Source organism: Pyramidobacter sp. CG50-2, assembly GCF_003612005.1.
In the GTDB taxonomy this organism is placed as follows: Bacteria; Synergistota; Synergistia; order Synergistales; family Dethiosulfovibrionaceae; genus Pyramidobacter.
On record NZ_RAWT01000012.1, the window covers coordinates 1 to 52,740 of the forward strand.

General features: G+C 64.1%; 44 protein-coding genes and 1 riboswitch. Of the genes, 21 read left to right on the forward strand and 23 right to left on the reverse strand.

Going from position 1 to position 52,740, the window contains the following annotated elements; genetic code table 11:
- Positions 1 to 487 precede the first annotated feature (487 nt).
- Complete coding sequence (locus D7D26_RS03970) at positions 488 to 1,297, reverse strand: DUF4428 domain-containing protein (protein WP_120372119.1); 810 nt, start codon at positions 1,295 to 1,297, stop codon at positions 488 to 490.
- A gap of 84 nt (positions 1,298 to 1,381) precedes the next feature.
- Entirely contained in the window at positions 1,382 to 2,791 is a 1,410-nt protein-coding gene (locus D7D26_RS03975) for a hypothetical protein (RefSeq protein WP_158606261.1), read from the reverse strand.
- A 16-nt stretch (positions 2,792 to 2,807) separates the two neighbouring features.
- Here D7D26_RS03975 and D7D26_RS12275 point away from each other — a divergent pair, with 16 nt between their 5' ends.
- Complete coding sequence (locus D7D26_RS12275; RefSeq protein WP_158606262.1) at positions 2,808 to 2,975, forward strand: hypothetical protein; 168 nt, start codon at positions 2,808 to 2,810, stop codon at positions 2,973 to 2,975.
- Between the two features lie 78 nt (positions 2,976 to 3,053).
- Here D7D26_RS12275 and D7D26_RS03980 read toward each other — a convergent pair whose 3' ends face one another.
- From D7D26_RS03980 to D7D26_RS04005, 6 genes are all read right to left on the reverse strand, one after another.
- Positions 3,054 to 3,854 (reverse strand): ABC transporter ATP-binding protein, encoded by an 801-nt coding sequence (locus tag D7D26_RS03980; RefSeq protein ID WP_120372121.1) that lies wholly within the window; start codon positions 3,852 to 3,854, stop codon positions 3,054 to 3,056.
- Between the two features lie 12 nt (positions 3,855 to 3,866).
- Positions 3,867 to 4,622 (reverse strand): ABC transporter ATP-binding protein, encoded by a 756-nt coding sequence (locus D7D26_RS03985; RefSeq protein ID WP_120372122.1) that lies wholly within the window; start codon positions 4,620 to 4,622, stop codon positions 3,867 to 3,869.
- Positions 4,609 to 5,862: an ABC transporter permease gene (locus D7D26_RS03990; protein ID WP_078016090.1), complete on the reverse strand. Its 1,254-nt coding sequence runs from the start codon at positions 5,860 to 5,862 to the stop codon at positions 4,609 to 4,611. The genes D7D26_RS03985 and D7D26_RS03990 overlap by 14 nt, the downstream gene beginning before the upstream one ends.
- Entirely contained in the window at positions 5,859 to 6,836 is a 978-nt protein-coding gene (locus tag D7D26_RS03995) for an ABC transporter permease (protein ID WP_120372123.1), read from the reverse strand. Before D7D26_RS03995 ends, D7D26_RS03990 begins: the two co-directional genes overlap by 4 nt.
- Positions 6,833 to 8,497 (reverse strand): ABC transporter substrate-binding protein, encoded by a 1,665-nt coding sequence (locus tag D7D26_RS04000; protein WP_158606263.1) that lies wholly within the window; start codon positions 8,495 to 8,497, stop codon positions 6,833 to 6,835. Before D7D26_RS04000 ends, D7D26_RS03995 begins: the two co-directional genes overlap by 4 nt.
- Before the next feature lie 153 nt (positions 8,498 to 8,650).
- The gene (locus tag D7D26_RS04005) at positions 8,651 to 10,783 is read right to left on the reverse strand and encodes a CDC48 family AAA ATPase (RefSeq protein WP_120372124.1); all 2,133 of its coding nucleotides are present in this window, start codon (positions 10,781 to 10,783) and stop codon (positions 8,651 to 8,653) included.
- Between the two features lie 181 nt (positions 10,784 to 10,964).
- On the opposite strand from D7D26_RS04005, the gene D7D26_RS04010 reads away from it, so the two are divergent.
- The 3 genes from D7D26_RS04010 to D7D26_RS04020 are packed head-to-tail and all read left to right on the forward strand — an operon-like array spanning position 10,965 to position 13,348.
- On the forward strand, positions 10,965 to 12,011 hold the full coding sequence (locus D7D26_RS04010; RefSeq protein ID WP_120372125.1) for a 3'-5' exoribonuclease YhaM family protein: 1,047 nt from the start codon (positions 10,965 to 10,967) through the stop codon (positions 12,009 to 12,011).
- Positions 11,987 to 12,961, forward strand: a complete 975-nt coding sequence (locus D7D26_RS04015; RefSeq protein WP_233543455.1) for an RluA family pseudouridine synthase — start codon at positions 11,987 to 11,989, stop codon at positions 12,959 to 12,961. The genes D7D26_RS04010 and D7D26_RS04015 overlap by 25 nt, the downstream gene beginning before the upstream one ends.
- 15 nt (positions 12,962 to 12,976) lie before the next feature.
- Positions 12,977 to 13,348, forward strand: a complete 372-nt coding sequence (locus D7D26_RS04020; protein ID WP_120372127.1) for a hypothetical protein — start codon at positions 12,977 to 12,979, stop codon at positions 13,346 to 13,348.
- A 196-nt stretch (positions 13,349 to 13,544) separates the two neighbouring features.
- Here D7D26_RS04020 and D7D26_RS04025 read toward each other — a convergent pair whose 3' ends face one another.
- Both D7D26_RS04025 and D7D26_RS04030 read right to left on the reverse strand, forming a co-directional pair.
- On the reverse strand, positions 13,545 to 14,477 hold the full coding sequence (locus tag D7D26_RS04025; protein ID WP_147413042.1) for a CobW family GTP-binding protein: 933 nt from the start codon (positions 14,475 to 14,477) through the stop codon (positions 13,545 to 13,547).
- A 70-nt stretch (positions 14,478 to 14,547) separates the two neighbouring features.
- Positions 14,548 to 15,609: an NAD(P)-dependent alcohol dehydrogenase gene (locus D7D26_RS04030; RefSeq protein ID WP_120372129.1), complete on the reverse strand. Its 1,062-nt coding sequence runs from the start codon at positions 15,607 to 15,609 to the stop codon at positions 14,548 to 14,550.
- Positions 15,610 to 16,044: 435 nt separating this feature from the next.
- Here D7D26_RS04030 and D7D26_RS04035 point away from each other — a divergent pair, with 435 nt between their 5' ends.
- The 9 genes from D7D26_RS04035 (at position 16,045) to D7D26_RS04070 (ending at position 24,161) form a co-directional block, all read left to right on the forward strand.
- Entirely contained in the window at positions 16,045 to 17,430 is a 1,386-nt protein-coding gene (locus D7D26_RS04035; protein ID WP_158606264.1) for a YfcC family protein, read from the forward strand.
- 91 nt (positions 17,431 to 17,521) lie between these two features.
- Positions 17,522 to 18,694 (forward strand): M20 metallopeptidase family protein, encoded by a 1,173-nt coding sequence (locus D7D26_RS04040; protein WP_120372131.1) that lies wholly within the window; start codon positions 17,522 to 17,524, stop codon positions 18,692 to 18,694.
- Positions 18,695 to 18,909: 215 nt separating this feature from the next.
- Positions 18,910 to 20,541: a phospho-sugar mutase gene (locus D7D26_RS04045; RefSeq protein WP_120372132.1), complete on the forward strand. Its 1,632-nt coding sequence runs from the start codon at positions 18,910 to 18,912 to the stop codon at positions 20,539 to 20,541.
- 20 nt (positions 20,542 to 20,561) lie between these two features.
- Complete coding sequence (locus D7D26_RS04050) at positions 20,562 to 20,888, forward strand: hypothetical protein (protein ID WP_120372133.1); 327 nt, start codon at positions 20,562 to 20,564, stop codon at positions 20,886 to 20,888.
- A gap of 136 nt (positions 20,889 to 21,024) precedes the next feature.
- Positions 21,025 to 21,846, forward strand: coding sequence for a TIGR02757 family protein (locus D7D26_RS04055; RefSeq protein ID WP_078016078.1), 822 nt, complete (start codon positions 21,025 to 21,027; stop codon positions 21,844 to 21,846).
- Entirely contained in the window at positions 21,846 to 22,358 is a 513-nt protein-coding gene (locus D7D26_RS04060; protein WP_158606265.1) for a TlpA family protein disulfide reductase, read from the forward strand. Before D7D26_RS04055 ends, D7D26_RS04060 begins: the two co-directional genes overlap by 1 nt.
- Positions 22,358 to 22,495, forward strand: a complete 138-nt coding sequence (locus D7D26_RS12455; protein ID WP_195838775.1) for a CD1871A family CXXC motif-containing protein — start codon at positions 22,358 to 22,360, stop codon at positions 22,493 to 22,495. Before D7D26_RS04060 ends, D7D26_RS12455 begins: the two co-directional genes overlap by 1 nt.
- Complete coding sequence (locus tag D7D26_RS04065; protein ID WP_120372135.1) at positions 22,488 to 23,384, forward strand: 4Fe-4S binding protein; 897 nt, start codon at positions 22,488 to 22,490, stop codon at positions 23,382 to 23,384. The genes D7D26_RS12455 and D7D26_RS04065 overlap by 8 nt, the downstream gene beginning before the upstream one ends.
- A 186-nt stretch (positions 23,385 to 23,570) precedes the next feature.
- Positions 23,571 to 24,161 (forward strand): 3'-5' exonuclease, encoded by a 591-nt coding sequence (locus tag D7D26_RS04070; RefSeq protein ID WP_120372136.1) that lies wholly within the window; start codon positions 23,571 to 23,573, stop codon positions 24,159 to 24,161.
- Between the two features lie 216 nt (positions 24,162 to 24,377).
- Here D7D26_RS04070 and D7D26_RS04075 read toward each other — a convergent pair whose 3' ends face one another.
- The 7 genes from D7D26_RS04075 to thrC all read right to left on the reverse strand — a co-directional run bounded on the left by D7D26_RS04075 (position 24,378) and on the right by thrC (position 33,079).
- Entirely contained in the window at positions 24,378 to 25,742 is a 1,365-nt protein-coding gene (locus D7D26_RS04075) for a uracil-xanthine permease family protein (RefSeq protein WP_078016074.1), read from the reverse strand.
- Between the two features lie 191 nt (positions 25,743 to 25,933).
- Entirely contained in the window at positions 25,934 to 26,371 is a 438-nt protein-coding gene (locus D7D26_RS04080; protein WP_233543456.1) for an Hsp20/alpha crystallin family protein, read from the reverse strand.
- A gap of 374 nt (positions 26,372 to 26,745) precedes the next feature.
- Positions 26,746 to 28,569 (reverse strand): ATP-dependent zinc metalloprotease FtsH, encoded by a 1,824-nt coding sequence (gene ftsH / locus D7D26_RS04085; RefSeq protein ID WP_120372137.1) that lies wholly within the window; start codon positions 28,567 to 28,569, stop codon positions 26,746 to 26,748.
- A gap of 223 nt (positions 28,570 to 28,792) precedes the next feature.
- Positions 28,793 to 29,203 carry a GtrA family protein gene (locus D7D26_RS04090; protein ID WP_078016071.1) on the reverse strand — a complete coding sequence of 137 codons (411 nt, stop codon included), beginning with the start codon at positions 29,201 to 29,203 and terminating at the stop codon, positions 28,793 to 28,795.
- The gene (locus tag D7D26_RS04095; RefSeq protein WP_120372138.1) at positions 29,196 to 30,188 is read right to left on the reverse strand and encodes a glycosyltransferase family 2 protein; all 993 of its coding nucleotides are present in this window, start codon (positions 30,186 to 30,188) and stop codon (positions 29,196 to 29,198) included. Before D7D26_RS04095 ends, D7D26_RS04090 begins: the two co-directional genes overlap by 8 nt.
- Positions 30,189 to 30,220: 32 nt before the next feature.
- The gene (locus D7D26_RS04100; protein WP_078016069.1) at positions 30,221 to 31,759 is read right to left on the reverse strand and encodes a glucosyltransferase domain-containing protein; all 1,539 of its coding nucleotides are present in this window, start codon (positions 31,757 to 31,759) and stop codon (positions 30,221 to 30,223) included.
- A 138-nt stretch (positions 31,760 to 31,897) separates the two neighbouring features.
- Positions 31,898 to 33,079, reverse strand: coding sequence for a threonine synthase (gene thrC / locus D7D26_RS04105; RefSeq protein WP_120372139.1), 1,182 nt, complete (start codon positions 33,077 to 33,079; stop codon positions 31,898 to 31,900).
- A gap of 224 nt (positions 33,080 to 33,303) precedes the next feature.
- Between thrC and D7D26_RS04110 the strand changes: the two genes are divergently transcribed.
- The 3 genes from D7D26_RS04110 (at position 33,304) to D7D26_RS04120 (ending at position 36,703) form a co-directional block, all read left to right on the forward strand.
- Complete coding sequence (locus D7D26_RS04110; protein ID WP_078016067.1) at positions 33,304 to 34,695, forward strand: hypothetical protein; 1,392 nt, start codon at positions 33,304 to 33,306, stop codon at positions 34,693 to 34,695.
- A gap of 192 nt (positions 34,696 to 34,887) precedes the next feature.
- A complete protein-coding gene (locus D7D26_RS04115; RefSeq protein ID WP_120372140.1) occupies positions 34,888 to 35,949 on the forward strand; it encodes a potassium channel family protein in 1,062 nt (353 codons plus the stop codon).
- Positions 35,950 to 35,965: 16 nt separating this feature from the next.
- On the forward strand, positions 35,966 to 36,703 hold the full coding sequence (locus D7D26_RS04120; protein WP_078016065.1) for a potassium channel family protein: 738 nt from the start codon (positions 35,966 to 35,968) through the stop codon (positions 36,701 to 36,703).
- Positions 36,704 to 36,984: 281 nt separating this feature from the next.
- Here D7D26_RS04120 and D7D26_RS04125 read toward each other — a convergent pair whose 3' ends face one another.
- The 3 genes from D7D26_RS04125 to sbcD form a co-directional block, all read right to left on the reverse strand.
- Complete coding sequence (locus D7D26_RS04125) at positions 36,985 to 38,184, reverse strand: bifunctional 3,4-dihydroxy-2-butanone-4-phosphate synthase/GTP cyclohydrolase II (protein ID WP_120372141.1); 1,200 nt, start codon at positions 38,182 to 38,184, stop codon at positions 36,985 to 36,987.
- A 107-nt stretch (positions 38,185 to 38,291) separates the two neighbouring features.
- A riboswitch (FMN riboswitch) is annotated at positions 38,292 to 38,406 on the reverse strand.
- Between the two features lie 50 nt (positions 38,407 to 38,456).
- Positions 38,457 to 41,141, reverse strand: a complete 2,685-nt coding sequence (locus tag D7D26_RS04130; protein ID WP_120372142.1) for an AAA family ATPase — start codon at positions 41,139 to 41,141, stop codon at positions 38,457 to 38,459.
- Complete coding sequence (gene sbcD, locus D7D26_RS04135; RefSeq protein ID WP_120372143.1) at positions 41,138 to 42,346, reverse strand: exonuclease subunit SbcD; 1,209 nt, start codon at positions 42,344 to 42,346, stop codon at positions 41,138 to 41,140. The genes D7D26_RS04130 and sbcD overlap by 4 nt, the downstream gene beginning before the upstream one ends.
- Before the next feature lie 115 nt (positions 42,347 to 42,461).
- On the opposite strand from sbcD, the gene D7D26_RS04140 reads away from it, so the two are divergent.
- The 4 genes from D7D26_RS04140 (at position 42,462) to D7D26_RS04155 (ending at position 47,361) form a co-directional block, all read left to right on the forward strand.
- Positions 42,462 to 43,256 carry an ADP-ribosylglycohydrolase family protein gene (locus D7D26_RS04140; protein WP_120372144.1) on the forward strand — a complete coding sequence of 265 codons (795 nt, stop codon included), beginning with the start codon at positions 42,462 to 42,464 and terminating at the stop codon, positions 43,254 to 43,256.
- A gap of 250 nt (positions 43,257 to 43,506) precedes the next feature.
- Positions 43,507 to 45,648, forward strand: a complete 2,142-nt coding sequence (ldcC, locus tag D7D26_RS04145) for a lysine decarboxylase LdcC (RefSeq protein WP_120372145.1) — start codon at positions 43,507 to 43,509, stop codon at positions 45,646 to 45,648.
- Positions 45,649 to 45,704: 56 nt separating this feature from the next.
- Entirely contained in the window at positions 45,705 to 46,172 is a 468-nt protein-coding gene (locus D7D26_RS04150; protein WP_147413043.1) for a hypothetical protein, read from the forward strand.
- 211 nt (positions 46,173 to 46,383) lie between these two features.
- A complete protein-coding gene (locus D7D26_RS04155) occupies positions 46,384 to 47,361 on the forward strand; it encodes a hypothetical protein (protein WP_120372147.1) in 978 nt (325 codons plus the stop codon).
- Positions 47,362 to 47,423: 62 nt separating this feature from the next.
- On the opposite strand, the gene D7D26_RS04160 is transcribed toward D7D26_RS04155, so the two are convergent.
- Both D7D26_RS04160 and D7D26_RS04165 read right to left on the reverse strand, forming a co-directional pair.
- A complete protein-coding gene (locus D7D26_RS04160; protein WP_120372148.1) occupies positions 47,424 to 48,497 on the reverse strand; it encodes a hypothetical protein in 1,074 nt (357 codons plus the stop codon).
- 168 nt (positions 48,498 to 48,665) lie between these two features.
- Entirely contained in the window at positions 48,666 to 50,483 is a 1,818-nt protein-coding gene (locus tag D7D26_RS04165; protein WP_120372149.1) for a hypothetical protein, read from the reverse strand.
- Between the two features lie 263 nt (positions 50,484 to 50,746).
- On the opposite strand from D7D26_RS04165, the gene D7D26_RS04170 reads away from it, so the two are divergent.
- Positions 50,747 to 51,508 carry a hypothetical protein gene (locus D7D26_RS04170; protein WP_120372150.1) on the forward strand — a complete coding sequence of 254 codons (762 nt, stop codon included), beginning with the start codon at positions 50,747 to 50,749 and terminating at the stop codon, positions 51,506 to 51,508.
- Between the two features lie 116 nt (positions 51,509 to 51,624).
- Here D7D26_RS04170 and D7D26_RS04175 read toward each other — a convergent pair.
- A partial coding sequence (locus tag D7D26_RS04175; protein WP_120372151.1) for an autotransporter family protein occupies positions 51,625 to 52,740 on the reverse strand: 1,116 nt, incomplete at its 5' end.

Below are 52,740 nucleotides of genomic sequence, written 5' to 3' on the forward strand. Positions count from 1 at the left end.
GCTTGGCATCCCTACGGCTCTGCAGGTCCTGGGGCTCGTCCCTACGGGGGTTCTTATTCCGTAAGCGATTGCCCTGCGGCTGCCCCCGCTGTCGCGCGGCGGAGCTCCCACGGAGATTGAAGACCATGCGGCGTCCCCTTCGGGAAAGAGCGTGAAAATGCGCCCTTCCCGCAAACAGGTTCGCCCGCTTTCGTTAAAAAGAGGCCGTCTCAAAACCACAGAACTGTCTTTAAAGACAAATGACGCTACTTTGTTCCTCATACGCGACGCTTCAACTATGCGACGCTTCAACGCTGCGTGAAATTCATTAAAAATAGCAAAGAGGCCGTCTCAATTGACTTTGAACTGCCCCAAAAGTCAGACAAAGAATCTAAGCTTTGGGAAGCAGTTCAGAAATCGGTTGAGGCGACCTCTTTTTCGTATATTCCGTTTCGAAGTTTCCTTGCGCCTTTGCGTCGGCCGACGTTTATTTCGGCTCTTCGGGCGCTCACCGCCCGAAGAGCCGGGCGAAGAATCCCTTTTTCCTGACCTTGCCCTGGTCGATGTCGATCGACTTTTGGAGGCCTTCGGCGAGAGCTTCCTTGACGTCGCCGCCCTTGAGCGCCGCTTTCAGCGCTTCGTTGGCGGTCTTGCAGGCGTTCTTCGCCTGCAGCTCCTCTTTGTCGCGGGCGGTTTGAATGCCGCGCGACACTCGATAGTCGCATTTGCCGCAGATGTTCCTGTAAAACCTCTGCACTTTGTCGGCGTCGGCTTCTTTGGGAATTTTGATGAGGATCTCGGGAACGGCGGCGTCGAAGTAAGGGATACGGAGCTCCCAGCCGTCGTTTTTCTTGTCGGCGGACAGTTTCTCCCTGAGCGTGATCAGAGTGCTGTAGTCGCACACGGCTTCGCGCGGCGCGGCGCCGACGCTGCGCTCGACGAAGGCCTCGCTGGGGTTCCACTTGCGGATGCTGCTGAAGTAGAACACGGGACGGTGCTCGTAGCGCTGCGTTTCCGGCGTGGAAATCGTGAAGATGTCGCCGCCGCCCTTCTGGCTGCGGAAATGGATGATCCTCCCCCTGCCGGCGTCCAGATATTCGTCGTTCAGCTCCACGCCGTCGAGGAGCTTCTCGTCGCGCTCCGAGCGCGCGAACATCTCGGCGACCTGATCCTTGGTCAGATGGTCGACGCGCGCGAAGGGGTTGCCCTTCTTGCGGCAGTCGTCGCAGACGTAATCCTTGCTGCTCATCTTGCTGCGGCTCATCATGCCGACTTCTTTGCCGCAGAACGCGCAGGGTTCCTTGCTGAACAGGGCCATGATTTTCCCTCCTTTTTCGAAGAAACGGCCTGCCGACGCTCCCGACAAGGAGCCGGAGGCCGTTTCTTCAACGATAAACGAGCCCTAGAATCCGTCGACGCGGAACACGACGAGTTCGTAGGTGGACTTGTCGGCGCGCTCGCGGCGGGTCAGCGTCAGCAGGCCGCCGCCGGGCAGCAGGACGCCGTCCTCGTTGGCGGCCACGCCGGTGGTGGGGCTGTCGTAGAGTTTTTTGACGTCGTTAAGACGGCCGATCGGATTGCCTTCCTTGTCCCACAGTATCACAGTGCTCTGCAGCGGCAGGGCGACGAAGCCGTTGGCGGTTTCGCCCGCGAAGAAGACGCCGCCCATGGAGTTTTGGGCCGGCTCCCTGAGGATCTTTTCCAGTTTGCCGCCGTGGTCGTAGACGAAAAGCGCCGTGGTCTTGGAACCGGCTTCGCGGCCGCTGACGTAGATGTGGTTGGCGTCGATGCGCAGATAGGCGTTGACCATAGAGTCGATCTCGGCCAGGGGGAAGTCGACGGTCGCGACGGTCCCGTCCGCGGCGATCTCGTACTTCTTCATCTCCGCGCCCTTGCGACAGGAGCGCTCGAGTCCCCAAGTCCCCGAGGGGTGCATGACCAGTTCGCGCGGGCCTTTGATTTTCTCGACGGCGCCGTCCTTGATGCGGCAGGCGCCGCGGCCGACCCCGCCCAGCCAGACCGCGCCGTCGTCGGTGACGGTCATGGTCTGGTAGTTAGCTTTGTCGCCAAGCTCGATGTCGGCCTTCTTGACCAGTTTGCCGCCGTCGAGGGCGTACTCGGCGAGTTTGCAGGCGTTGCTGAGGATATACGCCCTGGTCCCGTCGGACCAGATGCGGTTGCCGCCGATCACGGAGCGGATGATGATGGGGTCGATGGGCACGTGCTTGCTGTTCAGCGTCACGGAGCCGACTTCCGCGGAGTGTTCGGCGCTGGCGTAGGGCGTGCCGTTCCAGTACCAGGGGCCGTCCTTTTTGCCGGCGTCGGTCACTTTGAACTGAAGTCCCTTCAGCAGCGTTCTGACGTCTTCCAGCTTTTCCTTGGAATCGGCCGAAATCTGGATGGTTTCGCCGGCGCCCTCGACGCGGGCAAGATAGTTGATCCTGGACGAATCTTCTTTGACGAGGCAGTCCACGCCGCCCAGCGGGACGAGCGTGTAGGAACGCTTTTCCGCGTATTCGTACGGGTCGAAGCCAAACTGCTCGAGATAGCGGCGGAAGTTCGACTGATTTTCGATATTCGCCTTGACGTCCACCAGCGCGTCGCTCCTCTTGGGATCGGCCGCGCTGGGAATGCGAATCCGCAGCGTCGAAGCCTTCTGGCTGTCTTTGAGGTCTTTTTTCTCGTCGAAGGTCCAGCCCGCGTCCGTCTCGTAATCCAGCGTGAAATAGGTCGCCTCGATCTTTTTGACTTCGGCCCGGGCCGCGCCGCCGCACAGACAGGCGGCCAATCCCGCCGCCGTCAGAACGCTCATAACTTTTCGCGCAGAAATGTCCTTCATCGTCATGCTCCTTTCGCAAACGCGCTTCCGCCGCCGCGCGGCGGCAAAAACGTCTTCCTTTTCCGGCCCCCGCCGGATGCCCGCGCACGTTTTTGAAACCGATACCAGCATATCCGACGCGTGGAAAAAAGCATCACCCGTTCGGGTGAAACCGTAAATTCATTATAAAAACGTAACAAAATTATGTCAAGATAACATCATTCCCGCCATCCCGATAGAGACGCTTTCTCTTCAGTCACGCCCCGGGGAGCGGTTTCGCCGGCAGCACGGGGATCGCCGCGATCAGAGCCTTTGTGTAAGGAGCCCGAGGACGGGACAGCACTTCGGCGGCGGGCCCCTCCTCGCAAAGGCGCCCGCGCTGCATGACGAGGATGCGTTCGGCGGCGCGGGCCGCCAGTTTCAGGTCGTGAGTGACGAAGATCAGGCTCATGCCGCGCTCCACGTGTCGGCGCAACACCGCGATGATGTCGCCGCGCGTCGACACGTCCTGCATGGAGGTCGGTTCGTCGCAGAGCAGCAATTCCGGCCCGAGCATCAGCGCCCGGGCCAGTTCGACGCGCTGGCGCTGGCCGCCCGAAAGCCCGACGGCGCGGGAATCGAGGACGCGCTCGCCCGTCAGCCCCAGCTCGGCCAGAATCGCTTTGGCTCTGGCGCGAACGTCTTCTTTCGTACGTCCGCGCCGGGCGATGAGCGCCGGTTCCATCACAGCGCCCAGCGCGGTCAGCGACGGCGGCAGCGCTCCGTACGGATCCTGCAGCACGTAACCGCAGCGCTGGCGTATCTTCGAAAGATCCGCCGCAGCGAGCTCCTGCAGATCGTGCCCGAAAAGCGCCACCGACCCCGCCTCCGGCGGCACGAGGCCGATCAGCGCGCGCAGCAGCGTGGTTTTGCCGCTGCCCGATTCGCCGACGACGGCCAGCGTCCCGCCTTTTTCCACGGCGAAGGAAAGCCCCGCGACCGCCCGATGTTCGCCGCCGTTCTTGGAACGAAAGCTCACGAAAAGATTGTGCACCCGAATCGTCGCTTCCACAGCCATCTCCCCTTCGCCTCAAAGTATCGCGCGCACGAGCCGGCGCGTGTAGGGATGACGGGGCGCCGTCAACAGATCCTCCGGCGCGCCGCGCTCGACCAGCCGGCCGTCTTTCATCACGAAAAGCTGCGAACAGACGGACGCGGCCATGGGCAGGTCGTGGGTCACAAGCAGCACGGTCAGCCGCTTTTCCCGCTGCAGCCGGCGCAGCAATCCGAGAATGCCGGCCTGGGTGATCACGTCAAGCGCCGTGGTCGGTTCGTCGGCCAGCAGCAGCGACGGTTCGCAAGCCAGCGCCAGGGCGATGGCGGCGCGCTGTTTCTGGCCGCCGGACAGTTCGTGAGGATAACGGCGGGCGACGGCGGCGTCCAGTTCGGCTTCCGCCAGCAGCGCGGCGGCGCGCGCCTTGGCCGCCTCGCCGCGCAGGCGCAGATGAACGCGCAGGACTTCCTCGATGTGGGCCCCGATCGTTTTGACGGGCGTAAAGGAATTCTGCGCGCCCTGCGGCACCAGCGCGATCTTTTTCCAGCGCAGGCGGCGCAGCGATTCCTCGTCGAGCGCCAGCAGGTTCCGCCCGGCGAAGAAGACGGAACCGGCCGCGACGCTGCCCGCAGGCAAAAGCCCCAGCGCCGTCATGACGATACTGGTCTTGCCGCTGCCCGACTCTCCGACAAGGCCGACGAAAGCTCCCCGCGGCACGTCGAACGACACCCCCGAAACCGCCTCATGAGACTGACCGTCGTAACGGACGCGGAGCCCTTCAACGGTGAGCATGATCTTCTCCTCCCAGCCGCGGGTCGATGCGCTCTTCAAGGAAACGCCCCATGTCCACGAAGATCAGACACAGCGACACGATGCCGAGGCCGGGCGGCACGATCAGCCACCACGCGCCCTCGGTAAACGCGCCGAAAGAGTGCGCTTCGTGCAGCATTCTCCCCCACGACACCAGGCGCGGGTCCGACAATCCCAAAAAGGCCAGCCCCGCTTCCGCCAGAATCGCGCCCGGCACCCCCAGAGCCAGATTGGCCAGCACGATCGGCGCCGTCTCGGGGAGCAGATGCCGCCGGAGGATATAACTTTTTTTCGCGCCGAGCGCCTTCAATCCCTCCACCCACGGGCTTTCGCGGACGGTCAGCGTCAGCGCGCGCACCGAACGGGCCGTTCCCATCCACGAGAAGATCGACAGGATCAGCACAAGCTGCCATAATCCTTTGCCCCACAAACCGGCCAGCGTCATCAGAATCGGCAGCGCGGGGATCGCCAGCAGGATGTCCACGACGCGCATGATCAGAGCGTCGATCCAGCCGCCCACGTAACCGGCCGTCAGCCCGAAGCCGAGCCCCAGCAGCGTCGCCGCCAGCGTCGCGCTGACGCCGACGGTCAGCGACGTGCCGATGCCGTTCAGCAGCAGGGCAAGGACGTCGCGCCCGCGTTGGTCGGTGCCCAGCAATCCCTGTTTCTGACCGAACAGGATCAGTTTGAGGCGAAAACTCTCCGCGCCGCCGACCACGAGTTCGTAACGCCCCCGCCGCGGGAAAAGCCGTTCCGTGCCGCGGCCGATCAGCGGCAGGCCAAGGCGCCGCTTGAAGATCATGTCCCGCGCGTCCAGATTGAGCCAATACTTTTCCTGTCCGTCACGGCGCACCAGCTCAAAATCCTTTTCCGGGGCGCGCCACGTCACGGTCACCGTCCGGGCGGGATTCGCCGTGATCTCGCCTTCCAGCGCGAAAACCGCCGCCGGCTGCGTCTTCCAGTCGAAAGCCAGCCCCGACGCGCCGGGGCGCAGGCCGACGTCGTCTTTCGCAAAGCCGTCGGTTGCCAGCGTCGCGCGTCCGCCGGCAGCCGAGATCTCCGCCGTTTTCGACGTCGAAAGATCGCCGCGCCACCAGAGCGGCCGGGCAAACGGCGCCCCCACGACGTCGGCGGGGCTGTCCAGCAGCCGCGGACCGACGATTCCCGCCGCGGCGATGAAGACAAGGGACCAAAAGGAAGCGCGCCCGAAAAAACCGCTCATCGGTTCACCCCCTCGAGGCGCACGCGCGGGTCGACCAGCCCATAGGCGACGTCGGCCAGCAGGTTGCAGACGACCGTGATCAGCGCCAGCAAATAAAAGGAAGCCCCCGCCGCCGGATAATCATGGCCCGAAAGCGCCTCGAGCAAAAACGAACCCACGCCGCGCAGCGAGAAGACCGTCTCGGTGATCACCGCGCCGGAAACGAGCCCCGGCACCGACATCAGCAGGATCGTCACGAGCGGCGGCAGGATCGTACGGAAGGCATGCCCGTAAATCACGCGGCGTCTCGTCAGGCCGCGGGCGCGGGCCATCAGCACGTAATCTTCGCCAAGCGCGCGGACCATCAGATTGCGCACGTACAGCGCCCAGCCGCCGAAACCCATCAGCGTCAGCGACAGCACCGGCAGCGCCAGATGCCAGGTGCGGTCGGCCAACAGCGCCCAGGCGCCCGAAGGGGCGGGGACCGACAGGCTGCCGCGCAGCGGAAAGATCGGGAAGTCGTGCGCCAGCAGCATGAGCAGCACCAGCTGCACGAAAAATCCCGGGAACGACGACATCGCCGCGCCGACGCGCAGGACCGTCCGTTCCAGCCATGAGCCGCGTTTCACCGCCGCTTTCACGCCGAGCCAAATGCCCAGCGCCGCCGAGCAGAGCATGGCCAGCGACATCAAGATCAGCGTGCCGGGCAAGCGCGAAAGCAGTTCGTCCCAGACGGGCTTCCGGCTCAGGAACGACAGGCCGAAACGGAACGTCAGCATCCGCTTCAGATACAGGACGAACTGTTCCGGCAAGGGGCGTTCCAACCCGTAGAGTTCGCGCAGGCGTTCCTTGGCCTGCGGCGAAAAGTTCGGGTCGATGATGGTGCTCACGGCGTCGCCGGGCATCACCCGGAAAAGGACGAAGTTCAGCGCCAGCACAGCCGCCAGCACGGCCAGCGAGGCCAGCACGCGGCGCAGCAGCCAGTTTTTTCTCATCGCCTTTCCTCCTCCGGCAAGCGCAGATAGCAGGGATTCCGTTTCATCATCACGTACTCGCCGGGGCGGTATTCCTCGAGCATGAAGGGGCCGGCGCCGACGAGGCCGCGCGGGCCGAATTTTTCTTCGCGGTCGAGGGGGTCCCAGTTCTGCCAGTCCCTGATGTTTTCCACGATCCGCGCCGGCATCCAGGGCAGACCGGCGACGTTGTCGAGATACCAGTAGCTCACGCCTTTCATGGTCACCGTCAGCTCGCGGGCGTTCGGCGCCTCCGTTTCCGCCACGTCCTTGACGGCGTCGAAGAAGCGGGGAATTTCGTTTTTATGGACGAAATCGATCGTCGCCTTCAAGTCGCCGGCCGTCAGCGGCGTTCCGTCATTCCAGCGCAGATTCTCCTTCAGCCGGAAGCGCAGCACGGTATGAGCGCCGGCGCCTTCGCCCGCCGTCTCGACGCGCCATTCTTCCGCCAGACCGGGCATGTCCTCGAGCGTGAAAGGGTTGACAGCGATCAGGCCCTCGTAGACCATGCCGAGCACCTGCCACGAATAGGCGCTGCTGGCGGTAAATGGATTCAGGCTGCGCGGTTCCTCGGCCAGCGCCATGGTCATGGTGCGCGTCGTCCCGTCGCGCGGTTCGGCCATCATCAGCGTCCACAGGTTGTCGGCGGTGATCCGGTCCGTCGACAGCACGTTGCGCCACTTTTTCGAGACGGCCGCCACGGAGAAGCGGCTGTAAACGGGCACCGACGGCACCAGTTCGCCGAGCAGGCGCTGCGCTTCCGCCGACGCCCGTTCCGCCGATGCCTTGTCGGGCGCGAAGCGCAGTCTCGTCAGCGCCGCGTCGAGCGCCGCGTCGTGAGTGCCGGTCAGATTGTAACCGCCGGCAACGTCCATGGAGCTGTGGTAAAAGCTGTAAAGCGAATCGGGATTGCGCCCCATGGACCAGGCCAGCACCGCCAGCGAATAGTCCTTGCGGTCCAGGCGCGCGACCATGGCGGAAAAGTCCAGCGGCTCCACTTCCACGTCGAAGCCGGCGGCGTTCAGCGAGTCGGCGAGGCGCTCCGCCATTTCCGCCGTGGTCGGCGCCGCGCGGGCCAGCGGCGCCAGCAGCGTGATTTTAGGCAGCGGGCGGCCGTCGGGAGCCGTCAGTTTTCCCGCAAAGTTGAAGCGGTAGCCGCAGGAAAGCAGTTTCTCGCGGGCGGCGGCGCGGTCGAAAATATTGCGCGTGCCGTCCGGGCTCGCCCAGGGCGAAACGGGCGGCAGCCAGCTGTTGATGGGCTCGCAGTAGCCGGAATAGATGCTGCGCACCATGCCGTTGCGGTCGATGGACTGAGCCGCCGCCTGGCGGACGATCCGATCGTTCCAAGGGGCGCGGGTGTTGTTCATGAGCAGGAAGAACGCATGGAAACCTCGCGCCAGCGACATTTCCAGATTCGGGTCGGCGCTCAGGCGATCGATGTCCGCGGGGCGGGCGATGTCGCCGAGGATGTCGAGCTCGCCGTTTTCCGCCGCCAGCACCTGCGCATCGGCGTTGGCGACGATGACCAGGCACAGCCTTTCGATTCGCGGTCCGGTCACTTTTTCCGGATCGAAGACCGGCGCGCCCAATGACGGCCAGGCGCAGCACAGAAGCAGCGCCGTCAGCGCCGCGACTTTTTTCATTCCCATCACCTCGAGGGGGATCCGATGCGACTCGCATCGTCTTTGAAAAAAAGGGCCTGTTTTCGCAAACAGACCCGTTCGATCTTCTTGAAACTCAGCAGCGCTTCGCCGCTCTCTCGGCGAAGGAGCGGAAGCGCCAGCGCGGCCAAAAGCTCACGAACCATCCGCTTTATCGCCGTTTTCCCGCTCCAGCGCCTGACGGCGCAGCTTTTCCGCCCGAAAAGCCGCCTCGAAATGACGCCGCTCCAGGCAGGGCGAAACGTCGGTCCCGTTGCGGATCTGCTCGCGCAGCGCTTCCATGGAGGCGGCGTGACACAGCGCCGCGATCTCGGCGCCGTTCATGCCTTCGCTCCGTACGGCCAGATCATGGAACGACAGCCCCGCAAGGGGGATCTTGCGCAGATGGATGCGCAGGATCTCCTCGCGCGCCGCTTCGTCGGGCATGGGCAGTTCCAGCGCCAGTTCGAAACGGCCGGCGCTGAACAGGGCCGGATCGATGCGGTCGATGCGGTTCGTCGTCGCTACCACCACCACGCCTCCCATGTCCTCGATGCCGCTCATCTCGGCCAGGAACTGGCTGATCACGCGGTCGGCGGTCTGCGCCTGCGAGCTGCCGTCGTTGCCGCGGCGCGGCGTCAGCGAGTCGATCTCGTCGAAATAGAGGATCGACGGCGCCGCCTGCCGGGCCGTGCGGAACACGTCGCGCAGGGCCCGCTCGCTTTCGCCCACGTAGCGCGACATCAGCGACGGGCCCTTGACGGTGATGAAGTTCACGCCGCTCTCGTGAGCCAGAGCCTTGACCAGCAGCGTCTTGCCCGTGCCGGAAGGGCCGTGGATCATGATGCCCCGCGGCGGCGTCACGCCCCAGCGGCGGAACAGATCGCCCTGTTTGAGCGGCCACTGCACGGCCTCGACGAGTTTTTCCTTCGCGTCTTTCAGACCGCCCACGTCGTCCCAGGTCGTGTTCGGGATCTCCACGAAAACTTCGCGGATGGCCGACGCCTCGATCTCGCGCAGCGCCGTGAGAAAGTCGCCCATGGTGATCTCCATGGAAAGGAAGCTTTCGTCCTTCAGTTTCGCCGCGTCGTCGAGCGACGGCAGCAGGCGGCGCAGCGCCATCATGGCCGATTCCTTGGCGAGGGCCTGCAGGTCGGCGCCGACGAAACCGTGCGTGATGTCGGCCAGACGTTCCAGATCCACGCTTTCCGCCAGAGGCATGCCGCGCGTGTGGATCTTCAGGATCTCCAGGCGGCCGTTGCGGTCGGGGATGGGCACGGCGATCTCGCGGTCGAAACGCCCGGGACGGCGCAGAGCCGGATCGAGCGTGTTGGGGATGTTCGTGGCGGCGATGACCACGACCTGGCCGCGCGACGAAAGCCCGTCCATCAGCGTCAGCAGCTGGGCCACGACGCGCCGCTCCACCTGTTTCTCGCCGCCCATCTCCTCCCGTTTGGGGGCGATGGCGTCCACTTCGTCGATGAAGATGATGGCCGGCGCGTTCTGCTGGGCTTCCTCGAAAACGGCGCGCAGGCGCTCCTCGCTCTCGCCGTAATACTTGCCGATGATCTCCGGGCCGGAGATGCTCGTGAACCAGGCGTCGCTTTCGTTGGCCACGGCGCGGGCGATCACCGTCTTGCCGGTGCCGGGCGGGCCGTAAAGGAGCACGCCCTTCGGCGGCTCCACGCCGAGGCGCACAAAAGCTTCCGGGAACTTCAGCGGCAGTTCGATCATCTCGCGGATACGGCGCAGCTGCGCGTCCAGCCCGCCGATGTCGGCATAGGTGATCTTCTTCGGTTTCAGGGCGCCGATCTGGGCCCGTTCGAGGACGACGTCGGTGGAGGCGGTCACCATCACGGCGCCGCCGGGCATCGTCTCGGCCACGCGCAGACGCAGTTCGTTTCCGTACGGCAACAGGATCCGCACCTCGTCGCCGACGCTCGCCGGCAGGTCGCGCAGGCGCGCGCGGAGATAGCCGCGGTCCAGTTCGTCGGCGGCGGCAACGGCCATGGGGATCAGCACGACGCGCTCGGCATACCCCAGCTCGCAGCGATAAAGGCGCACCTCGCCCCCTTCGCCGCGGCCGAGATTCTCCATGCCGACGGGATCGAGCCCCACGCAGCCTTCGGCAACGGAAGCGTCGTAGACCACGCGGAACGCCGAGCGGCGTTCGCCTTCGAGCTCCACGAAACCGCCGTCGGTCAGCGCATATCGGTTCATATCGGCCGGAGACACCCGCGCGTGCACGAGCCCCCGGTCCGATTCGTTTCCACTGATGATTTTCAGCAAAGCCACCACCTCCGTGACACAGTGAAAGTTTAACACACTTCGTTTTCTTCGGCAGAATCGTCACGGAAAATTCCCGATCTTTCAGCGCCTTGCCTCTTGACTTTTGGCGGTGATATTATAAGTTGTCTGCGGCAGGATCTTTTTCAGCTGAGCCACTTTCATCACGCAAAGGAGTTTTTTCATGTCCAATAAAACGCTCGCGGAAGTGCGCGCGCTTCCCGTCGATTCCAAGTTCCAGTCCGTCGGCCTGGTCACGGAGCTCAAGGAAAAGCGCGACAAAAACGACAAGCCCTACTGGATCATGTCCGTCATGGACAAGTCGGGCGCGCTCGACGCCAAGATCTGGGGCAACGCCCAGTGGTTCGACCTCAAGGACGGCGTCAAAAAGGAAATCGCCGAACCGGCCGCTTCGCCGCTGGTACGGAACCTCAAAGGCGAAACGGTGGGGCTGATCGGCTCGATCACCGAGTTCAAGGGCAAGCCTCAGTATCAGTTCAATCAGATCTGGCTCGTCGATCAGGAGCGCGAGGAATACCGTCCGGCCGCGTTCATCCGCGCCGCCGGGGTCCCCGTCGACCGGCTGGAAGCCGAGTTCTGGCAGTTCGTCAACGGCTGCGGAGGCGAGGCGGGCGAATTCCTGCGCTTCGTCTTCCAGCCCGACAGCGCTACGTGGCAGGCCTTCAGGACCTTTCCCGCCGCCGTGGCGCACCATCACGCCTACCTGCACGGCCTGCTCGAACACACGCTCGGCGTGGCGCGCTCCGCCCGGGCCATCGCCCAGAGCTATCAGGGCACCGCGTACGAGCCCGACCTCGACGTTGTCGTCGCCGGAGCGCTGCTGCACGATCTCGGCAAGCTCGACACCTACGCGCTCGATCCCGGCCCCGAATCGACGCTGGAAGGCACGGTGCTCGACCACATCGCCACCGGCTACGCGCGCTTCGTCAGGCTGGCGGACGAGTTCAAGCTCACGCCGCTGACGCGCACGCTGCTCGGGCACATCATCCTCAGCCACCACGGCCAGAAGGAGTTCGGCTCGCCGGTGCTGCCCGCCACGCCCGAGGCCATGATCGTGGCGGCGGCGGACAATCTGGACTTTTACCTCAACAGCTGGCACGGTTCCGTCGAACAGCTCGACGGCGGCATGGAAGCGGACCGCGCCATCTCCGACTTCGATTTCTCCACGCAGCGGCGCCTGTGGAAATGGCGCCCCGAGCAGCCCCGCTGACCATGAGCTGGCAATTCCAGATCAGCCGCCACGACGAAGGCCGACGCCTCGACGCCGTGCTGCGCGGCATGTGGCCGGGCGTGCCGCTGGGCGCGATGATGAAATACTTCCGCAAGGGAGCCGTACGCCTCGAAGGCAAACGCTGCCAGCCGAACGACCGCGTCCTCGAGGGACAGCACATCTGGGTGCCGTGGGAAGAGCCGGGCACCGTGGGCCGCGCCGAGATGCCCGACGGCACGCCGCGCCGGCTGCCGCTCGACGTCGTTTACAGCGACCGCTGTGTGATGATCGTGAACAAGCCCGCCGGGCTGCTGAGCCAGCCCGACGTCAAGGGCGAGGACAGCGTCGTCACGCGCGCGCTGGGCTACGCCGTCGATCCCGAATTCCCGCCCCAGCTGGTACACCGCCTCGACCGCAACACCAGCGGCGTCATGGCGCTGGCCATGGACGGGCCGACCACGCGCGCGCTGATGGAATGCTTCAAGGCCCGCCACGCCGACAAGCGCTACTGGGCCATCGTCATCGGCGAACTGCCCGAGCGCGGCCGCATCGACGTGCCGCTGCTCAAGGACGCCGACAAGAAGCTGGTGCGCGTCGATCCCAAAGGCGAACGCGCCGTCACCGAATACAAACGCCTGACGAGCAGCGGCGCCTTCAGTCTGGCCGAGGTGCATCTGCTCACGGGGCGCACGCACCAGATCCGCGTGCACATGAACCACGTCGGCCATCCGCTGCTCGGCGACGTGAAATACGGCGACTTCGGCTCCAAAGGGCAGCTGAGATCGCTCGGCGTCAAGCGGCCCATGTTGCACGCCCGCAGCCTGACGCTCGGCGGCCTGCCCGCGTTCCTGTCGCATCTCGAAGGCAAAACGTTCCGCGCCCCGGCTCCCGACGACCTGCGCCGCGTCATGGAAAAGCTCGGCTTCATCGACGCCGGCGCGCGGCCTTGAACCCAGGAGGAAAACATGTCCGAACTGAAACTGACCGTCACCGACCGCGCCATGGAGCGCATGCTCGCCATGGGCAGGGAATTCACGATCGCCGCGATGCAGCTCACCACGCGCAGCGGCCCCGTGCCGGCCGCCGTCTGCCGTTTCGGCGCGCCGGACGCGGAAGCACGCGAAAATTACGCGCCCCTGACCCAGGGGGAACTGACCGTGTGGGCGCCGCTCGCGGAGAGCTTCATCAACGACGAAGTGATCGTCGACCTCTGCGGCGTCGCCAACATGGTGCTGCCCGTCGCCCTGACGGCGGTCCTGACGCCCGCCTGCGACGGCGGCTGCTCCCGCTGCGCCGCCGGCTGCGCCTCGCGGCGCGGGGACGACGAAGAATTTTAGGCGTGCCGCCGCTGACCGGGCTTTCCCGAAAACAGAACCCGCCGCCACGACGCAAAGAGCGCACATCGCTGAGACACTATGAAAACATGAGGACGGATGACTGATTTTTATCCCGGTCATCCGTCCTCATGTTTTTGCCGCGAAACGGCTCTTCGCTCTTCTTCGCGCCGCGGCGGCGGCTTTTACCTGCCTTTCGTCACGTCTCAACCGCGCCGTCGGTCCCGGCGTTCAGTCGGTCGAAAAGGGCCCGTCTTTTGACGGTGCGGCCGATGAAGACGCACTGCGTTTCCTGCGCATAGCCTTCGGCGCCGGTCACGCCGTAGCGCGAATCGGCGGCGTCGAAACGCAGCCATTCGCCGCCGCACTGCAGGACGCCTTTGGCCCGGCTGATGTCGCCCAGTTCGCCGCGGATCACGTCTTCCAAAAGGACGATCAGTTCCGCCGGATTGCGCAGGCGTGCCTTGGCAAACGTGCACTCGTGGATTTTCGAGGCGCGGCCGGCGCTTTCGGCCGCCGTGTTCCACGTGGAACATTCCGCGGCGCGCTCTTCCTCCAGCAGTCCGTTCCACCACGCGTCATCCTGCTGAGTGTAGTGGCGGCAGACGATCTCGGCCCGCGGGTTGAGCCTGCGGATCTCGGCGGCGATCTTTTCGAGAATGTCGGGCGATTCGTTTTCGCCTTTGGAGAAGACGATCCGCGAAGAATTTTCGATCTGATCGAGATAGATGTCGGGATGCTCGCGCCGATACCGGTAAAAGCTCTGCGGCGTCACGATCGTCACCGGGCGGAGCAGGCTGATCCGCTCGTACTCATATTTTTGGGCCGTCGCCAGGATGCTGCTCAGCTTGCCGATCCCCGTCGGCTCGACGACAAGGTACTCGGGATCCAGCGAGGACGAGATCGTCAGCAGCGACGAAGCGAAGCTGTCCTTCATGGAACAGCAGATGCAGCCTTCGGCAAATTCGAGGATGTCGACGTCGGACGTCTGCGAGATCTCCTGGCTGTCCAGGTTCACCTCGCCGTATTCGTTCTCCATGACGACGACGTTCTTGCCCGTGCGCCGGATCAGCTCCTTGATGAAGGTCGTTTTTCCGGCTCCCAGAAAGCCGGAGATGACCAGTATTTTCACGTTTCCACCTCCGCACGACAAAAAACAGGCCTGAATTTCGAGCTCAGGCCTGTTTTTTTGCGATGTTCCGTCAGCCGGAGATCTTGACGACCGGCTTGATCAGCTCCGCGGGCTTGTCCTTCATGAGTTGCAGCGCTTCGGGCAGATGTTCCCAGCCTTCGAAGACGTGAGTCGACAGCGGCGCGACGTCCAGCTTGCCGGAGGTGATAAGTCGGGCGAGCTTTTCCATGCGCAGACGGCCGCCGGGCATCAGCCCGCCGTTGATCTGCTTGTGGCCCATGCCCACGCCCCACTCGGCGCGGGGAATGTTGATGTAGGTGCCGCTGCCCAGGTAGTTGACGTTGCCGATCTTGCCGCCGGGCTTGAGGGATTTGACGGCCGGCTCGAAGGATGCCACGGTGCCGCCGGCGATGACGACGCGGTCGACGCCCTTGCCGCCGGTGAGCTCCAAGACCTGCTCCTCGATCGGGCCTTTCTTGTAGCTGATGAAATCGGTGGCGCCGTATTTCTTGGCGGCTTCGATGCAGACCGGGCGCGTGCCGACGGCGATGATCCGCGAAGCGCCGCGCATGTTGGTGCCGGCTACGGCCATCAGGCCGACCGGGCCGATGCCGATGACCAGGACGACGTCGCCGAACTGCACGTCGGCCAGTTCAACGCCGTGGAACCCGGTCGGGACCATGTCGGAAAGCATGCAGGCGTCGACGGTGTTCATGCCCTCGGGAATCAGGGCCAGGTTGCCGTCGGCGTCGTTGACGTGGAAGTACTCGGCGAAAACGCCGTCCTTGAAGTTGGAGAACTTCCAGCCGGCGAGCATGCCGCCGGAATGCATGGAATAGCCGCCCTGAGCCTCGAGGGAGTTCCAGTCGGGCGTGATCGCGGGCACGAGCACGCGGTCGCCGGGCTTGAAGTCCTTGACCATCGAGCCGACTTCCACGACCTCGGCGCAGCCTTCGTGGCCGAGGATCATGTTGTGCCGTTCGCCGATGGCCCCCTCCCAGACCGTATGGACGTCCGATGTGCAGATCGCCAGCGCAAGCGGTTTGCAGATGGCGTCCATCGGGCCGCAGGCCGGCCGGTCTTTTTCGATCCAACCAACTTCGCCAATTTTGAGCATCGCGTAACCTCTCATAACACACACACCTCTTTTTTCTTTGGGATAGCGGGCTGCCCCTGCAGCACACCGCTTAAAATATATTTTACCATTTTATGGGGGGAATGTTCCATGCTCATATTTGAAGAAGAACGGTCAGATTTACAAGGCATATTCCAGAAAAAATTCTCAATAATATAGGGACAAAGCCAGCGGCAATGACGCGACGGGCTTCGAAAAAAACGAACGGTCGAGGTCTTTTCCGCAGCCCGCATTTTTTTCATAGACTGTCGCTTACTGAGCGGCCGCCGGAGATGGCGCGTTCCCGATTTCACCGTCGACGGGAGATGGTCTTCGCCGTTTTTTCAGAAAATTAAACTTATTTATTCTTCTTGTACTTGCCCAACTCAGGCGGTTATGGTAATTTACCGAAACAAACCCTTTGGTCTTATATCATTTTCAGGAGGGATCGCAATGGCAGTCCAGAACAAAGCGCTCAAGCTTCCTCACACGTTCGCGCTCATGTTTGTCCTCACGGCCGTGATGGCGACGCTGACGTGGATCATCCCCGCCGGCGTGTACGACGTCGATCCGCAGACCAAGCGAGTCATCGCCGATTCCTATCATCAGGTGGCAAGCAATCCCCAGGGGCTGTGGGACATCTTCAACGCCGTCACCAAGGGTATGATCCAGTCGGCCGTGATGATGTCGATGGTGTTCTTCATCGGCGGTGCCGTCGAAGTGATCGAACAGACCGGCACGATCCGCGCCGGCATGGGACGCATCGTCGGCATGCTGAAGGGCAAGGAGATCTGGGCCGTGGTCGTCATCATGATCGTCATGTCGATCGGCGGCGCCGTGGGAGTTTTCGCCAATCCCGTCATCGCCCTGATCCCCGTCGGCGTGCTGCTGGCCAAGAGCCTCGGCTACGACGCCGTGGTCGGCTTCGCCATGATGTATCTGGGCTCCTACGCCGGCTTCAACGTGGGCTGGGCCAATATGTTCACGGTCGGCATCGCCAACGAGATCGCCGGCCTGCCCATCACCTCGGGGTTCAACATCCGCGTGGTGCTTCACATCCTCAACATCGCGCTGACGATCGCCTTCGTGCTGATCTACATCAGAAGGATCAAAAAGGATCCCACGAAGAGCCTTGTCTACGATCCGAACGCGCCGGCGGAAGCGGAAGACCTCGGCGCTCTCGCGGCGAACGCGAAGATGACCTGGCGGCAGTCGGTCTGCGCGCTGATCGTGGCGCTCAGTTTCGGCTTCATCATCTACGGCTCGCTGAACTGGAAGTGGGGCATCTCCCACTACTCCACCGTTTTCCTGATCATGGGGCTGACCTCCGGCTTCGTCGGCGGGCTGGGGCTGAACCAGACGTTCAAAGCCTTTACCAAGGGCATGTCCGGTCTGACGTACGCAGCCTTCGTGATCGTTTTCGCCCGCGCCATCTCGGTGGTCATGACGGACGGCAAGATCATCCACACCATCGTCTACTACCTGTCCATGCCCATCGGCAAAGTCAGCGCCGTCGTGGGGGCCAACCTGATGTTCCTGGCCAACGTGATCATCAACTTCTTTATTCCTTCCGGCTCCGGCCAGGCGGTCACCGTCATGCCGATCATGGTGCCCGTGGCCGATCTGAGCAACATCAGCCGCCAGGTGGCCGTGCAGGCGTTCCAGTTCGGCGACGGTTTCACGAACTGCTTCATTCCCACCTCGGGCGTGCTCATGGGCGTCCTCGGCCTGGCGGGGATCGCCTACGGCAAATACGTGCGCTGGTTCCTGCCCATGCTGCTTCTCCAGATTCTCATGGGCTGCGCCACGGTCACGCTGATGCAGATCTTCGGCTGGTGAACACAATCAAACAATGGAAGCGGAAAAACGTCCCGGCAGAGATGTTTTTCCGCTTTTCCATGACATGCTGCACGACAGGGAGGCATAAACAATGGATCTTCTAAAACTGGCTTCGTCGGTCGTCGGCGACGTGACGGCGTGGCGTCACCATCTTCACGCCCATCCGGAGCTGAGCGGTCAGGAAGTGGAAACGTCGGCGTTCGTAGAGAGGACGCTGCGCGAAATGGGCGCGGACGAGGTGCGCCGCGCCGGCAAAACGGGGGTCGTGGCGCTGGTCAGGGGCGCTCGGCCCGGCCCGGTCTTCGCCCTGCGCGCCGACATGGACGCTTTGCCCGTGCCGGAGCTGGCCGACGTGGAATTCAAATCGCGGAACGAAAACGTGATGCACGCCTGCGGCCACGACGTTCACACGGCGGTGCTGCTGGGCGCGGCCAAGGCGCTGTGCGGCGTGCGCGGACAGATTCACGGCGCGGTGAAATTTTTCTTCCAGCCCGCCGAAGAGACCGGCCGGGGCGCCAGGGAGATGATCGCCGCGGGGGAGCTGGACGAAAAGGATCCGCCCGCCTGCATCGCGGCGCTGCACGTTTTTCCCGGCATTCCCGCCGGAACGCTGGGCGTGCGCCGCGGCGCGTTCAACGCCTCGTCCGACAGTTTCTCGCTGGACGTCATCGGCCGGCAGGGACACGGCGCCTATCCGGAGCTGTGCATCGACCCGATCGCCGTCGGCGCCCAGGTGATCACGGCCCTGCAGCAGCTGGTCAGCCGCGAGGTGGCGCCGCAGGACTCGGCGGTGGTCACGATCGGCACGATCCACGGCGGCGTCAGGAGCAACATCATCGCCCCCGACGTGAAGATGACGGGCACGATCCGCACGGTCCGCTCCCGGGTGCGGGAACACCTGTTCGAAGCCATCCCGCGCGTCGCCAGATTGACGGCCGAAGCGCTGCGCGCCTGCGCCGGGGTGGAGATCCGCGAAGGCACGCCGGTGCTGGTCAACGACGACGGCATGTTCGACCGGCTCGTCTCCGTGGCCGAGCGCGTCGTCGGCAAAGACCGCATCGTCGCCTTCGAGAACTGCTCCATGGGCGGCGAGGATTTCGCCTTCTTCACCGAACGAGTTCCCGGCGTCATGTTCCGCCTCGGCGTCGGCTTCAAGGACAAGGACAACGCGCCGCTCCATTCCTCCTGCTTCAAAGCAGACGAAAGCGCCTTCGTCTGCGGCGTCGCCGCGCTGACCGGACTGGCTCTGGACGTGTGCCGCTGAATCAGCGTGAATTTCCAGCCCGCGCGAATAAATTCGCGCGGGCTGTTTTGTACCGCATCGTTTCAAATTTGCGGTTTTCCTCATCTTGCAGGGCCGACGTCGTTCAATTAAAATCAAGTGGGAACCATGAATCTCTTTTGGGCGCGGCGAAGGCAGATGTTCCACGTGGAACATCTGCCGCCGCTGCAAAATTTTAAACCGACGGAGGACTGACCATGACTTATCGCGAACGATACGAACAATGGCTTGGCGCTTCATGGCTCGACGAGGCGTCGCGGCGCGAACTGGCGGCGCTGAGCGACGAGAAGGAGATCGAAGACCGTTTCTACCGCGACCTCGAATTCGGCACCGCCGGCATGCGCGGCGTCATGGGCGCGGGCACGAACCGCCTCAACCGCTACACCGTCGGCAAGGCCACGCTGGGGCTGGCGCGCTATCTCAAGGCGGAAATCGCGGACTGGCAGCGCGGCGTCGTCGTCGCCTACGATTCGCGCAACCGCTCGTCCGAATTCGCGCTGGAAACGGCGCGCGTGCTTTCCGCCTGCGGCGTGCCGGTGAAGATTTTCCGGCAGCTCGAACCGGTGCCCGCGCTGTCGTTCGCCGTCAAGCACCACAAGGCCGCGGCCGGCGTGGTCATCACCGCCAGCCACAACCCCAAAGAATACAACGGCTACAAAGTTTACGACGAGCACGGCTGCCAGCTCTGCCCCGCCCCCGCCGCCAAACTGACGAGATACGTGGAGGCCGCCGACCTGGCGCAGATCCCTCCCGGCGACGAGAAACTGATCGCCTGGATCGGTCAGGAGACCGTCGAGGCCTTTCTCGACGCCGTCCAGTGCCAGTCGGTGCCGCAGCGGGACGCGGGCGCGCTGAAAGTGGTCTACACGCCGCTGCACGGCTCGGGCAACCTGCCGGTGCGCGCCATCCTGAAGCGCTGCGGCTTCGCCGACGTGCAGGTCGTCGCCGAACAGGAACTGCCCGACGGCGATTTTCCCACCGTCACGGCGCCCAATCCCGAGGAGCGCAGCACGCTTTCGCTGGGCATCGAGCTGGCCCGCCGGATCGGCGCCGACGTCGTCATCGGCACCGATCCGGACAGCGACCGCATCGGCTGCGCCGTCGCCGCGGGCGGCGAATTCCGGCTGCTTTCGGGCAACCAAATCGGCGCGTTGCTGGCCGACTTCGTGCTCTCTCACCGCGCCCTCACGCCCAAATCGACGATGATCACCACGATCGTCACCGGCGAACTGGGGGCCCGCGTGGCGCAGAGCCGCAGCGTGACCGTGCTGCGCACGCTGACGGGCTTCAAGTACATCGGCGAAAAGATCACCGAGTTCGCGCGCAGCGGCGAGCGCGAGTTCCTGTTCGGCTACGAGGAAAGCTACGGCTACCTGGCCGGCACGCACGCGCAGGACAAGGACGCCGTCGTCGCGGCCATGCTGATCTGCGAAATGGCGGCCGCGGCCAAGTCGCAGGGGCGCACGCTGATCGACGAGCTGGACGGGCTGTACGCGCGCTTCGGCTATTACCTCGACGCCCAGGAGTCGCACACGCTCAAGGGCAAGGACGGCGCCGAGCGCATCGCCGCGATGATGGCACGCCTGCGCGGCGGCGCGCGCTTCGAAGGCGTTTCGCAGACGCTTGACTACGCGCAGGGGCTGGACGGCCTGCCGCGCGAAAACGTGATGAAGTTCCTCGGCGCCGACGGCTCGTGGTTCGCCGTGCGCCCTTCCGGCACCGAGCCGAAGATCAAAATCTACTATTCCATCAAAGACGCGGACGAGACGAGCGCGCGCGCCAAGCTCGACGCCCGCCGCGCCGAAGTCGGCGGCGTCCTCGGACTGTAAGGGAAAGGAAGGATCGGATCATGCGCAAAAAGATCGTGACGTGTCTCCTTCTGCTCGCGCTGGCGGCGTCCGCCGCTCAGGCCCGCAGCTATATCGCCCAGCTCTGCTCCAACTGCGCTTTCGGCGACCGGCGCAGGTACTGCGTCAAATGCGGGGCCTACACGTTCGACAAGGGCGTCCCGGCGCGGCTGTGCGAGAACTGCGGCTTCGGCGACCGCTGGCGGTACTGCGTCAAATGCGGCGCCTACACGTTCGGCCGCGGCGCCCCCGCCGTGCTGTGCCAGAACTGCGCCTTCGGCGACCGCAAGAAGCACTGCCTCAAGTGCGACCGCTATCTGTTCGACTGACGGCGGATTTTCTTCCGTAACTTTGTCACGGAATGGGAACCGCGTTTCCCATATACTCAGAACAGCGACGACGCCGCACGTTTTTCGGCCGGCGGAATTATGATATAATAGCTCGGGAATTCGAGGTGACGACGTCATGACGCCGCGGCAAAAGTCGCTTGGGCTCTATCTTGAGGAATTGTACGAACGCTGCAACCGGCGTGAACTCGTCTCGCCCGACCCGCTGCAGTTCCTCTACCGCTACGAAGCGCCCGAAGACCGCGAGATCGCCGCGCTCGTCGCCTCGTCGCTGGCCTACGGGCGCGTGGCGACGATCCTCAAAAGCGTCGGCGTCGTGCTCGGCGCGATCGGGGCCTCGCCGCGGACGGCCGTAGAACGGTACGGCGAAGAACACTGGCGCGGCGTCTTCGCGGCGTTCCGGCACCGCTTCACCGACGGGGCCGACGTCGCGGCGCTGCTGGGCGGCGTCAGGCGCGTCGTTTCCCGCTGGGGCAGTCTCGGCGGCTGTATGCTCGCGGCCCGGCGGGAATGCGGTTCGCTTGCGGGCGCGCTCGATTTCCTGATCGCGGCGCTGGAAAACGGCCGTCCGAACAGCCTGCTGTGCCGTCCGCAGCGCGGCAGCGCCTGCAAGCGGCATTTTCTGATGCTGCGCTGGCTCGTCCGCCGCGACGAAGTGGACCCCGGCGGCTGGGACGGGCTCGACCCCGCCGAGCTGATCGTGCCGCTTGACACGCACATGTACGCGGTGTGCCGCTCGCTGCGCTTCACGAAGCGCAGGGCGGCCGATCTGAAAACGGCGCAGGAAGTCACGAGGGCTTTCGCGCGTCTGTCGCCGCGCGACCCGGTGCGCTACGATTTTGTCCTGACGAGGTTCGGCATCCGTGCCGACATGGAACAGGAAGCGTTGCTGGCGGAATGCCGGGCGCGCTCTACAACAGGAAGGATTGAAACGGAATGATGAAAAAGTTTTTGCTTGTCGCAACGGTTCTGGCGATGATGGCTTCGTCCGCTTTCGCGGCGAAAAAGATCGGCGCGTTCAAGGCCGAGGATCTGGAAGGCGCGGCGCACGACGAGGCGATCTTCCAACAGGTGCCGCTGACGATGTTCAACGTCTGGGGCACGTTCTGTCCGCCCTGCCTGCACGAGATGCCCGATCTCGGCCGGCTGGCGAAGGAGATGGCCCCCGAAGGCGTGCAGATCGTCGGCCTGCTTTACGACTGGTTCGATCCGGCCGGCCGCCGCAGCGAGAAACAGATCGCCAAGGCGAAGACGCTGGTGGAGCGCACCGGCGCTGATTACCTCCACCTGCTGCTTGACGACGGTCTGGCGCGGTATCTCGGCGACTTCAGCGCCATCCCGCAGACGTTCTTCGTGAACGGACGCGGCGAGATCGTCGGCGAGGCGACGGGCGCGCGGAGCGCCGCGCAGTGGCGGGAAATCATCCGCGAAATGCTGGCGAAGGCCAAATAATGAAAAGATACGGCGCGGGCTGGACGTGCCTGCTCGCCGGCGCCGCCCTGATCGCCGCCGGGCTGTGGCGCGGCGAGAACTTCGCCGTGTTCCAGAAAGCCGTCAAGATCTGTCTGGAGTGCGTGGGCATTGGCTAGCGGCCGGAAAAAGAGCGGCCGGCTGCGGCAGACCGTACAGCTGTTGTGGACGGCCGCGACCAACGGCTATCTGGCCGGCTTCCTGAAAGGGAAGATCTACACGGGACCGCTGAAAAACGTCTGCGTCCCCGGCCTGAACTGCTATTCCTGCCCGGGAGCGCTGGGGGCCTGCCCGGTCGGCTCCTTCCAGGCCATGCTGACGGGATTCGAGCCGCGGCTGCCGCTGTACGTCGCGGGTTTTCTGTTCGCGTTCGGGGCGCTGCTGGGGCGCTTCGTCTGCGGCTGGCTCTGCCCGTTCGGGCTGGTCCAGGACCTGCTGTACAGGATCCCGCTCGGGCGCAAGCGGCTCAACCTGCCCGGCGACCGCGCCCTGAGGCGGCTGAAATACGCCGTGCTGGCGCTGTTCGTCGTCATCCTGCCGCTGTTCGCGCGCGACGATCTGACCGGCGTCAGCTCCCCGTGGTTCTGCAAGTACATTTGCCCTTCGGGGACGCTGATGGGCGGCTGGACGCTGCTGAGCCTGAACGAAGGTCTGCGCGGCGCGGCCGGATGGCTGTTCACGTGGAAGAGCGCGCTGCTGACCGCGCTGCTCGTCCTGTCGGTGAAGTCGTTCCGCCCGTTCTGCAAATATCTGTGCCCCCTGGGGGCCTTTTACGGCTTCTTCAACCGCATCGCCCTGCTCCGTTACGGTTTCGACGAAAAAAAATGCGTCACCTGCGGGCGCTGCGCCGCGTCCTGCCCGATGACGCTGAAGCTGCCGCAGGGCACCAACGGGGACGAATGCATCCGCTGCGGCCGGTGCGTAGACGTCTGCCCTACCGCCGCGCTGACGCCGCCGCTCGAACAAAGCCCGAGAGCGCGGCGCAAACCGTCGCCGGAACGTCCCTGAAAACCGGCGGCACAAATCCTCAAAAAAGCGAAGGCCCCGGAGGAACGGATTTTCCCCCCCGGTGGCCTTCGCTTTTTTAAACCGCGCCGCAGCCCCTTGACAGAGCGCGCGCTTTTGCACTAGACTTTTTCACGTCGGACGGCTCTTCTCGGGCCGCCCAAGCAACGAACAGAAAGGAGGCGCGCCATGCCTCTCTCCATCGCTGAAACGGGTTTTACCGCCCTCGACATCGAAACCACCGGGCTGAGCCCCGCCTTGTGCGGCATCGTCGAGATCGCCGCGCTGAAAATCTTTCCCGACGGCTCGCAGCGGCCTTTTCAAACGCTGGTCGATCCCGGACGCCCCATCCCGCGCGGCGTCTCCGCCATCCACGGCATCGACGACGCCATGGTCCGCGGCCAGCCCCGCGCGGCCGACGCCGTCGCCGCGCTCGTAAGCTTCGTGGGGCCGTCGCCGCTGGTGCTGCACAACGCGCCGTTCGACATGAGCTTTCTCAACCCCGTCGTGCGGCGGCAGCGGCTCCAATGGGACAGCCCCGCCGTCTTCGACACGCTCAAGTTGAGCCGCCAGGCCTTTCCCGGACTGAACAGCTACAGCCTCGAAAACCTGAGCCGCTTCTTCGACTTCGACGCCGGCGGCCACCACCGCGCGCTGGCCGACTGCCGCTACTGCGTCCAGCTCTTCGCGCGCATCCTGCGCAAGATCCGCGGGCTCGACATGGATTTCGCCGCGTTCGCCCGCGAATACGCCTCGCCCGCGCGATTGCTGGCCAGATAATACTATTTCTTGATAAAAGCACCCACATAGTTTTCTGGGCGCTGCAAGGGAGTTCAATCGCTCAGAACTCCCTCGACTGCTGTACAGCTCGCTTTGTGAATCTCCCTCGCAGCGCCTCTGCGTTCGGCATTTTAATTGAGAAATAGTATAAAACGACAAAAACACATGGGGAGAACGCCCGTGAACCGCGGCGTTCTCCCCATGTGTTTTCGGAATTCAGTCCCTGAAGCCGCGCTCCTCGCGCGTGCCGGGGATCAGATTGTCCAGCAGACAGGCCGAAACGCCCGCCACCGCCATCGACGTCTTGCCGATCGCCCAGAGGATCTGGCCGGGAATGCCCCAGCCGAAGAACAGCTCCTTCTGCGCCTCCACCCAGCCCGGCAGCCCCAGCGCCATCAGGAAGGAAAAGCCGACGATCATCACGTTGCGCTGCTTCTGCATGTCGGCGCGGGTCAGCGCCTGGATGCCCAGCGCGCCGATGGTGCCGAACAGGGCGATGTAGCAGCCGCCGATGATCGGCGCAGGCAGCGTGGCCACGAGCGCGCCGAACTTGCCGACCATGCTCATGCCGATCAGCAGGATCGCGCCGACGCGCACCACCCAGCGCGAAGCCACGCCCGTCAGGCCGATCAGGCCGATGTTCTCGGTGTAGCTCGTGCAGGCCACCGCGCCCGTCAGGCCGCCGAAGATGCAGCCCAGCCCCTCGGCGCGGATGCCCCGGCTGATCTGCTGCTCCGTCGGGTCGGGCAGTCCCGCCGCGTTGCAGACGTTGAAATAGTCGCCGATGCTCTCGAGGATGACGGAGAAGAAGCCCGCCAAGATCGCGCCGAACGCCACCAGGCTGAACTTCGGCATGCCCCAGGGCATGAAACCCGTGAACTGAAACCATTTGGCCGCGTTCACGTTGTCGAGACTGATATAGACGGGATGCCCCGGGTGGAACACGCCGGCGCGGCTCAGCGCGAAGCACGCTCCCCAGACGATGACCACGCTCAGAAGGACCGAGAAGATGTTGACGTAACGCCCCTTGACTTTCAGCCCGAACAGGAAAATCAGCGCTACGACCGTCAGCGAAGCCGGCCAGTACCCGGCGGCGTTGCCGCTGATCGCCGTGCCCGCCAGCGAGAAGCCGATCGCCATGATCGTCGTCCCCACCGTGATCGGGCCGACGAAGCGGCGGATCCTGCCGATCAGACCGAACTGCCCCAGCAGCACCAGGCACACGCCGCCGGAAATCAGCGCTCCGCCGATGTACTGCAAGATCACGCTCGTGCCCTGCGCCGAATAGATGCCGACGATCGTCATGATCGGCGGGATAAAGCTGAAGCTCGAGCCCTGCACGATCGGCAGCCCGGAGCCGAACGGGCTGGTCTGGATCAGCGTGCACACCCCCATGGCAAAATATACGCAGGAAATGAAAAACCCGATCTGCGCCGGCGTCATCCCCATCGCCGGACCGAAGATCAGCGGCACCAGCGTCGTCGCGCCGAACAACGTGAGCACGTGCTGCGCGCCCGCCAGCAGCAAAATCGGCAGAGACGGAACGTCGTCCACTCCATATACCAGTTCTTTCCGAGCCATCACACAAACACCTCCGGGTGAATTTTGTTCCTGCCGGAATTATAGCACAGAAAATGTAAAATCGGTTGCACGGCATGCATAAACAATCCACCGATGAGACGCCCGCCGAAAAAGCCGCTTCGAGAGCGCCCCTTTCCAAAAAACACGGCAGGCCGCCGGGATTCACTCCCGGCGGCCTGCCTGCAGACAACCTATTCGATTTCGATCAGTTTGCTCTGTTCGAGTTCCTTTTCGCTCTTCTTCGGGAAGGTCAGGCGCAGGATGCCGTCTTCCAGCTTGGCGCTGATGTCTTCCTTCTTGATGCTGTCGCCCACGTAGAAGCTGCGCGAGCAGCTGCCCTCGTAGCGTTCCTGACGGATGAAGGCGCCCTTGGCGTCCTTCTCTTCCTTGGAGTGCTGCCTGACGGCGCTGATCGTCAGATAGCCGTTCTGCAGCTGGACGTTGACGTTTTCCTTTTTGAAGCCAGGCAGGTCGACGTCGACTTCATAATTGTTCTCCGTCTCGCGCACGTCGGTCTTCATCATGTTCCGCTCCCGGCGTCCGTACAGCGGGCTGCGGCGGAAGAAACCGTCGCTGAACACGTTTTCCAGTTCGTCAAACAGATTGTCGTTCCAAATGCTCGGTACCATCATCTTTATTTCCTCCTTGAGATCGGGCGGCCCCTGCGGGGCCCGCCTTCTATATTAACGATGCGGGAACGTCCGGAGGTCTTTCGCTTCATCGTTCCTCCTTCGTTCTGAGTGTATTATAGCACTCTTGTTAGCACTGTCAAGTGCCGAGTGCTAATTCATTTTAGATTGATATGAATGATTGATACGACTCCTTTTGATAGACTTAAGACAGGTCATGAAAGGTCAAAGTCAGCCTTGATTCAAAAAAATTTGCCGGTTTTTTGCCGGACGGAATACGCCGCGCGAAAAATTTTTCCCGCGCGATGCGCGCAAAAAAAATTCCCGGAAGGCTGTAAGCCTTCCGGGAATTTTTTTGCGCACGTTTTCTTCAGTTAGGACTGCGCGGGCGCGGCGTGAAGGATCTCCATGAACTCTTCGCCGGTGATGGTCTCGCGCTCGTAAAGCGCCTTGGCCAGATCGTCGAGCGTACGGCGGTTGTCCGCCAGGATCGCGCGGGCCTTTTCGTGCTGCTCCCTGACGAGCGCCACGACCTTCCTGTCGATCAGCGACTGCGTCTCCGGCGCGCAGGCCAGCGAGGCGTCGCCGCCCAGATACTGGTTGGTCACCGTTTCCAGCGCCACCATGCCGAAATCGTCGCTCATGCCGTAGCGCGTGATCATGGCGCGGGCCAGCCTGGTGGCCTGCTCGATGTCGTTTGACGCGCCCGTGGTCACGGAGCCGAAGACGACTTCTTCGGCGGCGCGGCCGCCGGTGAGCGTGGCGATCTTGTTTTCCAGCTCTTCCTTGCTCATCAGGTAATGGTTGCCTTCCTCCACCTGCATGGTGTAGCCGAGGGCCCCCGACGTGCGCGGGATGATCGTGATCTTCTGCACGGGCGCGGAGTGGCTCTGCATGGCGGCGACCAGGGCGTGGCCGATCTCGTGGTAGGCGACGATCATCTTTTCCTTGTCGGTGAGGATGGCGTTCTTTTTCTGATAGCCGGCGATCACCACTTCGATGCTCTCTTCGAGGTCCGCCTGCGTGGCCTGTCCGCGATTGTCGCGCACGGCGCGCAGCGCCGCCTCGTTGACGATGTTGGCCAGCTCGGCGCCGGAAGCGCCGGAGGCCATGCGCGCCACCTTGTTGAAATCGACGCCCGGGTCGAGCTTGATCTTTTTGGCGTGCACCTTGAGGATGTCCTCGCGCCCCTTCAGGTCGGGGAGCTCCACGGGCACGCGGCGGTCGAAGCGGCCGGGGCGCGTCAGCGCCGGGTCGAGCGATTCGGGGCGGTTCGTGGCGGCGAGGATGATCACGCCGGTGTTGTCCTCGAAGCCGTCCATCTCCGTGAGCAGCTGGTTGAGCGTCTGCTCGCGCTCGTCGTTGCCCATCACGTTGCCGCTGCGCTTCGTGCCAATGGCGTCGATCTCGTCGATGAAGACGATACAGGGCGCTTTTTCCTTGGCCTGCTTGAACAGGTCGCGCACCTTCGAGGCCCCCATGCCCACGAACATCTCCACGAATTCGGAGCCGGACATCGAGAAGAACGGCACGTTCGATTCGCCGGCCACGGCCTTGGCCAGCATGGTCTTGCCGGTGCCGGGCGGCCCGACGAGCAGAATGCCCTTGGGCATCTTCGCGCCGATGTCGCGGTAGCGCCCGGGATTGTGCAGGTACTCGACGATCTCCGCCAGGTTTTCCTTGGCCTCGTCCTCGCCGGCCACGTCGGAGAACTTGATGCCCTCGGTGGACTTCACGTAGACACGGGCCTTGCTCTTGCCCATGCCGAACATCATCGAGTCGCCGCCCATGCGGTTCATGAGCTTCTTCTGCATGTACTGGCCCAGCCCCCAGAAGAGCAGCAGCGGCACCACCCACGACAGCAGCATGCTGACGATCGGCGACGCCTGTTCGACGATCTCGCTCGAGAACTTCGCCCCCGACTGATAGAGGCGTTCCGTGCGCCCGGGATCGTCCATCAGCCCCGTGCGGTAGACTTTTTTGCCCTCGGCGTCGGTGAAGAGGATCTGGTTCTCCTCGATGTTGACCCGGCCGATCTTTTTCTCTTCGGTCATTTTGATGAACGCGCCGTAGTCCACCTCGTCGATCTGCGCGCGCATCAGCCACGGCTTGGCCAACAGGTTGAACAGCATCAGCACGAGCATGGCGATCGCGTAATAATAGAGCAGCGGCTTTCTGGGATTTTTGATTTCGTCCACAGCGTTTCCCCCTTTATGTGAGAATGTCGATTGTCTTTCATTATACTCGCAAAAACGACCGCGTCAGTGACGAAATCACCGATCTTTATCAGCTGCCGCCCTCCGCAAAAGCGAGCTGCGCAGACCGAACGGCGGCCGAGATCGTCCTGAGCGGCTGGACTCCCTCGCAGCGCCCAGCAAGCTCTGTTCATGCTTTTTGTCAAGAAACAGTATCGGCTTCCCGTCACGCCCGCTCGCGGAAAATCCAGCGCTTGCTGAAAACGTAGTTGAGCGCCGTGACGAACACGTTGTCGCCGATTTTCACCCACATGTCCGGCCAGCCCAGCTTCTCGGCGAACAGCCACATCATGCCCACGTCGAGCAGGCCGGAAAAGAGGCGCGCCGCCACGAAGGCCGACAGCTCGCGCCCCAGCGCCGCCAGGCCGCGCGTGCGGCTGCGAAAGACCCAGAGCTTGTTGGTCACGAATGCGAACAGCACCGCCAGCCCCCAGGCCCAGGCCGTCGCCGCCGTCACGCCCATTCCCAGCCAGCGCGTCAGTGCGTAGTAGCTGACGTAGTTGACTATCGTCGTCAGCACGCCGAAGAACAGGTAGCCGGCGACTTCCCGGAATCGTTCCCGTTCCGTCTCAGTCATGCCGCGCCTCCCTGCGTTCCGGGGACGTTTCGTCAGTCACGTTGCTTTCGGCCACGACGTAGAGCGGGCGCCCTTTGGTCTCCATGAAGACGCGGCCGAGATACTCGCCGATGACGCCCAGTCCCAGCAGCTGCACGCCGCCGAAAAAGAGGATGCCGCAGAACAGCGAGGGGTAGCCGGGCACGGGATTGCCCCACACCGCCGTGCGGATCAGGAACCAGCAGAACGAAAGCAGCGCCACGGCGGCGCTGAGCGCGCCGAGAATCGTGGCCAGACGCAGCGGCGCCGTCGTGAACGAGGTGATGCCGTCCAAGGCCAGGTTGAGCAGGCGGAAGAAACCGAACTTGCTCGCGCCGTGCAGGCGCGGTTCCTGGTCGACGGGCACGGCTTTCTTTTTGAAGCCGATCCAGCTGTACAGGCTTTTCATGTTGCGCTGATGTTCGGGCATTCGCCGCAGCACCGCCAGCGCCCGGGCGCTGAGCAGGCGGAAATCGCCGGCGTCCATCTGGATGGGGATGCGCGTCGAGCGCGCCAGCACATGATAGTACAGTTTCGCCGTCAGCTTTTTGAAGGCCGACTCGCCGCCGCGCGTGCGGCGTTGGGCGTACACGTCGTCGTAGCCTTCGAACCAGCCCTCGATCAGCTTCGGGATCAGCTCCGGCGGATGCTGCAGGTCGGCGTCCATGAAGATGGCGCCGTCGCCGCGCGCATGATCGATGGCTGCCGACAGGGCGATCTCCTTGCCGAAGTTGCGCGAAAAGCTCAGGTAACGCACGCGGGCGTCCTGCGCCGCCAGGGCGCGCACGACGTCCAGCGAGGCGTCGGTGCTGCCGTCGTCCACGAAAAGCAGCTCGAAGTCGCAGTTTTCCACGTCGCCGACGACGCGGCAGAGGCGCCCGTACAACGCCCGCAGGTTCTCCTGCTCGTTGTAAAACGGCACCGCCACGGAAAACAGCGGCCGTTTTCCCCGTCTCTTCTCGGTCATGCCTATCGCTCCTTTCGCACCGGCCGCCGCCGTTAAAATTTGACGACGACAGCCTCGTCCACGACCCTGATCGAGCCTTCGAGAGGATAGCGCGGCATGGCCATCACTTCGGGCAGCTTTTCGAAGGATTCCACGTTCTCGATGACGATCGGCGAATAATCGCACCACATGCGCATGAAGTTTTTCCACGCATAGTTGTTGATCAGCGGCGACTTCTCGTTGAATAGGTAGGGAATCAGACGGATGCGTTCGAATTCCGGGATCACGGGCGCGTTGAAATCCTGTTTGGCGTCTTCGTTCAGAAAAGCCACGGGCAGGTAGGGCGAATAGCCGGGCACGCTCTCGATGCGCGCCGCCAGCCGCGTGAAGTAGCTGATCGCCTGATTCTGCAAAAAGTTGGCCTTGAAATAACAGATGTTGGAGAAATGGCAGTACAGCACCGTCACGCAGAACATCAGCAACATGCCGCCGCGGTAGATCCAGCGCGGATAATGGAGGCGGTCCAGCGCAGCGTTCTCCAGCAGGCAGATGAAGCCCACGAAGACGAAGACTTTGGAGTAGACCATGAGCGAGTGGATCATCTTCACGTCCACCATGACGTGGATGAAATTGACCGCCAGCGGCAGCAGCGCCAGCGTCAGCAGGAATTCGAGGCCGCGGCGCGGTTTGCGCCGGAACAGCTGAGCGGCCCGGTCCAGCCCGAGCAGAACGCCGAACCACAGCACGGCCTGATAGAGCCAGCGCAGCGACGCCGTGGGATACATGTCGCGCATCTTCATCGGCGGCGGCAGGAAGAACTCGCGGTAAGCCCGCGCCGCGCGGTCGAGATATTCGCTCCAGCCGCCGAAGCCGAACGTGTTGATGCTCTCGTAATCGGAAAGCTGCGCGCCCGCGGCCTTCAGGCTGAACCAGTTCACCGCCAGGTACAGCGCCATGAACAGCGCGCAGGCCAGCACCAGAGAAAGCCCCTTGTAAAAGAAATCGAAGCGCCGCGCCGAGGCGTCGTCATGCAGACTCATCATCATGTGCAGCAGCATCACGCTGAGCACGATGGGGATGCAGGACTGATACACGCCCACCGCGCAGGCCGCCAGCACGCAGCCCGCCGGCAGCCGGTACCAGTGCCGCCGGTCGCCGTCGCAGATCAGCCAGGCGCCGGCCACAGCCAGGTCGAGACCGATCATGTAATAGGGCACCGTGTACATGTACCCCATCATCGCCGTCACGACCGGAAAGGCCACCATCACGCCCGCCAGCAGCACGCAGCTGTAAACGCGCCGCAGCCGGAAGATTCTCGCCGTCATGCAGGCCGCCAGCCCGACCAGAATCAGCGTCAGCAGGCCGTTGAAAAGCGGCAGGCTGTAGAGGCTGCCGCCGAAAACGAACTCGGTGACGCGCTTCAGCACCTCGAGCATCCACCGTCCCGACGTCACCGTGGCGCCGAGGCCGAAGCCCAGCTTGGCGTCGTCGTGGAACGAAAATTTATTGAGCAGCATCATGCCGTGCGCGAAAAGCCCCCAGAGCAGCGTGCTGAGGAGGATCAGACGGCAGGGATTCTTCGATTGTTCCATGGCAAAAGTCCTCGCTTTTCTTGAAACATCCTTCTCGAACAGGTCAGGATATTATACTCCCCGGCGAGCCGGGAGACAAAGCGCCGCTTCTCACGCCCTCCCCTTCGGTCGACCGGAGGCGGCGCTTTGGCCGCGCGATTATCGCAGATGCTCCGGCAGCGCCGCAAGGTCGCAGTCGCACCATTTAAGGCGGTGCGCCGCGAAAGCCGCCGTATACTTCAGCCCGCTGCCCGTCATCACCAGCACGGCGCTCTCGCCCTCCGCCACGATGCCGGCCGCGCGGGCCCGGCGCAGGACCGCCAGCGGCACGCAGGACGCCGGCTGGCCAAACAGACCGCAACGGGCCAGGTCGGCCTGGGCGCGGACGATCTCGCCTTCGTCCGCCGTCATCGCCGCGCCGCCGAGACGGCGCAGCTCCGCCAGCACGCGGTTGCCGCTGGGCGGAAACGGATTGTCGATGGCGTGGGCGATCGTATCGTTGCCGGGGAATCGGCTGATCCGCGCCGCGCCGGCGGCGAAGGCCGCGGCGACGGGCGCGACGCGGGCCGTCTGCGCGCAGATGAACCGCGGCAGGCGGTCGGTCAGGCCCGCGCGCCGCAGATCCTCGAAGCCGTTGATAATGCCGCGCAGGTTGCCGCCCGCGCTCACCGGCACGATCACCCAGTCAGGGACGCGGAAGCCGCGCTCTTCGGCGATCTCGTAGGCGATCGTGCGCGAGCCGGCGACGCGAAACGGCACGTCGGAATTCATGAAGTAGATGCCGCGCTCGGCGCCGAGGCGCAGGCTTTCGCTGTACAGCGCGTCGTACGGGCCGGCGACGCGCAGCAGATGCGGCCCGTAAATGGCGATCGGCGCCAGTTTCTCGTCGGCGACGTTGCCTTTGACGAGAATGAAGGCCTCCATGCCCGCCGCCGCGGCGTACGCCGCCACCGAGGCCGCCATGTTGCCCGAAGAGACCGTGCCGACTTTTGTATAGCCGAGCGCCCGCGCGTGGGCGATACAGGCCGCCGTGCCGCGGTCCTTGAACGACCAGGTGGGGTTGGCGCTCTCGTTTTTGACCGCCAGCTGGGCCAGGCCAAGCTCCTGGCCCAGCGCCTCGAGCTTTACGAGCGGCGTGCCGCCCTCGCCCAGCGAGCGCCACTCGTCCGCCGCAAACGGATAGAACGCCGCGTAGCGACGCGACTGGCATCTTTCGTTCGTGTCGATGCCGGCTCCGTCCCACGCCAGATCGAGCGGTTCGCCGCAGGCGCAGCGAAATGGCGCCCGCTCCGCGCCGTACTCGGCGCCGCAGGTTTTGCACCGCAGAAGAGCTTTTTTCATGGAAAACACCCCGTTCCGACAGAAAGATAAAATCATCTTACCACAAAGATCCTGCAAAAAAATATGATTTCATGAGCTTTGCCAGTTGATTTTTCTCCGTTTTCAAGTTTAAATATATGGTTGAGGCAGTTGTGCGCACACACAGCGCCAAAATCACCGCATGAAGACAGACAGTCCGGCTCGCGCCGGCCGTTTCCCAGCGAAAAAGCAGGAGGTACATGCAGATGTCAGCCGACCGTGAGGATCTCAAAAAAGAAAAACCGCAGCCCCATGGGCTGAGGAAACTCGCGCCCAACGATTTCGACGAGGAAATGAACGCCATCAAAAACGGCCTTCACCACGTCGCCGAGAAGTTCCACAAGAACGCTCCCGTCGCCGAGGGGCGCCCCGTTCCCGTAGACCAGCTGGGCAAACGTTCGGCCGCGCAGACGTTCGCCGCGATCGGGCACCTGATCAAAAGCGCCTTGCCCGACGCAGCCGAGCGCAGCGCCCGGGCCCACGCCGGCAAAAAAGAGAAGCTCGTCGTCGACTTCGAAGAGGAAGAGACGCCGTGCGAAGAAACGAGCCGCGATGAACAGAGCGTCGCTCCGCAAAAGCTCCCCGCGGCGGCGAACAAGACGAAAGAAATCCTGAAGAGCGGCGCGCTGCGCCTTGCCAGCGAGAAGAACCGCGAGATGGGACGCATCGCCGCCGGAGCGGCCGCCGAAGGGTTCGGCACGGCGTTCTACGGCGTCGCCGAGGGGGCGCGTGCCCTTCGCCGTGCCGTCGAAAACAGGTTTCCCAAGGCGAACAGGATCTTCCACGCCGTCGGCATCGCCCTCGGCACGTCGCTCAGCGCCGCCGGCAAAGTCGCCCGGGCGGCCGGCAAAGGGCTCGTCTCGGTCGGTCGCGGCGCCGGAGAGAAGCTGAAAGACCTCAAAGACTCGGGAGCCTTCGAGAACGCGAAAGACAAACTCGGCCAGAGCGCGTCCAGCGCCATGCAGGAACTTTCGCGGAAGGGCAAAAACGCCGGCGAGCGCCTCGGCAAAGCCGCCTCGGGCGCCGCGACGGGATTGAAGGAAGCCGCCCGGAACGCCGGCGAGCGTCTGGGGGCCCTCAAGGAAAAGGCCGACGCCAAACGCGAAGAGCGCCGCGCCGCCCGCGAAGCCGAGGGGACGCTCAGCGCCGGAGAGAAACTGAAAGCCCTCTCCGAAAAAGCGGCCAGCCGATTCAAAAGCATGCGCGGCGAGCTTTCCGAGAAGGCCAGGAAAATCGCCGCAAACGCCAAGAGCACGCTGCACCGCGACCACGCCGAACGCCCCGGCCGCGACGAAGGGAACGCCGGCGAGGAAAAACAGCCCGGCAAGAGCGCGCCGCTGGGCGAAAAACTTCGCGGCTGGAAGGACAAAGTGACGCTCGGCGCCAAGGATTTGGCCGCGAAGGCAAAAAGCCGCTTCGACGCTCTGCGCGTTCCCGAAGAGGAAACGCCCGAGGATCCGCCCGCGCCGCAAATTCCCGCCGTTCCCCCGCAGCCTCGGCAGCCCGTCTCCCCGGCGGACGACGTCAACGACTATACCGCCGAAGAGACCATCGCTCCCGACATGTTCCGCCAGAAGGACGACGAGAAACAAAACTGAGAACCGCCGCTCGCAGGCCCCGCCGTCGGGGCCTGTTTTTTATGCCGCGGCGCGCGGAACCGTTTCTCCGCGCGCCGCGGGCAGAAAAGCCCGCAAGCATTTTTCCCGTTTCTTTGTTATACTTATTTTTGGTCCCCCGAGCGCGTTCCGAAGGGGGGACGTCAGATTGCATACTCCTGCGGAGGTGACATTGTGGCTTCGAATTATTCCCAAAAGGTCAAAGGGCTGAAGCGCGGCGCCAACATGGCCGGCAAGCTGCACAAGTATTTTTTCTGGATCCTGCTCGGATTCCTGGCGCTGGTTTCCGGCTCGGCCTATCTGTACTGGAAGCTGGAACGCGGCGGCGAGGGCAGCGTCTTCGAAGCCCTGTGGACGATCCTGTTCACGCTGATCGGCCAGGGCGAGTTCGCCAACAACCCTCACACGATGGTCGGGCGCGTGATCGTCTTCGCGCTCTCCATCGTCGGCATTTCCGTGCTCGGCGTCGTGCTGTCGGAAGTGCTCACGCGCGTGATGAAGTACAATCTCAAGAACATGCTCGGACTGAACGCGTGCAGATACGAGGGGCACACGATCTTCTGCGGCTGGAACGGCCGCGCCGAGCTCGTGCTGAAGGAACTTGCCGCCTCGGGACAGCAGGTCGCCGTGCTGACTCGCGCAAAGCCGGCGGAACTGTCGCATTACGACGTATTTTTCGTCGCCGGCGAACCGACCAACGAGGCGCGCCTGATCCAGGCCGGCATCGAAAAAGCCGAGTCGGCGATCGTCTTCGCCGAACCGCAGCCCGGACTGACGAACGACGACCTCGACGCGCACACCGTGCTCACCGCCCTCGCGGTCGAGTCGCTGCGCCCCGAGATCTACACGGTCGTCGAGCTGCTCGATCCCGCCAACGAGCGCCACGCCCGCCGCGCCCACGTGGACGACATCGTCTACTGCGAAAGCACGCTGGCCGACATCGTCGCCGCCTGCGCCTCGCAACAGGGCATCAGCTCGTTCATCGGCGACATCCTCACTTATTCCGACAGCGGCTCGGCCCTTCGCGCCGCCGACATCGAACCGCAGTGGGAGAATCGGACCACCGGCGAGCTGTTCGCGGCCATGCAGGCCGACGGCGAACTGCCGCTGGGCGTCATGACGCCCGACGCCTCTTCCGGAGCGGAACGCTGGCGCCACGAGATCAACCCGCCGGCGTCCAGGCCCGTCAGGCTGCCCATGCGCGTCGTGTTCATCTCGAAAAACAGCGGGAAGTAAAGGGAGGCCTTCACCCATGACCGAAATCTTCGTCAACATCCCCCAAGGACACACGCTCATCTGCGGCTGGAACTCCCACGCGCTCAAGGTGCTCAGGGAACTCGAAGCCTCCGGACAACCCGTTGTCGTCGTCGCCCGCAGGCGTCCCGAAGAGCTGAAAAACAGCGCCGTGCCGGTCGTCGAAGGCGACATCTCCGACGACGAAACGCTCAAGAGGGCCGGCGTCGAGACCGCCACGGCCGCCATTATCCTCGCCGAGAACGTCGGCTCTCTGCCGGCCGACACCGTCGACGCCCGCTCGATCCTCACGGCGCTGGCCGTCGAATCGCTGCATCCGGAGATCTACTCCGTGCTGGAAATCATCAATCCCGAAAACGAACGCCATGCCCACAACGCCAACGTGGACAACGTGGTCTACTGCAATCGTCTGATCGCCAATTACATCGCGCTCTGCGCTTCGCAGCGGGGCATCTCCGACTTCGCCAACGACCTCTTCAGCCATTCCGACGACCGTTCCAGCCTGAACACGATGGATCTCGATCCCAAATGGCAGGGCAGGAGCATCGGCGAAATCTTCGCGGCCGTCCGCGCGCAGGGCGACCTGCCGCTCGGCGTCATGCGCCGCGACGACAACGATTCGCGCCAAGTCTGGCGTCACGAGATCAACCCCGCCGCGGGGACGAAAGCGGAGCTGCCGATGAAAGTCATTTACATCAGCTGCGAGAAACCGGGACAAAACAACGGAGAGCGCTGAAGCGCTCCCCGAAGGCGCACAACGAAAAATGCGTGATGATCGGGCCCGATCATCACGCATTTTTCGTTGTGCGCCCGCGGCGCTCCGCGCCGCTTGCAGCCATTCGCCATTTTCCGCGCAGAGACGGCGGGCCATACTATTTCTTAATTGAAAAGCCGAACGTAAGGGCGCTGCGGGGGAGATTCACAAAGCGAGCCGCGCGGCAGTCGAGGCAGTTCTGAGCGACTGAACTCCCCCGCAGCCCCGAAAACTATGCGAATACTTTCTATCAAGAATTAGTATTAATAGGTGACGAGATGGCCCATCTTGTGCTCTTTCGTCTGAAGGTAGAACAGGTCGTTGGCGGTGGCGGGCATCTGGATGGGAACGCGCGCGGCGATCTCCAAGCCGAAATCCGCCAGCCCTTCGATCTTCTTCGGATTGTTGGTGAGCAGGCGCAGCGTGCGCACGCCGAGGTCGCGCAGGATCTGCGCGCCGATGTAGTACTCGCGCTGGTCTTCTTCGAAGCCGAGAGCCAGGTTGGCTTCGACGGTGTCCAGACCGCGGTCCTGCAGCGCGTAGGCGCGCAGCTTGTTGAGCAGGCCGATGCCGCGTCCTTCCTGGCGCAGGTAAAGCATGACGCCGCGCCCTTCCGCGGCGATCTGCGTCATGGCGGCGGCGAACTGCTGGCCGCAGTCGCAGCGCAGCGAGCCGAACGTGTCGCCGGTCAGGCATTCGGAGTGGACGCGGCAGAGCACGTCGCGCCCGTCGCCCACGTCGCCCATGACGAGCGCGACGTGATGCTCGCCGTTGAGGCGGTTGCGATAGCCGTAGGCCGTGAAGAAGCCGTACTTGGTGGGCATCTTCGTCGTCGCCACGCGCTCGACGAACGTTTCATGACGCTTGCGGTATTCCTGGATGGCGCGGATGGTGATGAATTTCAGGCCCCACTCTTTCGCCTTCTCCGCCAGCTCGGGAGCGCGCATCATCCCGCCGTCGTCGCGCATCACTTCGCAGCAGAGGCCGCACTCTTTCAGCCCGGCGAGGCGCAGCAGGTCCACCGTGGCTTCGGTGTGTCCGTTGCGTTCGAGCACGCCGTTCGGCCGGGCCAGCAGCGGGAACATGTGGCCGGGGCGGCGGAAGTCTTCCGGCTTGGCGTCGTCGCCCACGCAGGCGCGGGCAGTGACGCCGCGTTCGACGGCGGAGATGCCCGTGGCGGTGGAAATATGGTCGATGGAGACGGTAAAGGCCGTGCAGTGGTTGTCGGTGTTGCTCTCGACCATCTGCGGCAGGCCGAGGCGTTTCACGTAGGCCGCGCTCATGGGCATGCAGATCAGGCCGCGCGCGAAGCGGGCCATGAAGTTGACGTTTTCGGTGCCGGCGAACTGGGCGGCGCAGATCATGTCGCCTTCGTTCTCGCGATTCTCGTCGTCGGCGACGAGGACGATCTTGCCGGCGCGCAGTTCGGCGGCGGCTTCTTCAACGGTGTTGTACTGGATCACGTCGGATTCCTCCCTCTGGAAATCATCAGGGCCGTCGTTTGGCTACGAAAAAAAAGGCTCTGAAACGCGCGGAGCATTTCAGAGCCGGGATCCCGGGACAACGGCGGAACTCGCTTCTTCCATCCAGACTGTACTGTCGGCTTCGGAATCTCACCGAATCATGCCTTGCGGCTCGCGGGCTTTACCGCCGGTAGGGACTTTCACCCTGCCCTGAAGTTCGATTGTGATGGTGCGAAAAGAATCATACTCCTCCGGCCGCCGCCGGTCAAGAGTCAGCCCAGCCGCGAGCAGCCGGGACCGCTCAGCAGGCTGTGGCCGCCGGGGCCGGGCGTGAGCGTGAGATGCGCGTCGATGCGTTCGCGCAGCGTCTTCACGTGGGAGATGACGCCGACGAGCTTGCCCCTCTCGCGCAGGCGGTTCAGGCAGTCGAGCACGGTCTCCAGCGTTTCTTCGTCGAGCGTGCCGAAGCCCTCGTCGAGGAACAGCGAGTCCACTTTCACTTCCCTCATGCCGTGCGACAGGGCCAGAACCAGAGCCAGGCTGACGATGAAGCTCTCGCCGCCGGAGAGGTTGCGCGAGGTGCGCACTTCGCCGCCCTGCCAGAGGTCGACGACGTCGAGGCGCAGGGCGTCGTCGGCCGCCACCTTGAGGCGGTAACGCTCGGAAAGCTGTTCGAGCTGCAGGTTGGCGGCCCGCACGAGGCGGCGGAAGGTGAGGCCCTGCACGTAGCGGCTGAACTGGTCGCCGGAGGCGGAGCCGATCCGGTCGTTGAGGTCGCTCCAGAGTTCGTAGACTTTCCGCCGGCGCGCTTCGGCTTCCCGCAGCTCGCCCAGACGGCGGCGACATTCGTCGTCGTGGCGCAGCATCTGCTCGTCGGCGCCGCGGTTCTTGAGCAGCTCGGTCAGCTCGTTTCCGCACGCCTCGAGCGCGGCCGTAAGGTCGGCGGCGGCGAGCTCGGGCGCGGGACCGAGCGCGCGCTCTTCCTCGTCGAGCAGCAGCGCCTGCGAGCGCAGCGCTTCTTCGCGCCGCTGCAATTCTTCGAGACGAGCGCGCAGAGCCGCGACAACTTCTTCGGAAAGCGCGGCGGCCCGCCACGCGGATTCTTCCGCAAAGCCGAGGCGCTTCAATCTCTCGGCAAACTGCGCCTGAGCTGCGGCGAGCTCGACGCTCAGCGCCGCCAGATCTTCGCGCACGCCTGCCAGTTCGGTCTCGGTACGGGCGGCGTCGAGGGCGCTCTGATGGCGGAGCGCGTCCGCCTCGGCCAACGAGCTCTCGGCGGCGGCAAGTTTTTCTTTCAGCTTCGCGGCTTCCGCCTCGGGACGGCGTTCGCCGAACAGCTCGCGCCGCGCCCGCTGGCGCGCTTCCAGATTTTCCTGTCCGCGAGCCAGCGTTTCGCGCGCGTCCTGGAGCGAACGCTGCGCCGTCTGCCCCATCGTGGAAAGACGCTTGTGCTCCATCTGCCGGGCGGCGATCTTTTCCTGCATGGAGGCGAGCTTGCGTTCCAGATCGGTCACTTTCCGCGCCGCTTTTTCGGCGTTCTGATGGAGCTTCAACTCTTCTTCCTGAAGCACGCTGCGCTGATAGGGCGCGGGATGATGGACGGCGCCGCAAAGCGGACAGGGCTTGCCCTCTTCGAGGCGGGAACTGAGAATGCTGAGGTCGGCGCGGTACATGGCCACCATCGCCTGTTCCTTTTCTTCGCGCGCCCCGGCGAGGCTTTTGTTCATCGCCTCGGCTTCGAACTTGAACTGATTCAGCTCGGCCAGCACGGCGATGTCCTGCGCGTCGCCGGCGGCGAAGGAACTTTCCAGCTCGGCGATGCGGGTCTCCTGCTCGTGGCAGCGCAGGGCGTGACTTTCGATCTCGCGGTCGAGGTCGTGGACTTTGGCCCACAGTTCGGCCTGCTCGCCGTGTTCTTTCTTCAAAAGCGCCAGATCCTCCGCGGCGCTGACGCGCCGGCGTTCCGCGTCTTCGCGCCGCTGCGCGCCGGCGGCGGCGTCTTTTTCGAGGCGTTCCAGATCGCCGGCGGCGGCGTCGAGGCGCGAGCGGCCGCGCGTCAAAGCGGCGTAAAGGTCGCCTGCCTGCGCGGCTCGCTCGGCCCGCGCCAGATCCTCGGCCTGCGGCGCAAAAGCCGTCTGCTCCCCGTTCAGTTCGCAACGCGCCTGTTCGTATTCCGCCCGGCGCGCCGAGAGGGCGTCGCGGCGGTCATACCAATCCAGCGCCTGCCGAAGCGTTTTTTCCCGCGCGCGCAGTTCCTTCTCGCGCGTCTCGCTGACGGCGGCGCGCCGCTGCGCCGCGGCGCGGACTTCCTCGGCCAGCGGGGCGTGTTCGGCCTGCGAGGAACGGATCTGCTCCAGCTCGAATCTCTCGCGCTTGGTTCGGTCGTAGACTTCGCGCGAGATCCGCCGGTAGATTTCCGCGCCCGTCAGCTCTTCGAGCAGTTTGGCGCGGTCGGCGCCGTCGGCCTGCAGGAAGGCCGCAAAGCCGCCCTGCGGCAGCATGACGGTGCGCGTGAAGCGCTCGAAATCGAGACGGCAGACTTCCTCCACCTTTTTGGCCATGGAGCTGACGCTGTCGGCCAGCACTTCTTCGCCGCCGCCGAGCCGCGAGAAACGGCACTTCGGCGCCTGCCACTCCCGGGCCGCGCCCTTGCGGGAGGATTTTTTCTGCGACCAGAAGGCGCTGTAGCGCTCGCCGCCGATCTCGAAGACCGCTTCGGCGAAACACTCGCGCTCGCCGCGGGTCATGATCTCGTTGCCGGAGGTGTTGACGCGCTCCAGGCGCGGCGTGCGGCCGTAAAGCGCCAGGCACACGGCGTCGAGCAGCGTGCTCTTGCCCGCGCCGGTGGGGCCGGTGATGGCGAACAGGCCGCCGCGGAATTCCGGCGACTCGAAATCGACGTTCCACTCTCCGGCGAGAGAGTTGAGGTTCTTGAAATGAAGGCGGCACAGTCTCATCGCGCCGCCTCCGTCCGCACGGCTTCGAGCGCCTCGAGATACGCGCCCGTCAGCGCCTCCGCTTCCGCGCCCTCAATCTGGTGCTCGTTCAGATAGAGCCTGAAGACTTCGCGCGGCGACCAGTCCTCGTTCAGGTCGCCCGCGCCGGAAAAAGCGTCCGCCGGCCCCGCGCCAGCCACTTTGACGCGCAGGATCTTCACCGCGCCGCCGCTCAGCTCGCGGATACGGTCGTTCAGTCCCTGAGCGCCCTCGTCGGCGCAGTCCGCTTCGACCCAGACGGAGCAGCCGGACCGTTCGAGTTCGCTCAAAGCGGCGGCGATCTCGTCGAAGGAGCCTTTCAGGCGGCAGATCTCCTGCCACACGGGCACGTCGATCGCGCGCACCGAAACGGCGCGCCCGTCGAAATCGACGACGCAGACCTGCTTTTTCTGCCCCGCCTCGCCGAAGCCCATGCACAGCGGCGCGCCGCAATAACGGCGGCTCTCGAGCCCGCCGCAGATCTGCGGCGCGTGCAGGTGCCCCAGCGCCAGATAATCGACGTTTTCGGGAAAGGCCGACAGCGGCACCGCGCCCAGCGAACCGACCGCCAGGTCGCGCACGCCGTCGTCGGCGCGCACGGTTCCGCCGGCGGCAAAGCAGTGCCCCAGGGCGACGACGGGGATATCGCGCCCCGCGCGCCGCGTTTCGGCCAGCGCGCACACGGCGGCGTAATGCTTCGCGAAGCCTTCCAGTTCGGCGCGCGCAATCGCGTCGGCGTCTTCGCCGACAAGCGCGCCGCAGAGGTCGCGCGAGCGCAGAAACGGCACGGCGCAGCACAGCGCGCCCGTTTTCCCCTGCGCGTCCGGCAGCTCGAAAAGCTCCGCGCCGGGCTCCGCCGCCGGCGCGCCCACGACGTGGACGTCGAGACGGTCCAGCAGCTCCCGGGGCGAGTCGAGCAGCGCCGCCGAATCGTGATTGCCGGCCACGATCACCGCGCTGCGGCAGGGCGTGCGCGACAGTCCCGTGAGAAAACGGTAATAAAGGCTCTGCGCCCACAAGGGCGGCGTGTAGGAATCGAAAACGTCCCCCGCCACGACGAGCGCGTCGACACGTTCGCAAATCAGCGTATCCGTCAGCCAGTCGAGAAACTGGCGGAATTCGTCGGCCCGCTCCTGGCCGCAGAGCTTGCGTCCCAGATGCCAGTCCGACGTGTGAAGGATTCTCATCGATCAGCCTCCTCATGGAGCGCCGTCTTTCGCGAAACGGCGATCCTGCGGTACAATAATCATAACACAGCGGAGGACGCAGAGGTTTCACTCTCAAAACAGGAGGAATGAAAAAATGCTCGGCGCGATTCTCGGCGATTTCTGCGGCGCTCAGTACGAGAGCCGTTGTTCCCGTTACGACGGTTCGCGGCCGCTGCTCAACGGCGGCTGCCGTTTCACCGACGACTCGATCCTCACTTTCGCCACGGCGGAAACGCTGCTCGGCGGCGACCGCAGCGCGGAACGCTTCGCCCGCGGCTACATGGAATGGGGCCGCGCGTATCCGAACCGCGGCTATGGACGCGGCTTCCGCCTCTGGCTCGAAAACGGCGAGCTGGCCCGAAACGACAGCTTCGGCAACGGCTCGGCCATGCGCGTTTCCCCCGTCGGCTGGGCGGCGCGCACGCGCGACGAGGCCCTTGAACTGGCGCGCGCCAGCGCCCTTTACACGCACGGGCATCCCGAAGGCGTCAAGGGCGCGCAGATCATCGCCGCCGCCGTTTTCACGCTGCGTCAGGGAGCGTCCAACGACGAGCTGAAAAATTATCTCGAGGCGACGTTCGGCTGCGACCTGAGCACGCCAGTAGCGCAGATCATGGCGCAGGGCTATGCGTTCAGCGCCGCCTGCCAGGGCAGCGTGCCCCAGGCCGTGCGCTGTTTCCTCGAAAGCTCGTCCTACGAGGACGCCGTCGCCAAAGCGCTGCTTCTCAACGGCGACACCGATACGCAGGCCGACATGGCCGGCGCGCTGGCGCAGGTCCGCTTCGGCGTGCCGGAGGCGATGCGCGCAGCGGCGCTGGCGGCCATGGACGAAAAGATGAAAGCCGTGCTGCTGGCTTTCGAAGGACGCTTCATGGGCGGCGCGCCGTAAGGCGCCGCCCCGTTGCAACAAATTGGGGCAAAAGGCTTTTTTCGCCCGCCCCTGGAGAGATGAGACAAATAAACCTATTGCTGAATTTTCGCCCCTTCTTCCAGAGAAAGCGGAAGAGGGGCGATTCTTCGCGCCGCATGAAATTTTCGCGCCGCCGGATTTTTCCGATTTCCGCCCTTGCGCTTTGAGGCGAAAGCGCTTATAAAGTACCACGTAACGATCACCGATCTTCCCAGAAAGGGGGGGCGAGATGAACGTCCTCTTGCTGCTCGACCGCGCTTCGGATTCGATTTTCGACAGCCCCGAAACCGCCGAGCTTTTCGAAGAACTGGAAAATAAAGGCTACCGCCTGCAGCGTCCGGAATTGGAGGGAAGCCTTGTCGACATGCTGGAGCAGCGCCCCGAAGCCGCCGGCGCGATCATCGACTGGGACACGATGGGCGGCGAACTGTACGCTTCTATGGGGGAACTGAACGAGCGCCTGCCCTTTTTCGCTCTGACCAGCCCGGGGGCCGCCAAGGAACTGCAGCCGCCGGACAAGGACAAACTGACGCTGGCCTTCGTGCCGCTGCCCTGCCGCAACGCCGAGAGAACCGCGGCGAAAATCGACCGCGCCGTGCGCCGCTATTTCGAGCTGCTGCTGCCGCCGTTCACGCGCGCGCTGTTCAAGTTCGCCGACGCGAAGAAGAACACCTTCTGTACCACGGGGCACCTGCTCGGCTCGGCGTTCCGCCATCACGCCATGGGCTGGGCTTACTACAAATTCTACGGAGCCAACGCCTTCCGCGCCGACACGTCGGTGTCGGTGCCCGACATGGGCTCGCTGCTGGAACACACCGGCGTGCACAAAGACGCCGAAGAGCTGATCGCCCGCGCCTTCAACGCCGACCGCAGCTACATCGTCACCAACGGCACGTCCACGGCCAACAAGATCGTCGGCATGTACTGCGTGTCGCAGGGCGACACGGTGCTGATCGACCGCAACTGCCACAAGTCGATGACGCACCTGCTGATGATGTGCGACGTGGTGCCCATTTATTTGCTGCCGACGCGCAACGCCTACGGCATGATCGGCGGCATCCCCGCCGACGAGTTCACGTCCGAGGCCATCCATTACAAACTTTCCCAGCGCGACGACGCCACCTGGCCCACCTACGCGGTCATCAGCGACAGCACTTACGACGGGCTGCTCTACGACTGCAGCTGGATCAAGGCCAACCTGCCGGTGAAAAAAATTCATTTCGACAGCGCCTGGTCGCCCTACGCGCCGTTCAACCAAATCTACGAGAACAAGTTCGGCATGTGCGGCGAAGCGACGGCCGGCAAGACCATTTTTGAAACGCAGTCGGCGCACAAGATGCTGGCCTCCTTCGCGCAGGCGAGTTACGTTCACGTCAAGGGCGAGTACGACGCATCCGTGCTCGACGAGGTTTACATGATGCACACCACCACCTCGGCCAACTATCCCATCGTCGCCAGCGCCGAGACGGGCGCGGCGATGATGACGGGCAACCAGGGACGGCGGCTGCTGCAGAACTCCATCGACAGCGCCATGACTTTCCGCCGCGAGCTGGCGCGCCTGCACGACGAATGCAGCACGTGGTTCTTCAAGTGCTGGCAGCCCGACGACATTTCCGAGACCAAATGCTGGCCCATCTCCCGCGGCGAACGCTGGCACGGTTTCCTCGGCGCCGACGAGGACTTCAACTACCTCGACCCGATCCGCGTCTCCGTGCTCACGCCCGGCATGGATCCCACGGGACAGCTCATGGAAGAGGGCATCCCCGCCGCCGTGGTGTCGCGCTACCTCAACAATCACGGCGTCGTCACCGAGAAGACGGGGCCGTACCACATGCTGTTCCTGTTCGCGCTCGGCGTCGACGAGCTGCGCACCAAGGCGCTGCTGCGAGCGCTTCAGGATTTCAAGCGCGACTACGACAACGACGTTCCCATCCGCGAGGCCATGCCCGACCTGTTCAAGCTCGATCCCGTGTTTTACATGAACATGTCGCTGCAGCAGCTCACGCGCGGCCTGCACCGCGTGATGCGCAAACGCGACCTGCCCAAGCTGATGTACCACGCCTACGACGATCTGCCGGAGATGGAATACACGCCGTACCAGGCCTTTCAGAAAAACCTGCGCGGCGAAACGCACGAGGTGCCGCTGGCGGAACTGCTCGGCCAAGTCAGCGCCGACATGATCCTGCCCTACCCGCCCGGCGTGCCGCTGGTCATGCCCGGCGAGAAAGTCACCGAGAAGAGCGCCGCCGTGCTGGATTACCTGAACATGCTCTGCGAGACGGGCGAACTGTTCCCCGGCTTCGACACCGAGATTCACGGCGCCTACCGCCGCAAGGACGGCTATTACGTCAAGGTGCTCGACGAAGAATGAGCGCGCGGCGCACCGCAGGCGCAAAGACAAAATTGATGTGCCCGGGAGGGGTTTTCATGAAAAAACTGATGGCGCTGTTCATCGTCATGCTGTGCGCCCGTTCGGCCTCCGCTACGGAGATCCGCACCAAAGCGCTGACCGTCGTCTTTCCCGAAACATGGGACGCCGCAGTCCGCGCCGACGACAGCGTAACGCTGACCGCCGCCAACAAAAAGACCGTGATCACGCTGACGGCTCAGGCGGTGGCCAGCGCTCGGGAAAAGGCTGACCTCGATCCGCAGACGGTCGCCGGATACCTTGCCGAGCAGCTTCGCGAAGGCGGCGCCCAAACCAGCGCCGTCTCCGCCGCGGCGGACGGTTCCTGCTCGTTCACCGTCGCGGGCAAAGACTCGCGCAGTCAAACCGAGACGAAAAGCCGTTTCCGCTTCGCGATCGAAAACGGCGCGTGGTTCGTCACGCAGATCGTCAAGGACGGCGACACTCCCGAAACGGAACGTATCCTCAGCTCGCTTCGTTATCATTGACGGCCGCCGCTGTATGTTCCGCGCGGCACGTTTTCGCTTCATACAGGAAGAGCGCCCGCGAACCTGTTCGCGGGCGCTCTTCCTTTGTGCCGCAGAGCTTGCGCCGGGATCCTCCGTTCCTTGGGGAAAAATCGCAATTTCCGAAAGCTCAGTGTAAAATGGAACAAACTGCCGCGGCGGCAAGCCGACTTTTCGTCTTCCGAGGTGCGCTGTGCTGAATTTCCTTTCCTCACTGATCTCTTTCGTCGTCGCCCATTCGCTGCTTCTGAGCGCGCTGGGCTTTATTCTGCTGCGCCAGCGCCTGTCACATCGGCTCAGCGTCTTTCTGGTGGAGAAATATTTCCCCGCCGCGCCCGCCGCGCCGCTGCCCGTCCGCCGCTACGACGGCTGGTTCGACCGGATCACGCGCGCGATCCCCGATTACATCGACGACACGGTGATGCGGCGGGCGCGGGAGCAGCGCGTGGCCGAGCAGGTGCGGCGGCGCTTTCTCGAACTGGTGATTGTCAGCCTCTTCAAGTCCTTCACGACGCTCGTCGTCTTCCTGACGGGCTACGCGCTGGCGCGCCTGCACGTGATCAGCGTCGCCTCGCTGGGATTCGTGGTGCGCGCCCTCTCGCTCGGCATCGCCATGCAGAATCTTTACTACTACTTCACCCGCTGGGACTTTCCGCTCAAAAAGGTCAGGGAGATCTACGGCGAATTCGGCTTCAACCTGGTGCGCTTCATCGAGGTGCAGATCTTCGCGCGCGTCTACCGGGAAGCCTGCGCCCGGATCGACCGGAGCGTGCAGGGGCTCGGCCGGTGGCAGCGCTGGGCTTACCGCTTCATGGGCAGCGGCACGGAATGTTACGCGCGGGCCATCTCGCAGCAGGCGCTGGACGAGAACCGCCGCTTCATCCGCTTGATCGCCGTGCTGGCGCCGCTGTCGCTGTGCTGTTATTACGCCGTGATGCGCCTGTTCCTCGCGCCGCTGGTGGCGCGCCTGACGGGCGAGCGGTTTTTCCGCTTCGTTTACGTCGACCCGGCCGCAGGGTTGCTGCAGTTCTGCGCGGATCATCCGCTGCTCGCCGTTTCGGCCCTGCTGGCCGGCTGGGGGCTGTTCCACGAGCGGAGCCGCCTCGCGCGCCTTTGCGCGCCGCTGTGGCGCCGGCTCGCGACCAAGCTCAAGCCGTTTCTGCCCGATTAAAAAAGGAGTTCACCGAAAAATTTTCGTGAACTCCTTTTTGTTTTACGTTTTTTCCGCAACGTTCAGCGGAAGTCGCCCAGATGCGTCTTCCTGCCCGGTTCCCTGGTGAAGGGCGCGTAGATGCGCAGATGCGTGATATGGTCGAAGGCGTGATCATCCTTGCCAGCTGCGGCGTTAAAACGCCGCCATTCGCCGCCGTCGACGCGGCACATCACCAGCGAGCGGCGGCCGTACGTGGACCAGAAATCCCACAGCTTCTCCAGCGCCTGCGCTCCCGGCGTGAAAACGCCCTTGAAAAGCGGCGCGCGCGCCGTCATCTTTTCGCCGTCGAGAGAACGAACGATCATCCACTGCGTCTTCTCCCACGCCGATTTCATTTCCGGCGAGAACGAATGCTCGTAAGGAATGATCTGGAAGCCGCCGATGTCGCCGACGTCGCTCGTGCTCACGCAGATCACGCCGCAATGATTGGCGCGCAGGGCGCTGCGGCGCTGGAACTTGCTGCCGCCGAAGCGTCCCACGCCACGGAAGGGGCGCTCCACGGAGGCGATCGCCTTGCCGCCGCCGCGCCAGTACGCCCGCACCTCGCCGCCGGCGCGGTTTTCGAAGTCGAACATGTAGGGTCCGTCGAGGTCTTCCGTCACCGACACCACCAGCGTCTCGCCGGGTTCGGGCAGCTGAGCCGCCGTCAGCTCGCGCAGCGTGCCGTCAGCGCGGCGCACGCGCGCCCGGTCGCCCACCACCGGCGCCCAGCCGCCGAACAGCCCCGCACCGGCCGGACAGTCGATCACGAACGCCGCCGACGCGCCCGCCGCGGGAGCGATCGTCTCCGCCGGCACAAGGCTGACGATGCGCCCCTTTTCGTTCTCCACGGAAACCGTCAGGTGGATCGCGTTCACCGCCGTGGCCGCCACGGTGCCGGGTTCGGCCCAGGCGCTGGCCGTGTAGCCGGGATATCGCGTGGCCGTGGGCACGCGCAGCACTTTGCCGAGATCTTTCGTCTGTCCGTTGGGGCGGACGGCACGCGCCATGCCGCCCGCCGCCGCGGGGATCTCGAGCCGGAAGATCTCCTCCGGCCGCGCCCAGGCCGGGACGCAGAGCCAGATCAGCCACATCGCCGTTATCAGTTTCTTCACTTCTATCGACCGCCTTCACTCTGTTTCTGTTTGCCGCTTCATATTGTAGCACCGCCGCCCGCCGATGGGAAAGCGCCCCCGCTCCCCGCCGGGGGTCCCAAAAGAAAGAAGCCGCCTCAAAATCTCGATCGAGGCGGCTTCTTCGCCGTTGTTCTCCGCTTTGAAGTTTTATCTGCCCAGATCCAGCATCACGGCGTTTTTGCCGAAGACCCAGCCGGCGCCGAAGGAGCCTTTCACCTGATACCAGCCGCCCTGCGAGCCGACGACTTCGGCCGTTTCGTTGCTGAGGCGGCCGATGACTTTGGACCCTTTGTCGGCGTTCGGCACGTCGCGCACGTTGTTGCTGCCGCGCAGGTAGATGAACTTCCGTCTCGACTCGGCTTGCGCCGCGGCCAGCTCCGTCTTGGCCCGCTCAAGCCGGGCGTTCAGCGCCGCGATCCGTTCGTCGCGCGCGGCGCTTTGAGCGGTCAGTTTCCTGATCTCTTCGTCCTTGGCGGCACTGACCGCCGTCAGCTCGCCGATCTTCTGCTCGCGCTCGGCCACGAGCCCCATCTGCTCCCGCACCTTGCCGTCCGTTTCGGCGATCCTCGCGTCCTTCGCTTTCACCTCTTCGGCGATCTGTTGATAGGCGGGATCGTTGGCACGGGCGTCGCGGAACCTCTCTGCCATCACGCCCTTGTCGTAATACCACACGGCGGCGCCGCCGGCTCCGGCCGCCGCCATCATGGCGATCACGGCGACGGAGAGCGGCAGTTTCTTCACGGGCGTTTCCTCACCGGCCCTCACCAGCGCGCTGCTCAGCAGCGCGGAGAGCGCGTACAGCAGCAGCGCGATCCATGAGAACGCGTAATACTCAGGCCAGATCAGTTCGCCCCCCAGCGAGACGAACATCGCCGCCAGCAGCAGCCAGGTGGAAAAGCGCAGGCCGCAGAGCGCCAGCAGGCCGCCCGCAAGGCCAAGCGCCGCCGTCACCGCGGCGCACAGCGTCTTCGCGTCCAGATCACCCAGCGCGGCCAGGCAGAAACCGCCGCCGAACTTTTCGCCAAGAACGCGGCACGCCCCGCTCTGATAAAGCGAAATAGCCGCAGCCGCCAGCGCGAAAATAAAGGCGAAAACATAGGCCGACGTGTAACGGCGTCCCGCCCGGGCCGCGTCCACCGCCGCACCGGGCCAGGAAACCGCGCCGGCGACAAGGCAGAGGACAAAAGCCCCCCAGGACGCGGGGAACCAGACGTCCCAGTGAAGCTGGGCCACCGCGCAGACCACGGCCGCAACGGTCAAAAACAGCGTAGCGCCGGCACGCTTCGCCAGCGCCAGCAGGCCGCCCAACAAGGCCAGAGCCGCCGCGGCAAGCGCGCTTAACGATTTGGCGTCGAGCGAGGGAAGATTCTTATACCATTCGAGATCGACGAAGTGCGCCTGCACGACCGGCCACATGCCGCTCTGCCAGAGCGTATAACCTGCCGCCGCCAACGCCAGCAGGAACCCCCAGAGGCGCGAACAGCCCGCCTTCGGGGCCGGCATTCCCTCCTCCGCCGCGGCGAGCTCATCTTTCACTTCGCGGTCAAGCGCCGTCGCCGGAGCGGGATCGGCCATTTCCGGCTCCTTGCCGACATATTCCTCGTCTCCGTATTCGTCCTCCGCGCCGCGGACCTTCATGCCCATCAGTGCGGCCGCCGCGAACAGCACCGCCGAAGCGCGAACGTAGGGATAGACGATTTTCAGCCTGAACTCGCAGTACAAAGAGATCCCCGCCGCCGCGAACAGCAGCAGCGCCGCAAGCTTTTTCCTGAACAGGACCAGCAGCGCCCCCAGCACCGCCAGAACGGAAGAAGCGACGACGCACATCGACTTGGGATCGAGCGAAGCGAAGTCCTTCAACCAGCCAAGCTCAAAACCGCTTTCCATGATCATGGCGAGACAGCCGCTGTAACACAGGGACAGCGCCGCTCCGGCGGCCGCCAGCAAAAAAGCGAACACGTGCATGATGAAATTCCTCCTCTGTTCGGACCGCAACACTCAGCCCGCAATCACACGATCGTTCGAAAATTATAGCCGATCTTCGTTCATAATACCATAAAAACGGCGGCGCCTTCGCAGCGCCGCGTGAAAAACGAGCTTGCCCATCCGCCCGCGGCCGGCGCCGCTTCACCCCTTTGGGCGATGACCGGCCGGTATGTTTCTGCTACACTACAATCGTTTTTTCGAAACGCCGGCCCCATCACAACATCGACGAAGGAGGAAGCTTCATGAAGAAAATCATCGGCGCCGTTTTGGTCCTGCTGGGAATCGGAACGGGCGCTCTCGTCTGGAAGATGCATAACGACATGCCGAAAGCGCAGGAGCAGCTGGCCGCCGCCGCGTTCCTCGGCGAGCCGGCCGTCCTGCCGGAAAACGAAGGCCGCCTGGTCGTGTGCGGCGGCGTTCTGGAGATGACCGCGCCGGCGGTGGACGGAGAGCTGAACGTCACGCTGCCCTCGCCCAAGGCCGAGCGCCTGACCGAACGTTACGAAAGAGTCGGTACGGACGGCAAAAACAAATACGAGTGGAAGAAAATCTATTCCGGAGCGCTGGGCAGCCGCGCGCTCGTCGGCGAAGCCAAGCTCGGCGCCTTCGTCCTGGCGCCGGAACTGCTCAGGACCCTGCCGACGCCGGCGTTCTGCCGGGAGTTCGACGGCGGGGAACTCGCGCGCGCCGGACTGGTAACGTACGGCAAGCTCCTCGGCAGCGAGCGCTATCTGTCGCGCTCCAAGGGCAACGTGCGCGGCGCGCTGCGCTTCTCCTACCGCATCTCCGACCTCGGCGGCCGCCAGGTCACGGTGAAGGCCGTTCAGAAGGACGGCGCGCTCCATCCCGCGCCCGATCAGGCGCCGTGCGTTCTGGAAGGCATTCTCAGCCGTGAGGAAGTGCTGAAAGACAGCGAAGAATCCGGCGTCATGGGGCTTGCGACCGGCGCAGTCATCGCCGCGCTGCTCCTCGCCGCGGGCGTCGCCACGTTCCGCCGCGGCTGAGCCGCTCCGCCGCATCCCGTGAAACAAAAGAAAGGCCTTTCAGCCGCAAAACAAAGCGCGCCCGCGGAAGTTTTTTCGCGGGCGCGCTTTGTTTTGCGTGCGCTAACGATCCTGTTTTAGAGCTCCCACCTCACGCCGAGGTTGACCTGCCAGTTCGTCTCGATATCGGCGCCGAAGGATTTCTCCACGTCGCAGTAGAAGAACGAGTTCTTCCCCATCGTCACGTCGGCGCCGATCCCCGCCGCGAACCACGTGTCACCGCCGTCCTCGTACTTGCGCAACGTCTGGCCGTGCGCCCCGTAGAGGCTAACCTCACGGTCGCCGCAGAACTCGTGCAGCAGATCGGCTTTCACGTACCACTTGCCGTAACCGCCCTGCCCCTTCTCCCCGAACTCGCGGCCGAGACGGAAACCGAGACGCCCGATCAGGCTGTCCACGCCGTCCTGTCTGACCTCGATGCCGTTGCTGGTCGCATACGAAGCGTCGAAAATATGCGTATACACCAGCTGACTCTGAGGTTCAAGGATCCAGCGCCGCCCCAGGTCGAACTTGTAACCGTACTCGGCGGACACGCTCATGGCCCAGTTGTTGTAGCCGCCCTTCGCCGTGCCGTCGGAAGCGTACACGGTGAAATCATTGTCAAGATGGCTGTACTTCAGCACGAAATCGGCATAGTGCCCGAGCTTCCCCGTCCAGCCGGCGTAAACGGACGCGCCGAAACTGTCGATGCTGCCGCTACCCTTGGCGTAATCGGCGGAATTGTCGCCGTAGTGCGCCGCCAGACCATAACGCCATACGCCGCGGCGATCAGTCTCGCGCTTGCGGTCCCAGCCCAGCTGATAAAAGTTGTATTTATCCTTGAAATAGACGCCGTCGCCCTCCATCTCACCGCGCTTGTAACGGAACCAGAACCCTTCGGGGGCGTCGTAGTCGCGCAGTTCGCCGAGGCGCTTGTTGAGGCTGTCGATTTCCAGACGCGCCGTCGCGGCGGCGTAGTCGAGCGCAGCCTGGGCGATGGCGGTGTCGGCCGTCGGTGTTTCGTGCCGCTTGACGTCCACGAAATACCAGTTGCGGCCGAACGCGCTGGAGTCGCCCGTGTAGTCGGCGGCGATGATCGGCTCATAGTCGTACAGTACGCCCTCTTCGATCCCCGACGTCTCGGGCAGAGCGACAAAAGTCACGCCCGATGCCGCGTCGGCGAACTGCACGGGATTATCCGCGCCGACGCCCTC

Excerpts from the sequence above, each read along its gene's own strand:
- D7D26_RS03990 (WP_078016090.1), bottom strand. The coding sequence starts at position 5,862 with ATGAGCGGTTTTTTCGGGCGCGCTTCCTTTTGGTCCCTTGTCTTCATC.
- D7D26_RS04010 (WP_120372125.1), top strand. The coding sequence starts at position 10,965 with ATGTCCAATAAAACGCTCGCGGAAGTGCGCGCGCTTCCCGTCGATTCC.
- D7D26_RS04165 (WP_120372149.1), bottom strand. The coding sequence starts at position 50,483 with ATGCACGTGTTCGCTTTTTTGCTGGCGGCCGCCGGAGCGGCGCTGTCC.
- D7D26_RS04090 (WP_078016071.1), bottom strand. The coding sequence starts at position 29,203 with ATGACTGAGACGGAACGGGAACGATTCCGGGAAGTCGCCGGCTACCTG.
- D7D26_RS03975 (WP_158606261.1), bottom strand. The coding sequence starts at position 2,791 with ATGAGCGTTCTGACGGCGGCGGGATTGGCCGCCTGTCTGTGCGGCGGC.
- D7D26_RS04060 (WP_158606265.1), top strand. The coding sequence starts at position 21,846 with ATGAAAAAGTTTTTGCTTGTCGCAACGGTTCTGGCGATGATGGCTTCG.
- ldcC (WP_120372145.1), top strand. The coding sequence starts at position 43,507 with ATGAACGTCCTCTTGCTGCTCGACCGCGCTTCGGATTCGATTTTCGAC.
- D7D26_RS04030 (WP_120372129.1), bottom strand. The coding sequence starts at position 15,609 with ATGAGAGGTTACGCGATGCTCAAAATTGGCGAAGTTGGTTGGATCGAA.
- D7D26_RS04095 (WP_120372138.1), bottom strand. The coding sequence starts at position 30,188 with ATGACCGAGAAGAGACGGGGAAAACGGCCGCTGTTTTCCGTGGCGGTG.
- D7D26_RS04120 (WP_078016065.1), top strand. The coding sequence starts at position 35,966 with ATGACCGAAATCTTCGTCAACATCCCCCAAGGACACACGCTCATCTGC.
- D7D26_RS04140 (WP_120372144.1), top strand. The coding sequence starts at position 42,462 with ATGCTCGGCGCGATTCTCGGCGATTTCTGCGGCGCTCAGTACGAGAGC.
- D7D26_RS04050 (WP_120372133.1), top strand. The coding sequence starts at position 20,562 with ATGCGCAAAAAGATCGTGACGTGTCTCCTTCTGCTCGCGCTGGCGGCG.
- D7D26_RS04100 (WP_078016069.1), bottom strand. The coding sequence starts at position 31,759 with ATGGAACAATCGAAGAATCCCTGCCGTCTGATCCTCCTCAGCACGCTG.
- D7D26_RS04040 (WP_120372131.1), top strand. The coding sequence starts at position 17,522 with ATGGATCTTCTAAAACTGGCTTCGTCGGTCGTCGGCGACGTGACGGCG.
- D7D26_RS03970 (WP_120372119.1), bottom strand. The coding sequence starts at position 1,297 with ATGGCCCTGTTCAGCAAGGAACCCTGCGCGTTCTGCGGCAAAGAAGTC.
- thrC (WP_120372139.1), bottom strand. The coding sequence starts at position 33,079 with ATGAAAAAAGCTCTTCTGCGGTGCAAAACCTGCGGCGCCGAGTACGGC.
- D7D26_RS04015 (WP_233543455.1), top strand. The coding sequence starts at position 11,987 with ATGGCGCCCCGAGCAGCCCCGCTGACCATGAGCTGGCAATTCCAGATC.
- D7D26_RS04020 (WP_120372127.1), top strand. The coding sequence starts at position 12,977 with ATGTCCGAACTGAAACTGACCGTCACCGACCGCGCCATGGAGCGCATG.
- D7D26_RS04075 (WP_078016074.1), bottom strand. The coding sequence starts at position 25,742 with ATGGCTCGGAAAGAACTGGTATATGGAGTGGACGACGTTCCGTCTCTG.
- D7D26_RS04170 (WP_120372150.1), top strand. The coding sequence starts at position 50,747 with ATGAAGAAAATCATCGGCGCCGTTTTGGTCCTGCTGGGAATCGGAACG.
- D7D26_RS12275 (WP_158606262.1), top strand. The coding sequence starts at position 2,808 with ATGTCCTTCATCGTCATGCTCCTTTCGCAAACGCGCTTCCGCCGCCGC.
- D7D26_RS12455 (WP_195838775.1), top strand. The coding sequence starts at position 22,358 with ATGAAAAGATACGGCGCGGGCTGGACGTGCCTGCTCGCCGGCGCCGCC.
- D7D26_RS03980 (WP_120372121.1), bottom strand. The coding sequence starts at position 3,854 with ATGGCTGTGGAAGCGACGATTCGGGTGCACAATCTTTTCGTGAGCTTT.
- D7D26_RS03985 (WP_120372122.1), bottom strand. The coding sequence starts at position 4,622 with ATGCTCACCGTTGAAGGGCTCCGCGTCCGTTACGACGGTCAGTCTCAT.
- D7D26_RS04035 (WP_158606264.1), top strand. The coding sequence starts at position 16,045 with ATGGCAGTCCAGAACAAAGCGCTCAAGCTTCCTCACACGTTCGCGCTC.
- sbcD (WP_120372143.1), bottom strand. The coding sequence starts at position 42,346 with ATGAGAATCCTTCACACGTCGGACTGGCATCTGGGACGCAAGCTCTGC.
- D7D26_RS04070 (WP_120372136.1), top strand. The coding sequence starts at position 23,571 with ATGCCTCTCTCCATCGCTGAAACGGGTTTTACCGCCCTCGACATCGAA.
- D7D26_RS04150 (WP_147413043.1), top strand. The coding sequence starts at position 45,705 with ATGAAAAAACTGATGGCGCTGTTCATCGTCATGCTGTGCGCCCGTTCG.
- D7D26_RS04110 (WP_078016067.1), top strand. The coding sequence starts at position 33,304 with ATGTCAGCCGACCGTGAGGATCTCAAAAAAGAAAAACCGCAGCCCCAT.
- D7D26_RS03995 (WP_120372123.1), bottom strand. The coding sequence starts at position 6,836 with ATGAGAAAAAACTGGCTGCTGCGCCGCGTGCTGGCCTCGCTGGCCGTG.
- D7D26_RS04080 (WP_233543456.1), bottom strand. The coding sequence starts at position 26,371 with ATGGTACCGAGCATTTGGAACGACAATCTGTTTGACGAACTGGAAAAC.
- D7D26_RS04045 (WP_120372132.1), top strand. The coding sequence starts at position 18,910 with ATGACTTATCGCGAACGATACGAACAATGGCTTGGCGCTTCATGGCTC.
- D7D26_RS04055 (WP_078016078.1), top strand. The coding sequence starts at position 21,025 with ATGACGCCGCGGCAAAAGTCGCTTGGGCTCTATCTTGAGGAATTGTAC.
- D7D26_RS04130 (WP_120372142.1), bottom strand. The coding sequence starts at position 41,141 with ATGAGACTGTGCCGCCTTCATTTCAAGAACCTCAACTCTCTCGCCGGA.
- D7D26_RS04000 (WP_158606263.1), bottom strand. The coding sequence starts at position 8,497 with ATGAAAAAAGTCGCGGCGCTGACGGCGCTGCTTCTGTGCTGCGCCTGG.